This is a genomic window from Flaviaestuariibacter amylovorans (assembly GCF_039541815.1).
GTDB classification, from domain to species: Bacteria; Bacteroidota; Bacteroidia; order Chitinophagales; family Chitinophagaceae; genus Flavisolibacter; species Flavisolibacter amylovorans.
In genome coordinates, this window is the sequence record NZ_BAABGY010000026.1 from 1 (window position 1) to 56643 (window position 56643).

50 protein-coding genes are annotated in these 56643 nt (G+C 58.8%); 9 read left to right on the forward strand and 41 right to left on the reverse strand.

Annotation, left to right across the window (positions count from 1 at the left end; translation table 11 throughout):
- Positions 1 to 90: 90 nt before the first annotated feature.
- The 3 genes from ABD937_RS23525 to ABD937_RS23535 all read right to left on the reverse strand — a co-directional run bounded on the left by ABD937_RS23525 (position 91) and on the right by ABD937_RS23535 (position 2673).
- The gene (locus ABD937_RS23525) at positions 91 to 585 is read right to left on the reverse strand and encodes a hypothetical protein (RefSeq protein WP_345258518.1); all 495 of its coding nucleotides are present in this window, start codon (positions 583 to 585) and stop codon (positions 91 to 93) included.
- A 150-nt stretch (positions 586 to 735) separates the two neighbouring features.
- Positions 736 to 1434: a hypothetical protein gene (locus tag ABD937_RS23530; protein WP_345258519.1), complete on the reverse strand. Its 699-nt coding sequence runs from the start codon at positions 1432 to 1434 to the stop codon at positions 736 to 738.
- 756 nt (positions 1435 to 2190) lie between these two features.
- Positions 2191 to 2673, reverse strand: a complete 483-nt coding sequence (locus ABD937_RS23535; protein WP_345258520.1) for a hypothetical protein — start codon at positions 2671 to 2673, stop codon at positions 2191 to 2193.
- Positions 2674 to 3770: 1097 nt separating this feature from the next.
- Between ABD937_RS23535 and ABD937_RS23540 the strand changes: the two genes are divergently transcribed.
- On the forward strand, positions 3771 to 4514 hold the full coding sequence (locus ABD937_RS23540; RefSeq protein WP_345258521.1) for a DUF6261 family protein: 744 nt from the start codon (positions 3771 to 3773) through the stop codon (positions 4512 to 4514).
- Between the two features lie 295 nt (positions 4515 to 4809).
- On the opposite strand, the gene ABD937_RS23545 is transcribed toward ABD937_RS23540, so the two are convergent.
- From ABD937_RS23545 to ABD937_RS23685, 29 genes are all read right to left on the reverse strand, one after another.
- Positions 4810 to 6231 carry an amidohydrolase family protein gene (locus tag ABD937_RS23545; protein ID WP_345258522.1) on the reverse strand — a complete coding sequence of 474 codons (1422 nt, stop codon included), beginning with the start codon at positions 6229 to 6231 and terminating at the stop codon, positions 4810 to 4812.
- Between the two features lie 111 nt (positions 6232 to 6342).
- Complete coding sequence (locus tag ABD937_RS23550) at positions 6343 to 7446, reverse strand: thioredoxin-like domain-containing protein (protein ID WP_345258523.1); 1104 nt, start codon at positions 7444 to 7446, stop codon at positions 6343 to 6345.
- 577 nt (positions 7447 to 8023) lie between these two features.
- Positions 8024 to 8440 carry a lipocalin family protein gene (locus ABD937_RS23555; RefSeq protein WP_345258525.1) on the reverse strand — a complete coding sequence of 139 codons (417 nt, stop codon included), beginning with the start codon at positions 8438 to 8440 and terminating at the stop codon, positions 8024 to 8026.
- Positions 8441 to 8593: 153 nt separating this feature from the next.
- A complete protein-coding gene (locus ABD937_RS23560) occupies positions 8594 to 8962 on the reverse strand; it encodes an NTF2 fold immunity protein (RefSeq protein WP_345258526.1) in 369 nt (122 codons plus the stop codon).
- Positions 8963 to 9076: 114 nt separating this feature from the next.
- Positions 9077 to 9301 carry a hypothetical protein gene (locus ABD937_RS23565; RefSeq protein ID WP_345258527.1) on the reverse strand — a complete coding sequence of 75 codons (225 nt, stop codon included), beginning with the start codon at positions 9299 to 9301 and terminating at the stop codon, positions 9077 to 9079.
- A gap of 224 nt (positions 9302 to 9525) precedes the next feature.
- Positions 9526 to 11223 (reverse strand): hypothetical protein, encoded by a 1698-nt coding sequence (locus ABD937_RS23570; RefSeq protein WP_345258529.1) that lies wholly within the window; start codon positions 11221 to 11223, stop codon positions 9526 to 9528.
- 478 nt (positions 11224 to 11701) lie between these two features.
- Positions 11702 to 12091 (reverse strand): hypothetical protein, encoded by a 390-nt coding sequence (locus tag ABD937_RS23575; protein WP_345258530.1) that lies wholly within the window; start codon positions 12089 to 12091, stop codon positions 11702 to 11704.
- Positions 12092 to 12254: 163 nt separating this feature from the next.
- Positions 12255 to 12794 (reverse strand): DUF1877 family protein, encoded by a 540-nt coding sequence (locus ABD937_RS23580; RefSeq protein WP_345258532.1) that lies wholly within the window; start codon positions 12792 to 12794, stop codon positions 12255 to 12257.
- Positions 12795 to 12929: 135 nt separating this feature from the next.
- Positions 12930 to 13364, reverse strand: coding sequence for a hypothetical protein (locus ABD937_RS23585; protein ID WP_345258533.1), 435 nt, complete (start codon positions 13362 to 13364; stop codon positions 12930 to 12932).
- Positions 13365 to 13732: 368 nt separating this feature from the next.
- On the reverse strand, positions 13733 to 14107 hold the full coding sequence (locus ABD937_RS23590) for a hypothetical protein (protein ID WP_345258534.1): 375 nt from the start codon (positions 14105 to 14107) through the stop codon (positions 13733 to 13735).
- Positions 14108 to 14821: 714 nt separating this feature from the next.
- Complete coding sequence (locus ABD937_RS23595; protein ID WP_345258535.1) at positions 14822 to 15853, reverse strand: hypothetical protein; 1032 nt, start codon at positions 15851 to 15853, stop codon at positions 14822 to 14824.
- A gap of 228 nt (positions 15854 to 16081) precedes the next feature.
- A complete protein-coding gene (locus ABD937_RS23600; RefSeq protein ID WP_345258537.1) occupies positions 16082 to 16897 on the reverse strand; it encodes a CPBP family intramembrane glutamic endopeptidase in 816 nt (271 codons plus the stop codon).
- Positions 16898 to 17481: 584 nt separating this feature from the next.
- On the reverse strand, positions 17482 to 17874 hold the full coding sequence (locus ABD937_RS23605) for a hypothetical protein (protein WP_345258538.1): 393 nt from the start codon (positions 17872 to 17874) through the stop codon (positions 17482 to 17484).
- A 218-nt stretch (positions 17875 to 18092) separates the two neighbouring features.
- Positions 18093 to 19088: a S41 family peptidase gene (locus ABD937_RS23610; RefSeq protein ID WP_345258539.1), complete on the reverse strand. Its 996-nt coding sequence runs from the start codon at positions 19086 to 19088 to the stop codon at positions 18093 to 18095.
- Positions 19089 to 20174: 1086 nt separating this feature from the next.
- The gene (locus tag ABD937_RS23615) at positions 20175 to 21191 is read right to left on the reverse strand and encodes a WD40/YVTN/BNR-like repeat-containing protein (protein WP_345258540.1); all 1017 of its coding nucleotides are present in this window, start codon (positions 21189 to 21191) and stop codon (positions 20175 to 20177) included.
- A gap of 267 nt (positions 21192 to 21458) precedes the next feature.
- The gene (locus tag ABD937_RS23620) at positions 21459 to 25226 is read right to left on the reverse strand and encodes a delta-60 repeat domain-containing protein (protein ID WP_345258541.1); all 3768 of its coding nucleotides are present in this window, start codon (positions 25224 to 25226) and stop codon (positions 21459 to 21461) included.
- A gap of 111 nt (positions 25227 to 25337) precedes the next feature.
- Positions 25338 to 25832 carry a hypothetical protein gene (locus ABD937_RS23625; protein ID WP_345258543.1) on the reverse strand — a complete coding sequence of 165 codons (495 nt, stop codon included), beginning with the start codon at positions 25830 to 25832 and terminating at the stop codon, positions 25338 to 25340.
- 9 nt (positions 25833 to 25841) lie between these two features.
- Entirely contained in the window at positions 25842 to 26312 is a 471-nt protein-coding gene (locus ABD937_RS23630) for an SRPBCC family protein (protein ID WP_345258544.1), read from the reverse strand.
- Between the two features lie 83 nt (positions 26313 to 26395).
- Entirely contained in the window at positions 26396 to 26542 is a 147-nt protein-coding gene (locus ABD937_RS23635; protein ID WP_345258545.1) for a hypothetical protein, read from the reverse strand.
- A 170-nt stretch (positions 26543 to 26712) separates the two neighbouring features.
- The gene (locus ABD937_RS23640; RefSeq protein WP_345258547.1) at positions 26713 to 28023 is read right to left on the reverse strand and encodes a S28 family serine protease; all 1311 of its coding nucleotides are present in this window, start codon (positions 28021 to 28023) and stop codon (positions 26713 to 26715) included.
- A gap of 343 nt (positions 28024 to 28366) precedes the next feature.
- Positions 28367 to 28801 carry a hypothetical protein gene (locus ABD937_RS23645; RefSeq protein WP_345258548.1) on the reverse strand — a complete coding sequence of 145 codons (435 nt, stop codon included), beginning with the start codon at positions 28799 to 28801 and terminating at the stop codon, positions 28367 to 28369.
- Between the two features lie 66 nt (positions 28802 to 28867).
- Entirely contained in the window at positions 28868 to 29389 is a 522-nt protein-coding gene (locus ABD937_RS23650) for a hypothetical protein (protein WP_345258549.1), read from the reverse strand.
- 78 nt (positions 29390 to 29467) lie between these two features.
- Positions 29468 to 29818: an iron chaperone gene (locus ABD937_RS23655; protein ID WP_345258551.1), complete on the reverse strand. Its 351-nt coding sequence runs from the start codon at positions 29816 to 29818 to the stop codon at positions 29468 to 29470.
- 60 nt (positions 29819 to 29878) lie between these two features.
- Entirely contained in the window at positions 29879 to 30133 is a 255-nt protein-coding gene (locus tag ABD937_RS23660) for a hypothetical protein (RefSeq protein ID WP_345258552.1), read from the reverse strand.
- A gap of 145 nt (positions 30134 to 30278) precedes the next feature.
- On the reverse strand, positions 30279 to 30932 hold the full coding sequence (locus tag ABD937_RS23665) for an ATP-binding cassette domain-containing protein (RefSeq protein WP_345258554.1): 654 nt from the start codon (positions 30930 to 30932) through the stop codon (positions 30279 to 30281).
- Complete coding sequence (locus ABD937_RS23670) at positions 30929 to 31255, reverse strand: hypothetical protein (RefSeq protein ID WP_345258555.1); 327 nt, start codon at positions 31253 to 31255, stop codon at positions 30929 to 30931. The genes ABD937_RS23665 and ABD937_RS23670 overlap by 4 nt, the downstream gene beginning before the upstream one ends.
- A 12-nt stretch (positions 31256 to 31267) precedes the next feature.
- Entirely contained in the window at positions 31268 to 31750 is a 483-nt protein-coding gene (locus ABD937_RS23675; RefSeq protein WP_345258556.1) for a hypothetical protein, read from the reverse strand.
- A 147-nt stretch (positions 31751 to 31897) separates the two neighbouring features.
- Complete coding sequence (locus ABD937_RS23680) at positions 31898 to 32326, reverse strand: hypothetical protein (RefSeq protein WP_345258558.1); 429 nt, start codon at positions 32324 to 32326, stop codon at positions 31898 to 31900.
- 391 nt (positions 32327 to 32717) lie between these two features.
- Positions 32718 to 33767 (reverse strand): prolipoprotein diacylglyceryl transferase, encoded by a 1050-nt coding sequence (locus tag ABD937_RS23685; protein ID WP_345258559.1) that lies wholly within the window; start codon positions 33765 to 33767, stop codon positions 32718 to 32720.
- A gap of 312 nt (positions 33768 to 34079) precedes the next feature.
- Between ABD937_RS23685 and ABD937_RS23690 the strand changes: the two genes are divergently transcribed.
- Complete coding sequence (locus ABD937_RS23690) at positions 34080 to 36140, forward strand: TonB-dependent receptor (RefSeq protein ID WP_345258560.1); 2061 nt, start codon at positions 34080 to 34082, stop codon at positions 36138 to 36140.
- A 180-nt stretch (positions 36141 to 36320) separates the two neighbouring features.
- On the opposite strand, the gene ABD937_RS23695 is transcribed toward ABD937_RS23690, so the two are convergent.
- The gene (locus ABD937_RS23695) at positions 36321 to 37592 is read right to left on the reverse strand and encodes an RICIN domain-containing protein (RefSeq protein ID WP_345258561.1); all 1272 of its coding nucleotides are present in this window, start codon (positions 37590 to 37592) and stop codon (positions 36321 to 36323) included.
- A 385-nt stretch (positions 37593 to 37977) separates the two neighbouring features.
- Between ABD937_RS23695 and ABD937_RS23700 the strand changes: the two genes are divergently transcribed.
- Positions 37978 to 38379 carry a response regulator gene (locus tag ABD937_RS23700; RefSeq protein WP_345258563.1) on the forward strand — a complete coding sequence of 134 codons (402 nt, stop codon included), beginning with the start codon at positions 37978 to 37980 and terminating at the stop codon, positions 38377 to 38379.
- A 393-nt stretch (positions 38380 to 38772) separates the two neighbouring features.
- On the opposite strand, the gene ABD937_RS23705 is transcribed toward ABD937_RS23700, so the two are convergent.
- The 5 genes from ABD937_RS23705 to ABD937_RS23725 form a co-directional block, all read right to left on the reverse strand.
- A complete protein-coding gene (locus ABD937_RS23705; protein ID WP_345258564.1) occupies positions 38773 to 40326 on the reverse strand; it encodes a sensor histidine kinase in 1554 nt (517 codons plus the stop codon).
- 117 nt (positions 40327 to 40443) lie between these two features.
- The gene (locus ABD937_RS23710) at positions 40444 to 41958 is read right to left on the reverse strand and encodes a GH3 auxin-responsive promoter family protein (RefSeq protein ID WP_345258565.1); all 1515 of its coding nucleotides are present in this window, start codon (positions 41956 to 41958) and stop codon (positions 40444 to 40446) included.
- Positions 41959 to 42934: 976 nt separating this feature from the next.
- Positions 42935 to 44005, reverse strand: coding sequence for a carboxypeptidase-like regulatory domain-containing protein (locus ABD937_RS23715; RefSeq protein ID WP_345258567.1), 1071 nt, complete (start codon positions 44003 to 44005; stop codon positions 42935 to 42937).
- 376 nt (positions 44006 to 44381) lie between these two features.
- Positions 44382 to 45383 carry an NAD-dependent epimerase/dehydratase family protein gene (locus ABD937_RS23720; RefSeq protein WP_345258568.1) on the reverse strand — a complete coding sequence of 334 codons (1002 nt, stop codon included), beginning with the start codon at positions 45381 to 45383 and terminating at the stop codon, positions 44382 to 44384.
- Between the two features lie 112 nt (positions 45384 to 45495).
- Complete coding sequence (locus ABD937_RS23725) at positions 45496 to 46338, reverse strand: 3-hydroxyacyl-CoA dehydrogenase NAD-binding domain-containing protein (RefSeq protein ID WP_345258570.1); 843 nt, start codon at positions 46336 to 46338, stop codon at positions 45496 to 45498.
- A gap of 79 nt (positions 46339 to 46417) precedes the next feature.
- Here ABD937_RS23725 and ABD937_RS23730 point away from each other — a divergent pair, with 79 nt between their 5' ends.
- A complete protein-coding gene (locus ABD937_RS23730) occupies positions 46418 to 46606 on the forward strand; it encodes a hypothetical protein (protein WP_345258571.1) in 189 nt (62 codons plus the stop codon).
- Positions 46607 to 46742: 136 nt separating this feature from the next.
- On the opposite strand, the gene ABD937_RS23735 is transcribed toward ABD937_RS23730, so the two are convergent.
- On the reverse strand, positions 46743 to 47618 hold the full coding sequence (locus ABD937_RS23735; protein ID WP_345258572.1) for a cupin-like domain-containing protein: 876 nt from the start codon (positions 47616 to 47618) through the stop codon (positions 46743 to 46745).
- 103 nt (positions 47619 to 47721) lie between these two features.
- On the opposite strand from ABD937_RS23735, the gene ABD937_RS23740 reads away from it, so the two are divergent.
- The gene (locus ABD937_RS23740; protein WP_345258573.1) at positions 47722 to 48327 is read left to right on the forward strand and encodes an L-threonylcarbamoyladenylate synthase; all 606 of its coding nucleotides are present in this window, start codon (positions 47722 to 47724) and stop codon (positions 48325 to 48327) included.
- Between the two features lie 339 nt (positions 48328 to 48666).
- Here ABD937_RS23740 and ABD937_RS23745 read toward each other — a convergent pair whose 3' ends face one another.
- Complete coding sequence (locus ABD937_RS23745; protein WP_345258574.1) at positions 48667 to 49104, reverse strand: c-type cytochrome; 438 nt, start codon at positions 49102 to 49104, stop codon at positions 48667 to 48669.
- Between the two features lie 765 nt (positions 49105 to 49869).
- Positions 49870 to 51687 carry a translational GTPase TypA gene (gene typA / locus ABD937_RS23750; RefSeq protein ID WP_345258576.1) on the reverse strand — a complete coding sequence of 606 codons (1818 nt, stop codon included), beginning with the start codon at positions 51685 to 51687 and terminating at the stop codon, positions 49870 to 49872.
- 163 nt (positions 51688 to 51850) lie between these two features.
- Between typA and ABD937_RS23755 the strand changes: the two genes are divergently transcribed.
- The 4 genes from ABD937_RS23755 (at position 51851) to ABD937_RS23770 (ending at position 56403) form a co-directional block, all read left to right on the forward strand.
- On the forward strand, positions 51851 to 52648 hold the full coding sequence (locus ABD937_RS23755; RefSeq protein ID WP_345258577.1) for a formylglycine-generating enzyme family protein: 798 nt from the start codon (positions 51851 to 51853) through the stop codon (positions 52646 to 52648).
- Between the two features lie 248 nt (positions 52649 to 52896).
- Complete coding sequence (locus tag ABD937_RS23760; RefSeq protein ID WP_345258578.1) at positions 52897 to 53370, forward strand: hypothetical protein; 474 nt, start codon at positions 52897 to 52899, stop codon at positions 53368 to 53370.
- A gap of 211 nt (positions 53371 to 53581) precedes the next feature.
- The gene (locus ABD937_RS23765; protein ID WP_345258579.1) at positions 53582 to 55123 is read left to right on the forward strand and encodes an alpha-amylase; all 1542 of its coding nucleotides are present in this window, start codon (positions 53582 to 53584) and stop codon (positions 55121 to 55123) included.
- Positions 55124 to 55503: 380 nt separating this feature from the next.
- The gene (locus ABD937_RS23770) at positions 55504 to 56403 is read left to right on the forward strand and encodes an SDR family oxidoreductase (protein ID WP_345258581.1); all 900 of its coding nucleotides are present in this window, start codon (positions 55504 to 55506) and stop codon (positions 56401 to 56403) included.
- Positions 56404 to 56643: the final 240 nt, after the last annotated feature.

Below are 56643 nucleotides of genomic sequence, written 5' to 3' on the forward strand. Positions count from 1 at the left end.
TTTGCCATCGCTACAAAAGGAACAACCTATCAGGCAGATTTTAAAAGCCAGCTGGCGTAGAAAATCTTTTGGTTTTTAACACAGTTCATGTTAGCCGCCGTGCCGAGGAAGGGAGATAACTCTCACCTTATCAAGGAAGAACCTCTTCGCATTGTAAACATCAAATAATGAATAGCCGGCAAAAATCACTTTCCATGATTGCCAACTATCTTTCTCACTTCCTAGCAATACCTGTCTCGCCTTGTCATTATACTCGGCCTCTACCACAAGAACCAGATTGAGCTTAATACTATTCGAAACCTTTTCGTCCAAATATTCATTCAGCAATGAATCAGCCTTCTCCAGAAACGTAGGCTCATTAAATTGACTGCTAGACCAGATTTGTAACGCTGTATCCTTATGAACTACTGCCAGATTTTCCCGCAGACTCTTTGTCGAGTCTATGGGATGAGGAAGGAACAAATCAAAAGAAGAATGATTCCTAGAAGGAGAAAGTAGCAGGAAACCGGTAACATTCTCCTGAGCAAAACTGTCAAGAAAGAAAATGTTCAGAAAAAGGCACGATATGAACTTTAAGGATCTCATTGCATGGCGGCTAACGACCAGGGCTTTGCGCTGTGGCCGAGAATGAATGTACGAATTATAGGAACAGTCGAGAGGCCATAGCGCAACAGCCCATGTTAGCGGCAGTTCAAGGGGGACACGTCCAACAGCCCGCCATCGCTCCTAAGCCCATCAAAAGTCGAGGCAAGATGCTTTCTGCAAGTCACCATCTAGCGCCAATTCTACATTTAAAGGCATCCCTCCTATCGGTGCAGATATGCCACCGATGAATTCAGCTTTTCTATTAACACCGTCACGCCAAATCCTGATTGCAAACAACTGGTATTTACCATCCCTAACAACTTTACTAAAAGCGGATTGAATTGAGTCGCTATTCTTGATTTCAATCAGCTTCCTACAGGAATCCTCGACATGCTTAGTTAATTCTCCGAACTGCTTAGAGTAGACTGACTGAACAATCTTTTCAACAATTGGGAAGCGAATATCAATGGCCCTCAGCTCGCCTAACTCGTATTCAGACACGTGCGCTTGCCCTTCCTTATTGAGAAGCACTCGTATATGCGTATAGTCTATCTTGTCCTCTCGAATTGCTTTGTAAAAATTGTATGCAATGCCTAGAGCAATTGTTTCGAGGTCTATCAAGGATTTACTTACGAAATCACTGCCTGAAATTTCTAATTGAAATTTCTTATAGCGTTCGTTCTCGTCAGTCGAGCTTTTCCATAGAACTGAATAGGCACACGTGCCCCCGTATAAACTCAACACTGTATCTACCCCTTTACTTTCATACTTAGAAAGCGAGTCCGTACGACAAGAAAACAAAAAGGTCCAAACGATTGATACCGTTGTGACTAACGAAGAACACTTCATTCACTCAATTTGCAATAAATATCCTAGAAAAAGGTTTTCCTACTCTACGAATTTAGGAAGCAGGCTGATCGAATTGCCGCTAACGACCAGGGCTTTGCGCTGTGGCCGAGGATGAATGTACAAAGTTTCGGAGTGCTCGCAGGCCATAGCGCAACAGCCCATGTTATGCGCCGTTATCGTGACATGAGAGAATCTAGCACTTTCCGCTCTCTTCGTTTGATTTCGTCGACTTCTGGGCTACTGCCGATCCAATCTTCGATGGCAAAAAGCTCGTGCCCACTTGGGTTATAAACTGTCACAAAAGTTCTACCACTGGAATGGTCTAAAATTCCTAAGAATTTAAGGCGCTTTGATATGTCCTGTCCAGCAAAGTCGTGCGCAGAAAAAATGTGCTGCCTTGTCTTGATAGCCATCTTTACGTGGTAGATGGAATCAAAAGACGTCATGCTTACTGTCAGGTTCTGCGTTTTCAACGAGTCATCCGGTTTGCGTACTTCAACAAAGTACCAGCCAGCTTTGGTAGTATCTATAATTAGATCTAGTCGGTCTGTGTCTCTTGAGATGTTACACCCAAAGAAGAATAAGATAGAGAAAACACTGGCCCTCATTATCTTCAAATTTAAACGACCTTAATGGCGCATAACGGCCAGGGCTTTGCGCTGTGGCCGAGGAACAAGTTACGAACTATAACGAATGTCGGGAGGCCATAGCGCAATAGCCCATGTTAGCCGCAGGTCTTTAGGAGAACGCCTTAAACTATCGTCCCGGCTCACGAACAGTCCTGATTAAGCTGTCTCCTTTGTAAAAGTATCGGACCGTCCCTCCAGAGTCTCCAGAGCCAAAACCGGTTCTTTTGATAACCTGGCCACGGTCATTGTAAATATACTTGAAGCATTGAAGGATGGACATCTTTTCAATATGTTGCTCATAGACTTGCCGACCATGCAAATCGTAGACAAATACATGTTTATAGAAGCGATTGAGATTGCTCTCATAAGGATTCGATGTTTCCTCACGAACCAAACGACCATTCTCAGCGTAAGACCGAATGGCTTGCTCCATCTTTCCATTTACGTTTGATATCGTGTCTGTCCTAACGACCAAACGAGCAATGTTCGGCTCCGCACAGGCAATGCCACGGCGCCGTAAAGGATGAGTAGCATCTTTTGATACTTTTTGCCCAAATGTGGTCACCGAACAACCGAGCAGAACTAACACTATGAATTGCGGAGTTTTCATGACTTGCGGCTAACATACCAGGGCTTTGCGCTGGCGGCTAGTTTAATGAAATTACAACTTTAATGACTGATAGCTAGCGCAACAGCCCGTGTTATGCGCTGTTGTCCGGCCGGAAGCACGCTCCAGCATCAGGAGTAGCGAAGAGCCATTGCGTCAAGACAAGGCTTTACGCAGTGGCTCTTCGCGGTCGGCTGGGAAGCGGACTCGCCCAACTGTTACGACTGTAGTTTTCACCGCGCAGCTGCGGTGAAAAAACCAGAGATTCCGGGAATAATCCCAGTCCCCCACCCCGGCCCATGTGACGAAGAGTCCCGAACTTCGCTACCGCGGGCGCGGCTCCGCTGCTGAAGCAAAGCTTCGACGCTCGCCGCCGCCCGCGGTTAGCCCTTTTTACGATTCGATGTCCCTGGTGGATCCTCCCGCTTTCGGAGGGGTAGCAGCAAGCGGGGAAAACGGTCACCCAGCCGAACTCCTGATGCGGCGGAACTATAGGACAGCCCCACACCGGCCGGCAATAGCGCCATAACACATAAATATACGCAACTCTATAGCGCCTATCCACCGATTTCCGCCGGCTTTGCGCTACAGAGCCGTTTTTAAACGTTTAGCGGCACCTTTTTACATCCATGCAGGAATCGACTATAAGCGTTTAACTCCCGGCTGCGGATACGGCCAGGCGCGTGCCCCGTACTCCTTCCCGCGGCATCAGCAGCCCCAAACAAGATCCACCGATCCCCCGGACACCCTTTTTCCCTTCGCGAACCAGTCAGCAAGCAAAACAGGCATGCTGATGAACCTGCCAACCAGGTCAGCAACGAAATCAGCCACCCTGTTTTGTCGGCGTACCCAACCGGGAGCCAAAACAGCCACCCTGTTTTGCCCGCTGACCCAACCGGGAGGCCAAACAGGCACCCTGTTTTGCCCGCTGACCAATTCATACACCCCCTCAGGGCTCAGGATCAACCACTTATAAAAATTCATATTCTGCGTAAAAAGCAGCCCTCACCGGGTCAAAGTCGCTTTACACAAAAAATTCACGGCAAGGCTTGGTCGAAAACGGACCCCGTTTTTACCTTTTTCTTCTAAACTGATTGCCCATGCTAGTACGCATCGAGACGCGCGACCTCCACAACGCAGAGGCCGTCGCCTTCAACAAACGCCTCCTCGCCCGCATCGTTTCTTCCGATCCCTTCCCCGCTCCCTTCGCCGCCGCGCTCGACACGTTCCGGGAGCACACCGAGGGGATGGACGCCCTCATCCAAAAGGCGCCCTTCTCCCGCTATACCGACGACCTGCAGGCCGCCGACGCCCTCCGCGACCGCTACACCGTGGGCCTCTTCACGTTGTGCACGGGGTACACCTACAGTGAGAACGAAGCGCAGGCCGCCGCCGCCAACCTCCTGCTCGAAGGCCTCAAGCCCTATGGCAGCGCCACCGAGCTCACCACCGCCAACTACAGCAAGGCCACCACGCTGGTCGAGAACCTCGTGCGCGACCTCCGCGCCCGCCCCGACCTTGCCGACGCGCTCCGCCTCCTCGGCCTCAACGGGCTGCTCAACGCACTTACCGAAGCCAACAGCAAATTCCGGGAGCTTCAGGAGTCACGCACCGACGACGAAATGAATGGCCCCGACGCCGACGCACTCGTGCTCCTGCGCCGCGACGCCGCCAAAGCCTACACCGCCCTTATGAAGGGGCTGGAGAGCGCCTATCACTACACCGGCGGCGCCGAGCCCTGGCTCGGCATCGTGGCCGGCGTCAACCAGGTCACGGAGGAAGTGGCGGAAACGCTCGCCCGCCGCAAGGGTGTGGCCGCGGCGAAGGCGCCGGCGGCTTCCTGATCCGGTCAATGCAAAAGTCAAAAATCAAAAAGGGCTTCCGCAGTGGGAAGCCCTTTTGTTATTTGGGTATGCCTTACCCGGGGAACGATCGGTCTTCGCAGCGCACCGGCTTCGCTTACCGGTTTTCAGGAGCTGCCGGTACACACGAAATTGGAAATGCGGGAAGGGCGTTGCTGAACGGGTTGTTCGGAAAGAAGCAGGGGAATACGAGGCACTCTCAGACAATACATAGCCCCTTGGCATCTACCAGGCACCTACAGGATCACAAGGGACTTTTCTTGATAGCACGATCGACTTAACGACCCGTCGCGCCGCTTTGCACCCCCTGGCCCAAAGCGCGGATCTGCGCTTTCGCATCCTGCTGCAAGGCATCCAGATCGGCACGCGTCAACAGCTTCCCGTTCATCACCACGGCATGGATCTTCCGGGCGTTCGCGATGTCGGCGAGCGGGTTTGCCTCCAGCAACACGAGGTCGGCCAGCTTGCCTTGCGTCACCGTGCCGATTTCCCGCTCCTTGCCGAGAAAGCGGGCGGCATTCAGGGTAGCGGTTTGCAGGGCTGCCAGCGGAGACAGGCCTGCCTCAACGAAAAGCGACAATTCATCGTGCAGGCTGGAGCCGGCATACACGAAGGGGTTGCCCAGGTCGGTGCCTGCGAGCACTAGCACCCCGTTCTCGTGCAGCATCCGCACCACGTCGAGGCTTTTCCGGAAACGCGCCTCCCGGAGGGTGCGGTTGCCCGGAGTAAAGCGCCGGGCAAATTCGGTCCAGTCGGCCCGGTCCATAGAATCGGTGAACTGGAGCCGCCCATCCTCCCGGATCGACGGATCATCGCCCAACACCGTGGCGCGGAACTGGACGATGGTGGGACAAAAGGCCGTCCGGTTGCGGTTGAGGACGGCTGCCAGCGCGGACGCTTTCTGTGCACTCACGGATTGTAGTAATTCGATACGGAGTGCCGGCGTGAGCTCGGAAGGCTTCAGTCCCCGGAACTTTTGCTGCTGGTCCGACAGCTCGGCAAACATGGCCCAGTAGCCCAGGTGCTCCTGGCTGCGCTGGCCGGCGGCCGAGGCTTCCGCCATGGTCATGCCCTCAGGCACGTGGCCGGCGAAGGGAAAGTTCAGCTTCCGGCATTCGTCGGCGATGGCCGCGTAGGTTTCGCGGGAGAGCTGCCCGTACACTTTGAAGAAGTCGACACCGGAGGCCTTCACTTCGCGCACCAGCGCGCGTGCCTCCGCGGCCGTACGCACGGTGTCGGAGTTGGGCCAGGTGGCCGGCACGCCATCTACGAGCGTGCCCACACTCGCATAGCGCGGCACCGGCCGTGAACCCGTGGCCGACTCGCTGCGCCAGCGACGCACGTGGTGCAGGGATCCAGGCTTCGTCCACATCTCCCGAACGGAGGTAACCCCGTTGGCCAGGAAGAGGGGATGGTAGTATTCGTTGGGCGGCAGGCCGGAGATATTGTTGAACACGTGCACGTGCATGTCCCACAGCCCGGGGATGAGAAACTTGCCGCTGCCGTCCACCACCCTGGCGCCCTTACGCGTGATCGCTTTCGATGTGATCCGCTCGATGCGGTTGCCGGAGACCAGTACGTGCTGCCCCGTGCGCACGGTGCCGGTTTCCACATCCACGACGTTCACGTTCCGTAAGAGTACGGCCCGCTCCTGGGCGAGCAGCTGCAGGGGGAGCAGCAGCAAAAGAAGGTATTTCATGAGCGAACGTTTTAGTGGTTGCGCTACTACAGGAATCAAGGGGCTGCGCCTTATGGTCGATCGTTGTCACGATTAGCCGCACCACGTATTTCTACAACTGACGGGACCACATCACAAATGCTCCTGCAGGAAGGTCTCCAGTTGGGCGGGGCGGATATCCGGGTTGATGATCTTGCCGCTCTTGTCTACCAGCACATAGGTCGGGAACGCATGAATATTGTACCGGTCGGCATTGGCGCCGTTGCGGTCCCAGACCTGATTCCACGGAAGGGCATGCTTCCGTACCGTCGCGGCATACAGGCCCTCATCCTGTTGCTTGTCTACAGAAATGGATACAATGTCGAATCCTTTTCCGCGGAAGCGGCTATGGAGCGCCTTCAGGTTCGGGAACTCGCGGAGGCAAGGCGCGCAGCGGCTATGCCAGAAGTCTACCAGGTAGTACTTATTCTCTTTCGCGAGCTTGCGTTGCACGGCCTCCTGTCCCTTGAAGAAGTCCTCGGGAAAGGGCTGGCCGGTCTGCATCCGGGCAGCACCCTTCAACCGCTCCCGTAACACAGGGAGAAAAGAGCCTTGCTGCAGCGCAGGGGAAAATAAAGAAAGCAGTTTTCCAAGATCGGCGTATTGATGCGCCGGCGTATTCAGGATCAGGTGATCGATATTCCATAAAGCGACGTAGGAATCGGGATGTTGCCGGATGTACTCCGCCAGCAAGGCGGCCTTGTCCGTGTAAAACTGCTGCAGCAAAAGCGTGAGGCTGTCCTGCACGGCTTTCGGGAAGTCGCTGCCCCACTTCCGGTAATGACCGGTAAACACCTCGCTCATCGAATCCCGGAACCGGTCGCTGGTGGCGAAAAAGGGCAGGAACGCTTTTTCATATTCGTCCTGCTCGGGGGAGCCGGTGAGCTGCGGTGCCCGGGCGCTGTCGATACGGATCACCGCATCGCCGGAAACGAACAGCTTGCCGTAGACCCGGTTCCGCTGCCGGATACTGAGCTCCGACGGGAACGGGATCGGGATAGATGTAGCGAAAGCGCCGTTCACTACGGGCAGCGTCGTATGCTCCCACTTCGAGAGCGCGGCATCCCCGGGGTGGATCAGCACGATGGAATCCAGGGTAGGGTCCTGCACAATGCCGCGGATGGTCACGGTCCTGGGTTGGGCGGAGAGCTGCAGCGTCAGCAGGCACAGCAACAGTAACAGGAGATTGCTTCGCATAAAGGGTGATTTGTGGACACCTTAATATTAACACAGGGGCGGCATATAGCGCACCGAAAATTAGAAATAAGTGAACGGCCTGGCCACGCGCGGTCAACGCACTGGCGTAGGGTAAACCCCAACGGACCATTTGCTTTAATCCGCGAAGAAATAGGTGCTGGTTTTACGATTGACAGAACACCGGAACATACAACTCCGCAACTTTAAGAGCCGTGGCGAGCGCTAAGGATTGCCTCGAAGCGTCACAAAGCCGGCTAAGACCTTCCTTGTTCCTGATGGTCCTGATGCGCCTTGATTAGATAATGATGGCAAAACCTGTACTAGTGTCACGTTAAGCTTGATACGAGGGCACGTTGTTCGGCGACGAGGTCATTGCGATCCGCCAGCTGGCGGAGAAGCAATCCCTGCGTTACGCAGAGGGGCTCTAAGAGGAAGCCACGTTGGGAGCACTCCGAAGGTGCTGGAGATTGCTTCGCTTCGCTCGCAATGACGTCGGCCTTCGGCCGTCGTAAGACACGTCTTTTATACAGGTAACCTAACACTAGCGACAACAGCAAGATTCAGGAGATTTCAGGAATCAGTCGATTCTTCTAAACGAATAGAGTACATCGGCAGCACCGGATTTGAGTGACTGCCGCGTTCTTAACAGCATATCGGTTTTCGAGACACGTACCATTTTGAACGTCATGATGAGGTTCTGGCGGCCGAAGTTGATCCTTATTGAGTCGTTGTTTTTTATGCTCCAACTACCGGTGTAGGTTTTCGGCAGCTGGCAGATCTCTTTGTTCTCGTCGTTGATGAAAACGCCCTTATCCTTGAAGTGGTAAATGTCGTCTGTTGAGCAGGGAGGATACTGGGCAAACAGATCGGTCGACGCTGTCCCCCTGTTGTTGAGGTCGGTGGATACATCAGCCGTAGCACTAACCAGGATCCACTTCTGTTTGATCAGCGCTGTTTCAGACTGTGCGTTCCCGGCGCATGTGATCAGGGTCATACAGAGGGTAAGTATTTCGGTTCTCATAAGTATAAGTGCTTTTGTTCGAGCAGGTAACTACCGGGCATGAGGCCGTAGCCGGCATTAAATGTACAGCAGCGCATACCAGGGTTGCAAGCCATTACCCAACCACTCCGAAATGCATTGCCACCGCTACCTGCTGTGCGTCACCTGCAGGATCGCGCCGTCCGAGGCCTTTACGATACACTCGAATGTCCCGCCGCGCATACCCTTTGGGATGGTCCCGCAGATGTACCAGGCGCCAGAAACGAGGAAGATGTCGTAAGGACGCTGGCGCAAGATCTCCTTTTGTCCGTACGTTTTGAACAGCACCGACTCGGCAAGGGCAATGGCGGCAGCCGTGTCGCGAACCGGCCGTGTGCCTTTAATGCGGACCGTGTCATGAAGCACTGATTGCACGCGTCGGGTAGCGTCTTCCAGGTTCTGATGGAAGCGCTCCTGTGCGGCAACGCCTCCGGAGAGAAAAACTACTGGCGCAAAGAGGATTGCATAGCGAAGCATAATAGGGATAAGTTGGCGTTTGGTTGGCGCACGTTAAATGTACGAACTACAATGAATGCCGAAAGCCATAGCGCAACCGCTGATAGTGTGCACCGCGGAAACAGCTTGTGCCGCTTAAAGTCTGATGTAAGCCCATAGCATCAGAAACGGAACTAAGCCTGCCAGTCCCCAGATAATGGCTTTTCTTCCAAGCCAGATACTGCTTATCAAAAGCCCGACTGAGATAAGCGCCATCACCATTGCGATAAAGACACCGATGTAGCCAAACAAAAGTAAAAAGAGGCCAAGGCCGATACCGGCCAGTAGTGATTTTGCAATATCCAGTCTTCGGACTTTCATACCATAAAGGTGCACAACGACCAGGACTTTGCGCTGTGGCGACAGTGAATGTACGACACTTTCAAAGTGTTCGAACGCCCTGGCGCAACAGCCTTTATTCATCACTGTCGGCCAGGAACACCCGTTCATTATTGACCCTGCCGGCAAAGAGCCTTGTCCCGGATGTTGGTGCAGCAGCTACAGCTTCCTCAGCAATCAAGGTAAACGACACTTCCTGCAGTACCTCACTGAATATTCAACTTCACATTCCGGAACAGGTACGTATTGTCGCTGACGCGCAACGTCATGCCGCTGGCGCTGGTGACGTTCCGGAGCACCACTTCTTTGGTGACGACGTAAGGGAACTTCTGCTGGTAGGATTCGTCGGTCATCTCGGGATTGAAGTTCGCGAACACGGCAGGTCCCCGGTATTGCTCCGGGTGTTGGGCATCCTCGATCCGAAGGTTCTCGATCACGATCCGCTCGGGCATGTAGCAGGTGTACCCGAAGTTGTGCTGGCCCGAATACGCCCCGCCGATCAGCGAAGGGCTGACGGGCCGGCCGCCCGCCGGCACGAACACGCAGTTGCGGATCACGAAGGCACCCTGCCAGGTGCTGCCGTAGTCGGAGCGCAGGTTAACGAGGTGCGTGCCGCGGATCGTACTGTGCTCCACCGTCAGGGTGCCGCTGCCGATGGCGTTGATGCCCATGTGCCCCAGCGTCGAGTTGCGGATGGTGGCATTGGCCACCCCCATGTGGGCATCGAAGCGCGAAAAGACACAACTGTCGTACACCATGTTCTTGCAGTAGTTGGAGCCCATGATCCCCCAGTACGTGCGGTCGTCGATATCGTTGGTCTGGCGGCAGTTGATGAACGACACGTTCAGCGCCCGGTTGGCGGAAATGTCGTACGAGCCCATCGACACGGGCTTGCCTGCCGCACCGATGGTACTGTAGGTTTTGTGGCCGGTGAGGAGCGTATTCCGGACCGTTACGTTCGCGCAGTCCTGGATATTAAGGAAGCCGCCGTAGGGCGCGCCCTGGTCGCCCTCGCCGGTGATGCGGTGCTCGAGCCCGTTCACCACCACATTGGAGCGCCGGATGGCGATGTTGCGGCTGTAATAAGTATACTTCGATTCGGCCCTGTTGGCGATGGTGGTGAACCGCCCCCCGGTGATGGTGAGCGGCTGCTCGTCTACGGGAAGCGCCGTGATCTCCGTGATCCGGTCGAAGTCCCAGATGATCGGGGCGTTCCGATCCACGGCCCCGGCCCTATCGGCAAGGAAGATATCCGTCTGCGCCGCCCCGTTGTTCTGATTCAACCCGGCCCGGATGTAGCGCTTCACCGAAGTATCGGTAACCGTGATGAGGCAGGGACCGGGCAGGGAGGCGTCGATCTTTTCCTGGTTGCGCCGGAGCGACGATATGCCCTTCAGCGGAAAGGGCTGCCGCCCGGAGCCGACCAGGAACACGGGTGCGTTCCGGTTCTGCACTTCGGTATCGTCGATGATGAAGGCCGCCGTTCCGAAGTCCGTATTTGTACGGATCACGGCAGTGCGCTCCCGGCCGCCGATGTAGTAAGTAGCCCGGTTGTCTGCCTTCACCGGCAGTCCGTGCTGGTTGGCGAACGCATGGGCAGCGACAATGGCTTCGCTATCATCGGTGGTGCCGTCTCCCCGGGCGCCGAAGTCACGATACCCTACCCAGCCGCGCCGGGTGAAGGCGCGCGCCTCCTTTGGCGAGACCTCGGCCTGGGGTTGCTCCTGATCATTGCTGCGTGCCCCTTGTTCCTGGTTCGCGGCAGGGGCCACCGCCTTGGGGGCCGGGCTGTTGGCCTGCCCTGCTGCAGCGGCTGCCCCGAACAGAAAGCAGCAGCCCAGCAGGCCGCTTTTCAATGAGAACGGTAGTGTCGATGGGGTTCCAGGTTCGGGGCTCCGGTTCATGGTTGATGCTTTTGATCGTTGCGCGCTGCTGCGGGCTACGACTTGGAAAATTATTCCCTTTTTACCCGAGAAGGGTTTCATTCTTCGGGGGGTCCGGGTTCGCCCGGTTCCTTGTTAAGGCGAGTGCTGTTGCGCGGCAGGCTCCTCGCCTGATCCGGCAGGTCTTGCCGGGTGGCCGAGAAGGAGGTAGGTTCGGGGGCGATAGCACAACAGCCGATGTGACGCGCCCTGCCCTGGAGGTTGTTTGACGTATTCGATCACTGCTCATCGGACCGCGCAAGCGCGGGGAGTGGGGCTGACGCCCTTCTCACGAAGACACGACGGCACGGAGGCACGACGAAAAGTGGAAAGAACAGAATTGTTTTTCTACGTCGCTCCGTAGTGGCTCCCGAAGCTTCAGGAGCGCCTTCGTGCTTCGCGGCCGCCTGCGGCCGACCTTTTCACCCTTTCCTGATGATCATTTAACGCAAACAGCCGCTCAGGATGACCGGTAGACCTTGGTGTTATCCAGGATCACGAGCTCCACGTCCCGGCCGCTGCTACGAAAGCGTTGAAGCACTTGTTCTGCAATGGCCCGGGCATCGGCCAAAGTAGTCTTTGCGTCAAAGGTCATTTGTATTCCAGGCTCCTCGATCGAGAACGTACATTCAACGTCACCCACTTTGTAGTAGGTCCATCCTTCCCGCTCGATCTCGGTAACCCCGGGTGATCCGGGCAGGGCAATGTCGCGAAACTGGCTTTCCGGCAGATCTACGTCGCCTTTGAGCAGGAACTCGAAGCCACCCGGCCCGGGCTCGACCCCGGCCGGCGGCTCCGCCATCCGTTCAGGATTCCGGCTTTTGCGTCTAAAGTAATCCCAGAGTTTCATGAGGTTCGCGTCATGGCGGGCAGCGGACCCGGCTGGCCGCTGCCGTACGATTTAAAAGTATGACTTTACTATGAGCGACCCGCCATAGCGCACTCGCTCATTTTGTGTGGAGTTGGCCTGTTGCCCCATTCGAACGGGAGTCTGCGAGGTGCATGATCCGTATTTATGCCATGTAGATAATCAAGCCCTTATTTTCCAGTTGGGCGAAATAGTAGGGTAACAGCAAATTGGAAAACTTCATAAGGGCGTATGAAATATTGTCTACCTTCTCTTCCTCGCTTTTATACTTTCCATAGAAATAGCTTTCGGTTGGTACGTTCAGGTTTTCGATCAACGTATTAGCCGATACCTTTTTTAATGCTTCCCACACCTCTTTGACCTCTGAAGACCATAAATAGCCTGCTTCTCTGTCGCTTTCCAAAAGTGAGCTTTGAATGGCGATAGCTTTCGATAAAGGATGACCGGGATTACTGTCATGTTCTGGGTATAGCGCATATTGGAGAATAGCCCATGCCTTGTCAATACTGTAAATAGGACCTGCTTCTTTGTAGCAGTCTTCAATGGTGCCGTTAGCTATATAGAAGGCTCTATTCCAGTCCACTTCATGTATCCTGTCGATCGTAGCATCGATCGTTTCTTTCCCTTCCAGAACGCGCTGCAACACGTTATCTGCAACAGGCATCAGGTAACAGACTATTCCCATAAAAGCTTTTTAATTGCGGCCAACGGCCAGGGCTTTGCAGTGGCCCCTGAATTTAGGAAATGATTTTGGTTCAAATGACCGGGGCTAGCGCAGCCCTCCATGTTTTGCGCAGTCCTCTCGAATTAGTCCCGAAGCTTAATCGGCTGCACTGCTTACTTCGTTATCTATTCCTTGAAAGTCAGAATTCGATAACAACGATTGAATTCTTTGCAGAAAAGCTACTTCATCTATTTCCTTTATTGGTTTCAAGTACTCGCTATGGCTGATTCGCATGACTGGGCGACTCAACTTCTTTGAAAGATACTCTTGTAAAAGTGAGGCCTGCCTCGTCTTAATAGCAGCGTAAATGAGAAGCTCATATACATTCTCAAGCAGCCCTGTACGACGCTCAAGCACAGAAGCATTCTCGATGATCTTTTCAAAAGAGTCGTACTGGGCAAAGTACTTTTCTACTTCGTCTTTGATCTTTATTGCCAGAAACTCAGCCAACATTTCCCACTCCTGCGTCAACGGATAGGAAGACCGCCGGAAGTTATTCATTATGTCACCAAGCGTCACGATGTTTAGCATGGTAAACTTGTGCCGCCGGTAAAAGTCGGTCGGCTTGACAGACGTCTTTACCTCCATCGAATTGGCGTGTTTTCTCTCAATAAAAACGGCTTGCTCAAGCCCATTAATCTTGCGAGATAGCTTTATGACAGAGGACGTCTGTTCTAGCTCATAAGTTTCGAGTAACGACTGTAGCTTCCTCCCGAACTTTTTAAAGGTCGGGGTAGTTTCGCTTTTTTCTAAGTTCCTGTATACTTTAAGGTTATCCCACATAGGACTGCTTCGGATCGCGCACAACGACCAGGGCTTTGCGCCAGGCGTCGATCATAGTGAATTTACAACTTTATGACGGCAGCCTAGCTTAACGGCCCCTGTTAGCGGCAGGCCAGTCAGTAGCTGACATAAAAGACGCTCTTCCCTTCTTGAAAATTGTCAATGAAGTTAGCTTTAAAGTTGGTCTTGAGTTCTTCGAGGGTAGCCAAATGGTCGCTTTCCAAGTACGTAAATGCTTCTTCCACCCACTTCCGCTCTAAATAATAACCAGGCTTAAACCGCCGATAAAACTTCCGCTCCATCCCTTTGCGCTGCTCTCCAAGTTCCCGATGATAGAGATACCAGATACCGTCCGATTTATTGTCAACATAGTCCCTCAGCTGAGCAAATAATTCGGGATTCGCATCAAAATAGCCTTGCTCAATGAGTTCGTACCCATCAAAAGGATCGCCGGATTTCACGGGAATGTAATGTGCTAAATCAAGTCCCATACTCTTGAACTTAAAGGGCTGTTACCGCTTGCCGCTAACGGACAGCGCTTTGCGCTGTGGCCCAGCATGAATGTACGAACAATAATGACCGATGAGAGGCCATTGCGCAACGGCCCATGTTAGCCGCAATCGTGAAGAATAATGATCTAGGATTTGCGCCGTTGTGTCAACCCGGGATGTGGCATAGGCGGTGGCAGCCGAATCCACTTCCCGGTTATGACCCTAACGCTATTTGTTTCTCCATTCAGGAAGCTTGTCGGATGAACATGATTTTCATCTAAGCCGCTTTTCAAAAGGTATAGTATTACCCTCCCGGTTGTTTTCATTGCCCTTACACCGCAACTGGAACACAAGTCAGCATAGGATGCCGAAACGTGGACACCAACATCTTTATTATTCTTGATTACTGTTGCAAGACTGTCTAGCCTCTGTCGCGCAGTCTTTGTTAAGGTTACGTTCTTAGGATGGAATGGGATGTATATCGTGTCGATAGGATCAGCAAGGTTTTGCCCCAAAACGCCCAGCATCCAGAGCAGAAGTGCTCCTATGGATACACAAACTTTCACCAAATTCATTTTGAACTAACGGAGTGTTGCAGTGGCGACTAACGACCAGCGCTTTGCGCTGTGGCCGAGGATGAAGTTAAGAACTATAGTGACTGATCGGGGGCCAGAACGTAACAGCCGATGTTGTGCGCCGCTCCTACGGGCCGCCTCAATTTTCGAATCGGTGTACGTGAATGCTGTTGTCAGACAAAAGTGTTACAAGCTTATCATCAAAGACTCCGAATGATTCTACTAAGACCTTGCTTCCATAGTCGACCTTCCCTATCAGCTTCCAGTTGTCCAAATCTATTACCCCGATTATACCAGTAGGCATCGCGGTGCCGCTAATAAAGAACAGTTTGTTGCCGGCTATGCTATACCTGCCATATGCGACCTTTAGCCCGGTTGCATCCAGATCGTGCGCTAAACTGTGTTCGTTAAATGATCCGTTCTTTATGGTCAATTCAGACACCTTTTGTCCATAAGGTGATAGTAGCTTCCCATCAAAGTGCTCCATCATTCCTCCAAACCGATCGTATCTGCCTAAAGGGCGGCCTGTACCCCACTCCAAACAAAAGGTTGACGCTATCGACCCGTCAGATGCATAGGCGTAAAAGAAAACTTTATCCGCTACTTGAATTATGTTCCGTTCAATGTTCGCGTCAGAGACTCCAAGATGCACATCAGCTGAAAAATCCCAGAGGATTTCCAAATTTTCGAAATGATGACAGGTGATCCGCGCGTTGTCGATAGAAATAAAATACTCATCATTGAGTGTGTGGAAGATTCCATTGATCCCGGAAGCCACGGGGCACTCGTTCACCAGCTCAAAGGTTGTTCGTGAAACTTTACCGTGCACCATCCCATTCTCCGACCGACAAATGGGATAAAAGAAATTGTCCGTGAAATAATGGCGGTATGCAGATTGATTGACGGCTGTAAGGTAAGCGAGACGTTTAACAAGCTCGAGACGCTCCGCTTCATAGACAATTGTTTTCCCTTCCGACATGCTTTGCGTGACGATGTGTTCGCCCACAACACATAATGACACTGAGTCTCCGGCTTTTCCCCTGAACAAAACATTACCATTCTCAACGTCGTAGGCTGAGAAAGAACCTTCCACAATTGCTACAAGCTTTCCTTTCGTGATTGCGTAGTCATGACTAGCACCATCTACCTTGAATATCTCTATGAAGTTCATGTCCAAATGTAAAATGCCAGCTAGCATTAGCGAGAGTGGCTTGAATTCTTTAGCGACGTGCTAGACGGTTGCGCATAACGGCTCGGGTATTTCTGCACTAGCGGAAGTCCGTATTCTTCAGCTTATTTTTTGTTACTAAAGTTCAATAATATTCCAATGCGCAACACCTATTCTTCAGCCGCTATTGCAACAATACGCTGTTAGTGGCATGTGCTTTTCCAAATCTTTTCATAGCTTGATAAATGAAATTCTCTTAAGCCACTGTTCTTTTTCAATTTTGCGCACCAGGTAGATGCCGACAAATACTAAGACAAAAGAAAGAACCAGCACTGGTATATAGTCGGACAAGCCAATAGCTTCAGAAGCGGAAGTATCGTTATTGCCATTTTCTTTCAGCCGATATGCGCCTCCCGTAATGTTTATTAAAAAATGAACAATGATGGGTGCAACAATATTTTGTGTTCTGAACAACAGTGCCGCCAGAAAGAAACCGATACCAATCGCAAAAATTACCTGAGATAGAATGCCCGAAAAATTATCCGGATGTCGAACCAGACCAATAAAATGTGCGGTGCCGAAAAGTAGCGAAGAAAGAAGCATTGCTTTGAAGAAAGCATGTTTACTTTTCGAAAAGTGTTTAAGCATCAGTGGTAAGACCGCTCCTCTTATGGTGAATTCTTCAAGCACTCCCGTCACAGCAGCATTAAATCCATAAAGAAGCAACATTGAAGCTTTCGTTTGATTGAAGGTTTTTATATTGGACAATGCCATCAATGCGGTAACAAAAACCGGAATTATCAAAAGCCAAATATTGCTCATGGTGAAAACAGGCGCTAAACCATTGAACGTGAAAAAGCCTTTTTTGTACATAAATGAAAGCAACCCGCCACATATGAGCAGTCTTGTTAAGGTGCCTGATAAAAGCTCGTTACGAACAGCATCTGCCGAAAAATTATTGATGAGCATCTCCAAGGGATGTCGGAGCAGTAAGAATAAGAGAACAGCGAGTAAGATAAAAACAGAATAGTTGAATTCTTTTGTCATACGCAGTAAGGTTGCCGCTAACGGCCAGGGCTTGATGCTGTGGCCGGCGAACCGTCGTGAAGTTATTAATTATGAGCGACCTAGGCTAGCGCAATAGCCCATGTTGTACGCCGTCAATCAGAGGAGTCAGGCCGAATCAAGACGCCCGCCAAAATGACTTTGCTAGGACTATCCCACCACTTGTCGAGTCAACTCAATTAAGGCGTTCGTAAAATCTAGGTCGTACAAACTTTCTCGCTTCTTCCTGTCCACCATAGATTAGAAAATACAAGTCAACAACTGCCGGACGCAATTGTCTTTCAAGACAGTACTCTTGCACGAACCGAACTGCTGCTCGGAAGTTCCTGTCGCCGGTTTCACTTTCTACAATTCCAATCTTCTTTGCAACTTTCATAACTACTGAGTCTGGCTTTACACAATCGAACCCCGTATCAAGTAAATAATGTAACAGTGTTGTAGTCTCCTTTAAATATGACACTCGCGCTACTTTCATGGTTGCTTGAAGCGCATCAAATGCTTTCCAAAAGGCATCAATGTCATCTTTTGATTGTAGTCTAACTGGGATTTTAGAAGTTGTGAGAAACTCACAAAGTGACCCTATTTTTTCTAATGCGCCTTGCAAACATCACTATCTGAAAAATTTTAGTCTGATATCGAATTGGACTCACCTTATCCCAATACATATCTACCAAGTCGCAAGGATTCATTAAAGCAACTTGGGCGACATCAAATCTTGCAAACATTTTTCTAAATATTCCGGTATCTAAAACTTCTCGTACTCTATCAGATTTTGCCTGTCCACTAAATGCAATTAAGGTGGAGAAAATTTCGAGAAGCTTATTATCAGTTAATCTTATAGGGACTGAACGCAAGTCTCGTTTCTCTACCTCTTCAGAAAAAGACGGGTCGATTTTATACTTGTTTATGTCCGCAATTATTTTATCAATTTTCTTGAAACATATTCGGCGTACTGTCATGAATGCAATTTAGAGATGCTAAACCCTGGGCACGCAATGCCAAATCGGAGCAGGGACTGATGGCGCATAACGTTGAAGCATTGCTGTCAGGTGTGGTATTGGCAGCAGTGCAGTTGAATAAAGATAATAAGATGCCGTACTATTCGTCAGCCACATAGTAGCATTACAGCCACACTTGCAGCAATACATTGTTGGTGGCATTTTTTGACAAAGAGGTCTTACTGGGTTTTCAACCATCGCACTGCCGCCAAAACTTTCGGGTCGTGCTGAATATCGTTCATCTTGTTAACGGTATTGATGTACAAATCTGGCTGCAATGCCCCTTTGTAGACCTTCCCACTTCTATCATTTACATAAGCTGTTGCAACACCTATTCTGGCTTCCTCGGAGACTTTCATCCAGGAAAGAGCGCTGGTCATGCCTTGTGTTGGTATACCGATAACCAACGTATTGGGTCTTCCTACAAAACTGATCAAGAGACATTCGCCCGAGCTTGCGGTCTCAAAACTGGTTAACAGCACAACAGGCAAACGAGAGGCATCGGTCACGCATGTAGGCTTAAAACTCAACTTTTGACTGCTGTCGTAATAAATCCCATTTTTCGTTAGGTGAACGATAACCCTTCCTTGGTTTGTAGTAAAACCGGCAACGGTTCCTTCACCTAGCAATTGTTGCACGCCTAAAATCATGGGTGTCATAGAGCCCCCGCCGTTAAGCCGTAAGTCTATCACCAACCCTTTGATTTTCCGGTTGAGCAAATAGCATAAACTGTCGTTCAAATGCTTTACGAGCGAATCCCTAAATTCATGGGCCATGGAAGGGATGCGCAAATAGCCAATTTTATCAGAGAGGAATTGTGTTTTCACAAAATCCCCTTTCTTAAATTCATTTTCAAGGGAATCATCAACCGGTGGCATCGCTGGCGACCACCCATAGCGCTTATTCTTATACCGTAAGGCACCATGAGCATCGTTCAATGACTGGTACAAAAACCCGAATGCATTTTGAAGGTCAGTCGAATCATCACCTCCTGTAGTACGCTGCAACATCTGGTTTTTCCGCTCCGTCCAATCCACGGTATCGGTGCTTATTGATACACTTTTCATGATACTGATGGTCGTATCAATTAAAAACTTGGTGTTGACCGATTGGGCAAAGGACGCAATTGGCAACATCAAAGCCAGAGTGAAAGAAAGGCTTACCTTATTACTCATTTGCGGTTGTTTACAATTGCCATAACGACCAGGGCTTTGCGCTGTGGCCGAGGAACAAGTTACGAACTATAACGATTTTCGAGAGGCCATAGCGCAACAGCCCCTGTTATGCGCCGCCGGACTTTCGGGAGACAAATCCCCCAGATCGATCAGAGTGATTGTAGCTGTCACGCCGATTGCTACGAAGCTATAAGCGAGCTGCCCGCTCCGGAAGCGCGGCCTCGTCCGGCTACGGCAAAGTCAGTTCGAAAGTCGTCGCGTCCCGGTCACGGCGAACTACTCTAGCGAAGAGGCCGCGCGGAGCTCTTGTGGAAACTGTCGCCAAAGTATTCGCCGAGTTACTTGATGCGAAGCAGGTATCGGGCGGCGACTAGTTTCGTCAAAATGCGCTACGAAGCTGGTATCACAAGAGTCGAATTAAGGAAATGATCCGAAAAACTGAAGCCACTTTAGTGAGGCTGGCCAAACTTCGACCTAAGGAAGGCAGGTGGCGCCCAACACTTAAAAATACGCAACTCACCTGCGCAAAGCAGGTCCATTCAGACGGGTTCCCGCCATAAAGCAGGGAGGAAACATTTATCCGCGCTTTCTCTTCAGCCAGGAGTAAGCAGATACAAGCGGGCATCACCGGCTTTGTCGATCCCGAGGCTCGTGGTACAATCCCTCGATGCCGTCCCGCCCGCAGGCCGGGCCGCGACAGGGAGAAGCGGACAGGCTCCGCAACGCTGACGAACGCGCTCCCGTGCTCCCCGGACGAGGTCCGGACGGAACCAGCAAACGCCAACAAAGTTCTCCCCGCGGAGCAAACAGGCACGCGCAGCCGGAATCCTGTTTGGCCCCAAAACCCATTCAGCGCCCCTTCCGCACACGCGCTTCCGGCTTCCGACCCGCGGGTACACCCAACATGCAAAAGGACGCTCCCCAGGCAGGAACGCCCTTATCAGGAATGGCTGTCTCTTCATAGCCCCTGGCGCTTTCCGGTCAGGCAGGGGGCGCGAACCTGCATCACCTGCCCGGCAGGAGCGGCTGCCCGCGCTTGCCTGGCGCCGCACGATTTCCCCCGCGAGGCAACAGCACCCGGCGCCCCTAGCAGCCCCTTGTCCGGGGAACCGCATAGAGCACCTTGCCCGAAACATGCAGCTGGAAGATCTTGTCGTTGATCGACGGAAGCAGCAGCTGCCACGTCTTTCCCTTGTCGGCGGACCCGAACACGCCGGCCGCCTGACTGCAAAAGAAGCGCACGCCCACCTGCACCACGGAGGCGGTGCTGGCGTCCGCGGGCAGCCCGGCGTCGATATGCTCCCAGGTGGCTCCGCCGTCGAAAGACGTGCGCAGGCTCCGCCGCTCCTTCGCCGTGCGGTCGAGGCCGACGGCAAAGCCGCCATCGATACCGGCGATCACGAAACCCCTCCGGTGCTCGTACACTGCGAATGCCCAGTGCTCCCCCCCGTCGGTCGACCGGATGATCCCTTGGTTGTTGAGGGCCAGGAGCACCCCGTTCGATTCCGCTATTTTCCATACCAGCCCGGCGGGATGCACCTGCTTCCAGGTCTTCCCGGCATCGCCCGACTTGAAAAGGCCGCTGTCGGTGCCGATAAAAACGGGGCCGGCGGCAGACTCGAACACGGTGCGTACCGTTTTCTGCCCGAAATTGGTATACACCGGCAACCACTTTTCCGACCCGCCCGCTTTCCGGAACAGGCTACCCCCGAACGTGTAGGCAAGCACACCGGTCCTGCCGGCGCTGATGCTGGCCTCCCGGCTGGGGAGGGGCGCTTCGGTCCAAAGCGGGTTCGCGGCAGCCGGGTTGCTGTGATAGAGCCGCTGGCCGTCGGTGAGGTAAAGCCCGTCCGCATCCGCAAACGACACGTTCTTTCCCATTCCATAACCCCGCTTCACGGACCGGGGCAGCCCTTTGCTGATGTCCTGCCAGGTGTGTCCGCCGTCGGCGGATCGGAAAACGAGGAGCGGTTCGGCTGCTTCGGCTCCGGCCTGCCGTTGCGGGCTGGCGGCTGGCCCGGATGGCCGGGTGGCGTCGGGCGCTTCGGTGCAGGCAACCGCACCTACGAACAAGAGCGACATTGCAAGGTGATGGATCTTCATGATTGAAAAGTGAGCGGGTCAAACAATAGGATGAAGGTATCCGGCTTCGACGGGCCCGAAGCCGTTCCGGTGTAAAAAACCCGTAAACGGCCTGTAAAAGTTTGTAACGGGCAGGGGCACAGGGGTTTAGCGGGCCCGGTTTCCTGCCGGAAACCCGGCATGCTGCCGAAACGGACCTTCACCAAACGGCTCCTTTGATCCGTCCGTCGCCACCGGAACGGAACAAAAATGCCCCCGGAACCGGGGGCATTCATCGTTCCGTTCTCCTTATTGCTTTACGAGCCGGAGCACGATGCGTTGTCCTTTCGACGTGGTGCCTACAAGGCCGTACACACCCGCGGGAAGGGCGCCGGTGGCGAGGGGGTGGCGGTTGTCGCCGGGGCGCAGCACCTGCTCAAAGGTCCGGAGCACCGCGCCGCCCGCGTCGAGCAGCTGCCAGGTCACCCGTGTAGCCTGCGGTGTGCGCACGAGTAGTTCCGTAGAAGCACCGCGCACGAGCGCAGGGCGCAGCGAAGCGCTGCCGTCGAATACCGTACGCGGGTCGAGCGCCGTCGTCATCCCGATGGCGCCCGCGTTGCCCACTACGACCGGCCCGAACTGCGCCGTCGAAAAGGTGGCGAAGCGCTGCGCCGGCGTGCCCGATACCGTAAGCCCGCCCGCGGGCAGCAGGTTCCAGCCGCTGCCGTTGTGGATGGCGCCATCCATCGCGGCCCCGGGCACGAACTGCGCGTTGCCCTCCGCGTCGGCATAGGTGAGCTGCACCGAGGCGGGCGTGGCGGAAGCAGCCGAGGGCGTCACGATCCAGGTGCGGTTCACGCCCCGCAGCGGCGACGTAATGGCGGGCGCGATGCTGTTGCGCACCTGCACACGGAAGCTGCGGCCCGTATAGTCGGTGATCGTGATCGGGTTGTAGGTGGCGGCCGCAGCACCCACCGGGAAATTGTAGATGCCGCTCGCACCCGTTACCCGCAGGGCGCCCGTGCCGTTGGTGATCACGTGGGCCGCCGGCGAGCCGAATGCGACGGGACCGGAGAGCGTCAGGTCCTGGTCGCCGAGCGTGATGTGGCCCTGCGTCAGCGTCAGCGCTCCGGTCAGCGTTACGGGGCCGGCGAGCTGCACGCCCGCGCCGTTGACCTCCATGCGGGCCACCGTGAGGGCCGACACCGATTGCGGCGTCGTGCCGCGGAAGTTCAGTCCGCCCGAAGCCGCGAAGTTGCCCTGCACCGTGAGGTTGCCAAAGAGGGTCATATAGCTCACCGTATTCATACTGAGCGTGGCGCCTGCGGCTACCGTGAGGTGCCGCACCTGTGCGTTGTTCGATACGAGCGGCACGCGTGCGGCTCCGGCAGGGATCAACGCGTCGGTGCCGGCCGCGGGTACGCCGCCGCACCAGTTGCGCGCGTCGTTCCAGTCGGTGCTCACGGCTCCGTTCCAGGTGGGTTGCGAGGCCGCCGCGGAGATCGCGATGTCGGCGCCGTTGTCGGCGCTCAGGAGCGCCCCGCTAACGAGCCGCAGGCGGTAGCCCGTGCCTGCCGCCGTACCCGCTGGGATGCCCGCCGTGATGATGCCCTGCGCCGTTCCCGTAGAACTACCGATCGCCACCGGGCTCGCAAAGCTGCCCGACGCATCGGAGAGCTGCACCGTAATGATGCTGCCGGCCGGCAGTCCGTAGTGCTGGAAGGGCACCTGGATGTTGGAGCCCGCGCAGAGCGTCAGCGGAGTCACGTTGCCGAGGGTAAGTTGCGGCGCCACCGTATTGCCGATGCGCGCCACGCGGTTGCGGCCGGTGCCGTTCAATTGGGTGAACAGCCCGTAGGCGAGCAGGGGGCCGTCCGCCTGCAGCGCCAACCGGATAAGCGGGTAGTTGGCGAGGGCCGAGCCCGGCGGGCGCGACGCGAGCACGGGCGCGAAAGTGGGGTCAAGCGTGCCGTCGGCGTTGAGGCGCAGGATGCGCGTTGTGTCGCCGCCGAAATAGCCCGTGGCCACTGCCAGCAGCTTGCCGCCGGGTAGTGCCAGCACCGGGCCGAAGCGCGTGCCGGCGGGCATTGCCGCAAAGGAAGGGTCGACCGTCCCGTCGGTATTTATACGGATCAGCGCCGAAACGCCCGTGTTGTTGTATTGGCTGAACTCGCCCGCCAGCAGCAGCTTGCCGTCGGCCTGCACCTCGATCCCGTGCACGCGGTTGTTCACGATCCCGAAGGTGGCGTCGACGCTGCCGTCGGGCAGCAGGCGCACCACGTGGCGGCGTACGCCGGAGGAGAACAGCTCGAAGTTGCCCGTCACCACCAGCTTGCCGTCGGGGTGCACCCGCACCGCGTCCACCTCGTAAGCGTTGGCGCCGGAGAAGGGCGCCGTGAAGGCAGGGTCCACCGAGCCGTCGGGGAGCAGGCGGGCCACGAGGCGCGTGAAATGGCCGTTGTATTGGTTGAAGGAGCCGCCGATGAGGATCTTGCCGTCGGGCTGAAGGGCGATCGCCGATACGGTACCGCCTCCAACGCCCGTGCCACCGGGGTTGAACGAGTTGTCGAGGTAGCCGTTCGGCAGGAGGCGCGCCAGGTGCCGCACCACGGCGCCGTTGTAGCGGTTGATGTTGCCGCCGATGAGGATGGCGCCGTCGGGCTGCACCACCGTTGCCTGGATCTCGCCCATGGCCGCGTCCCATTTCACGCCGCGCCCGTTCACGTTGAAGGCCGGGTCGGGGGTGCCGTCGGGCAGGAGGCGGGTGATGCCGTTGACGGTCTTCTCGTTGAACGCGGTGAAGTAGCCCGCCACAACCAGCTTGCCGTCGCCCTGCGGGGCCGCCGCGAGGATCCCGTTGTTGGCGCCCGAGCCGCGGTTGAAGGAGCCGTCGCGGTAGCCGGCCGCGCTGATGCGCACGATCCCGTTCACCACCGTATCGCCGTACTGGCTGAACTCGCCGCCTACGATGTAGCTGCCGCCGGGCAGCGCGCTGATGGCATAGGCCACGTTGTATTGTGCGCCGAGGGTGCCGCCGCTGTATTGGATGTAGCCGCCGATGGCGGCGTTGGCATTGAATGCGGCGTCGCGCGTGCCGTTGGTGAGGAGGCGGTAAAGGCCGTTGCCGAGTCCGCCGATGAGGACCTTACCGTCGGCCGTCGGTGCCACGGCCAGCACGGTGGGCTGGGTGTGGTTCGGATCGGGAACGAAGGTCGCGTCGGGGCTGCCGTCGGCCAGCAGGCGCGCGAGGCGCGGGCGTGGCGTACCGAAGGAGCCGCCGATATACAGGGCGTCGCCTGCAAGCGGTACGATGGTGGAAACGGATGCGTCGGGCGTCGGACCGGCCGGGAAGCCTGCGTCGAGGCTGCCATTGGGTTGCAGGCGGGCGAGGTAGCGCTTCGTAACACCGCCATACTCCTCGAAGGAGCCGCCGATGAGGATCGCGCCCGTCGACTGCAGGGCCACCGAGAGTACGGTGCCCTGCCCGGCCGCGCCGGTAAAGCTGTTGTCGAGGGAGCCGTCGGCGTTGAGGCGGCTGATCCCGCGGCTGGCGACGCCGCCCACCGAGTACTGGTCGCCGCCGATGAGGATCTTGCCGTCGGGTTGCAGGGCGAGCGCGCGGAGGCCTACGCCCGCATTGGCGATGAAGGCGGTGGCGAAGGAGGCGTCGCGGCTGCCGTCGGGATGCAGGCGAAGTACGCCCTGGCTGGGAACGCCGTTGTAGCTGATAAGCTCGCCGGCCACGAGGATCCTGCCGTCGGGCTGCAAGGCGAGGGCGCGCACCGCGTTGCCGTTGACGCCCGTGCCGCCCTGGTTGAAGGTCGTATCGAGGCGGCCATCGGGGTGGAGGCGCACGAGCTTTTGCTGCTTCGAGCCGTTGTACGAAACGAAGTAGCCGCCCAGCAGCAGCTTTCCATCAGGGAGCGGCAGGGTGACGTACACGGCCCCGAGGGCGCCGTCGCCCCGGTAGTGCCCGCTGTCGGCGCTATTGAACGTAAGATCGGGGGTGCCGTCCTGCGCGAAGGCCCGCGACGTGCAGAAGCAAAGCAGCAGGGTGAGCAGGAAAAGGGTACGCATCGGAATCGGGTTGATTGTTCGGATCCTAAAGTTAGGGAAGGCGGGTGGGTGAGTTCAAAAGGCAAAAGGCTGACGCCGGCTGATGGCACCTGCCCCCCGCCGCCTGCGCCGCTAACGTTTTTGACTTTTGACTTTTGAACTTTGGCTTCGTTCCTGGTAGGCCTGAAACCGCGCAAGCGCGCTGTAATACCGGGCGAGTATCCCTTTCTCCACTTCGGCCAAACCGGGTTGTGGCCCAACCTCGTAGACTACGCGGTGCTTCAGGCGCCCTCCGCCGAAGTAGTAGCATCCCAGGAGCGCCGTGTCCTTTCCGTACAAATACGGTTTCAGGGCTTCGCGGGTGTAATAGACCAGCGCGCCGTCTTTCAGGTAGTAATTCTCGATGAGGTCACCGGGCGCGCTCTTGCTCCGGTGCCTGATAAGGGTCAGCGCCGTGTCGATGCGGTACACCTGGAAGTGGCTCATCAGCCAGCGAAAATGCTCCGCTTCCTTTGCTTCCCGCCGGATGCCGGCCACGATCCGGTCGGTGGCGCGCACGGTGGCCGTGTCTTGCGCGAGCGCCGGCATGCAGATGAGCAACGACAGTAGTACTACAAGTGTCTTCATATCGGGAGCTTATGCGCGGGCCTCTTCCGAAAGCTGCTTCCAGTTCCGGAACACGTACCAATGTATGTTCTTCAGGCCGATCGCCATCGGCAGCGCCAGCAGCAAACGAAAGGGGCGCCGGATCCGAAAGTCGGTGGTGCGGGTGATGGACGTGCCGCCGCCCGGCAGCGCCTTCAGCTCAAACCGCTCCCTGATGCTGTTCACGCAGGGGCCGAAGTACAGGTTTGTTTCCTTGAGCTCGAACGCGAGCAGCTCGTTGGGAACCCACGCCGTGATCTCCTGCCGGATGACGCCCTTGTCGGAAACGCACTCGCGGGTCTTGCCGACGCCGCCCTCGGCTTCCGCGAGCCGGCACTCCACCGGCTTGGGCAACCCGCAGAGGAGCCGGCAAGGATGACGGCGGTCCATGCGGGAGCCGAAGAGCAGGGGCCACAGCGCGGCCGCGGGTGCGGGGTAGGTTTGCGTGGTGCTGATGGTCATAGTTCGCTAAAGCTACGGCATACCCGGGTGCGCGCAACGGCCCGGGAGGCCGGGCGCCGATGGGTCCCGGCGAAAGCAGGGTGCTAAGCCCACACGTAGGTACCGAGCCGCTCGCTCAGGAAGCGTTCGGCCTCCGCAAGCCGGCCCTGCGCCGCCAGCTCGCGCACCGGCAGCTTGTGGGTTTTTGCACCCGCCTTGATAACGAGCAGGAACTCCTTCCGGAGCGACACGTACAGCAAGTAGCCGCACGGCCGTGGCCGATCAAGGCAAAATTCAAAAGGCAAAATTCAAAAGGCTCCCCGTGCTGGGAGCGCCTTCTCGACTGTCGCTGTTCGTTCGTCGATCCAGCTGCTGATCGCAATGCGGCAATCGCGCGCCGACCGGTGCCCGATGGGATCCTTTACTTCTTCAGCGCTCCGAGATTCACCGGGAGCCCCGTCATACGGGTGATAGCGTCGGCGAATTCCTGCTGCATCGCGGGCGACATCGCCTTCACGCGGGCCACGTAGTGGTTGGCGCCGGGGATCAGGAAGCTCTTCGCATTTACCGCGGCCGACGGAATCACGCGCGGCCCCGACCAGGTGTCGGTGCTTCCGTAGATATACAGGAGGCCGTTGCCTTGGGTTTCGAGCCAGTGCAGCACGCCGGCGGTAAAGTCGGGGTCGTAGGGCGTGTTGGGCAGGGAGTCGGGCACGAGCGCGCCGGAAGGGTTGGGGCCCTTTACATGGCGCAGGTACTTGCGGTAGCGGGCCAGGTCGTAGCCGTAATACCCCTGCTGCGTGCGGGCCATATAGCTGTGTGCCGCCCACTGGTTGATGCTCTTGTCGGCCATGAACTCGATACCGCCTACGCCGGTCAGCAGGTGGTCGAGGTAGTCGTCCACGTTGCGGTTCGTCGGGATCGCCTCGCAGGGCGTGAAGCCGATCTGCCAGAACGAGAACGGATACTCGAGCACGTACATCTCGAAGGCCTTCTCCAGGCTCCCGAAATGCGTGAACGTAAGTCCCTTGCCTTTCGCATACCACTTCAGCTTGTTCACGGCGGCGTCCTGGTGTTGCAGCAGGAACTTCTGTACCTCGAAGAGCTTGCGCCGGCATTCGGGCGTGCCCACCGTGTCGAGGAAGGTGTAGATGCGCGGGTCCTGGGGGCCGTTGGGGATGGCCGCCACATAGGGAATGGCGAGGGACACGTCGTCGGGGTAGAAGCGCTTGTAGTAGATGGCCGTTTGCCCGCCGCGGCTGATGCCGGTGGTGACCCACTGGTTGGGATACAGGCGGGCGAAGAGGGTGCGGATGTGGTGGAGGTCGGCTACCGCTTGTTCGATCGTCAGGTACTGCCACTGCAGCGAATCGGGGCGCGAGGTACCGAAGTAGCGGAATTCCACGTTGAGGTTGTTGGCGCCGAGCAGCTTTTCGATCTCGTTGCCCGAGTTGCGGCCCTCGTAGCCTTCGGTCTCCATCACGGTGGGGAGGGCAAAGCCCTTGTGGGTGAGCACTACCTTCTGGTAAAAGTGCCCGCGCTCCGGATGTTGGTGGTCGAGCGGCTGCTTCACCTGCAGGATGAATTTGGTGCGCCCGTCTTTCGGGTCGGCGTAGCGCTGGAACTGAACACCCGGCAGGTCGAAGAGGGCGCGTTCGAGCGCGGCGTCATCGCCCTGGGCTTGCGCGGGCAGCAGAAAGCACAGCAAAAAGAGTGAAAGGAGAAATTTCATGCGTGAGGGTTGATGTTGCGGTACGAAAGCTACAACTCATCGCGGGTATGGCGCAGGCGGCAGCGATGAACCCCGGAGATAGCCTGTATGGATTGCTGATTTGTGCCACCGGGCCACGCCAAAAGCCGCAACCCGTGGGCCGTAGCGTTAGTGAGGGCCGCAGGCGGCCCTGGCACACGACGGCACGAAGGCACGACGGCACAAAGGCATTCGGAAAAGAGGTTCGGCAACAGGCGCAGCTTGACAGAGGGGCAACTTCTGCGTTGCGCCGTTGTGTCTTAATAGGTAGAGGCGCAGGCCCCGGGCCCACGCTTGCCTCCGGGTGGTAGCCGCTACGCGCTGCTTACAGCGGCGGGTGCTCCATGAAGGCCTTCACGAAGGGTGCAAACTCCGGCGGATGCTGGTTCGGGTCGAGCTCAATGGTCTTGTTTCCGGAGGCAGTGGGTACCGACAGGTAGATCGTGCACTGGTCGGCGCAGTCGGGGCAACCGATCCGGTTGGGGTAGCGGTCGAGCCGCGGCGGTAATAACTTGATGAGCCGATTGAAGCGCTGCGCCTCCTCCGGGCTTGCAGTTGAAAGCCGGGCCCGGTCCAGGGCGCCGATGCGCGGGGCTGCGAACCGCTCCATGTTCCCACTCCGCATCCGGATGCCCGAAAAGCAGTTGCCGTCGCACATGCCGCAGGCAAGGCCGAGGATGGTTTCGTCACTACCGGCGCCGGAAGGACGGCAACCGGCAAGAAGCGAAAGCAGAAGCAAAAGATAAAGGAGTCTGTGCATAAGCGGACGAGATGGAAAGCTAGTAATAATACGGAACACTACCCTGCGCACGGGTGCAGCGGGAGGCTACGCCGGTGTGCGCTCCGCTTCCAGCAGCGTTTGCAGGAACTGCTTCGACTGCCGGCTCTCTCCCCGGAACCCGAGCGTGACGAGGGCGCAGCCGAAGGCAAACATCCCGAAGGGGATCAGCAGCATCGGTGAGAAGCCTTCCCGCAGCAGCTGATCGAAATGCAGCACCGCCGCCGCCAGTATCCCGACGCATACGAGTCCGACGGCGCCGAGCCAGAAGGCCATGAACACGAGCACGGCGGTGGCCGGCTGCATCCGCACCGTCACCTCTGTCATCCCGATATAGGTGCCGATGCGCCCGCGGATGGTGGGCAGGAAGGAATTGCGGTAGTCGATATTCCGGCTGATCTCGAACGACGCAGGTCCCACCCGGCCGGTATAGGGCGTTGCCGCGCTCTTTCCCGACCCGAACGGTGCCGGAGGGCCGGTCGCCTCGTGGATGCGGCGCAGCACTTCGGCCGCCGGGAGCTTTGTGCGCAGGGTGAATGATTCGAAGGGCAGGAAGCGTTTGAGGCTCATGAGCACCAAATGTAGCGATGCCCGGCGAAGCTGTGCGCACGACGGCCCGGGATCATCGACACGGGCCTTGCCGCTGAACTACGCGCGCTCCGCGACGCGAAACGCCACGATGCGGCGCACGAGGTCGAAGGGCAGCGGCTTGCCGAGCGGGAACTGCACCGAGCCGCGGCCCTGCTTGTAGGGAGCGAGGTCGGCGGCAAAGGCGGCGTGGCCGGTGGGCGTGGCGTAGAAGCCGATGTGCTTTTTGAAAGCGGCAAAATACACCAGCGGCTTGCCGGCGATCTTGTACGTCGGCATGCCGTAAGAGATACTCTCTGCCGCGCCGGGGGCTTCGGCGCGGATGACGGCGCGCAGCTCACGAAGTAGTGCCTGTACGTCGGGCGGAAAGCTTTCGATATAGTCGTCTACGGTGGAGAAGTTCGTTGTCATTTCGGGTTGTTGTTGTTCGGCAAGCTCAGGGCGGCAAGAGCGCAGCTGTCATTCCGGAGATCAGTGTAAGCGCATCATCCAGGTTACGAGCACGGCAAGCAATACGAAGGCTACCAGCGAGCCATACACGAGTCCCCAACCGATGGCGGCGCGACGCTCGTCGGAACGGGCGGCCCGCAGCGCGATGCCGGCTGCCAGTGTTGCGGCAAAGATGCCCGCGAAGAGCGCGATGTGATCGAACAAGTTGATGCGGTAGACCAGCAGGGTATACAGCAGCAGTGTGGCGGCGAAGGAAAGGAGCTTAATGCGGTTCATAAATGGGAGCAGTTGCCAAGATAATCCTTCACGTCGAAGATTCGTTTGGTCCGGCGCATCCGATGCAGGAACACGGATAAAACAGATGAGACGGATGAGCACAGATCCGTATCCATCCGTAGCGTCTGTGTCATCCGTGTTCCCCCTACAACCGCGCGTAGCCCATCGTTTCGATGTCCTCCAGTTGCTTCACGAGGTGCGTGCGGCCGTCCACGAGCAGGTACAGCGGGTCGCAGATGTCGATGACGTGGCGGTAAAGATGATCGGTTACGAGGAAACCCTTGTGCGCCTTCCGCTCCACGAGCAGCTCCTTCACCTTCTCGATCTGCAACGGGTTGAGGTGCGTGAAGGGCTCGTCGAGGAGGGCAAACAGCGAAGGCGACATCACGAGCCCGTACAGCTCCAGGAGGCGGCGCTCACCGCCCGATAGCTGCCGCACCCGATGCCGTTCGCGCCCGGCAAATTCCGGGAAGCGCTCCGCGAACGCGGCGTAGGGCAGCCCGAAATCGTCGAGCACGCGGGCCACGGAAAGGTGCCCCGGCACGAAGTGGAACTGCGGCCCGTATTGCAGCAGGTCGGGACGGCGGAAGGCCGCGAACTGCGCGCTGCCGTCGATCCGCACCGACTTCTCCGCGTCGAGGCTGCCGTGGATGATCTTGAGGAGGCAGCTCTTGCCCTGCCCGTTGCGGCCGAGGAGCCCGGTGATGCCGCCCGTGCTGCACTTCAGCCAGGCCCCCGAAAGGACTGTGCGGTCGCCGAACTGCAGGCGGATGCTGTCTGCTTCGAGGTGGTGCGTCATGATAACCGGTAGCTGAGGATGATGGCGGTGAGGAACAACAAAAAATCGAACGTGAGCGTGGCGCCCCAGAGCAGGCCCTTCGACAGCCCGAGGTTGCGGTAGTAGAAATACTGCTTCGCCTTGCGCTGATTCGTAAAGTGGTACAGCACGCCCAGGGTGGCGAGCTTCAACCAGAAGAGCGTTCCGAAAATGGAGATCCCGTGCTGCCGGAAGAGCACGACGCAAGCTGCGGTCAGCAGCAGCGACGCAGGCGCGTAGCTCCCGTAGAAGGTGGCGAGCAGGCGTAAGGTCTTTCGGGGATGCAGGTGGCGGGAAGCGGGCATTGCGGTGCGGTGTTATTTCCGGATGAGGTATTGGTTAGCGCTGTTGCGCGGCACCGGGGCGCCGTTGTAGTGCAGGATTTGCACGCGGTAGCTGTCGGGGCAACATGCGCCTCCGTCGTCCCGGGCATATGCGACCTGCAGGGTATCCACGTCAGCGCCAAAGGCAACATATACGGTCTCATAACGCTCGGACCGGAAGCTCACGAAGAGCAGGCTGTCGGCGCTTGCGTTGGAATAGCTGCCCGCGAAGGCATCGTGCCGGAGGGTATCTCCGCCGGTTACCGAGTAGAGCCGTACCGAGTCGGGGTCATATGCGCGGCCGGGACCGAAGAGCAGGTCGGTCCCCGCCGCATTCCGGAACCGGATGCCGGCGCCAAGATCAGTAGGGTCGCATTTTGTGCCCATGCAACAGGTGCTCAGGAGCGCGCCGAGCAAAGGCAATAGGAGCAGGTAACCGGTCCGGTTCATGGGATCTTTCATCAGGTGCTTCCTCAAGATACGGATTTCGGCCATGGGAGCGGGCGACGTTCGCGCTACCGTCCGGAGGCCTCCCGCTCAAACTGCCGCCGCAGCAATAAAAGCAGAGAGGAACAGGAACGGAACGCGCATGATGGGATTGTGGGCCGGGAAATAGGGCTACCGTTACTGCGCGCGCTCCACCGTAAAGAAAGGTCCGGACGCGCCTTGCTGCCAGCGGAGCACCTTCCGGCCGCGTGCCGCATGCCAGGTGCTGTCGTTCCGCTGCCGCCACCCCTCCTTTTTGTCGTTAAGGATGCCGGTGCGGTATTGCCCGATGCAGGGCACGCAGCCCGAATAACTATACGCGCGGAGCCGTGCGCGCCCGTCGAACAGGTACGCGAAGTGCACAGTGCGGTCGGGCGTATCACCGGGCAACGTAAGGCGCAGCACGGAGTCTTCGTCGGTGAAGACGCCCCCGTTGGCGGAGCGGTAGGCTTCGAGCTTGCTGCGCACAAGCGCTTTGGGGTCGCCGAGCTCGGGTCCCGCACCGCGCTTCTGGGCGGCCACGGGGAGGGCAAGCAGGAGCAGCGGGAGCATCCATATGTTGCGCATAACAGAAAAGATTTGTCTGGAGCCGAAAGATACGCCTCCAGCCCGGCAACAAAAAAGCGCCCCTATCCGGGCGCTTGTATTCATTTAGAGAAGATCGTCAGATCGAAGTTGCAGAGAGAAGGAACGCAGATCATTATGATCGATACAATCAACGCGGATGACCCTGTTGCTCCAATACCCGGCAGCCGTGTTTTACTTACAGACTTTTTTCTGTCACCACCTCCTGCTGTTATGATGCGACCAATGTACGATTGCGCTCTGTTTAGAAACGTCGTCCACCAAATGCCGCAGCGGCTTTGATTACTATCCCACTAAAATGGTCAGAGCCATACATCGGACTGCATTACCCCATCATCCCATTACCCCAATAGCACATTAGCACATTACCCCATTAATCCCTCGCGGTACTATCGGCGCGCTTGTCTTTCTTCTTTTTCCCGAACAGTCCCTGGAACACCTTGCCGAGTCCGGTGCGCGCCTTTTCGGGTTCCGCAGTGGCCATTTCCGGCTTCTTGGGCTCGGCGGCTGCCGTGTTGTTTTCTACTTCCTTCTTCTCCGGCTCCGCCACATTGCTGCGCACGGTCTCCTTCTTCGGCTCCGCTTCCTTCTTCGCCGGCTCGGGATTGCTGTTGTTGCTGCCGGCTGCCGGCACGGTGGCTACATCCGGGGCATCCACCAGCGGGCTGTCGGTGCGGGGGGCCACTACCTGCCGGCGCGGCGCCGAGCGCGGGGTGCGGGCCAGGTAGTTGGCGGCTGCCGCAGCGGCGGAGTCGGAAAGGGTAGCAGAATCGGTGCGCGCGCTGCTGTCGGCTGCCGCAGCGGCGGTGCCGGCGGCGAGGGGGGCCAGCAGCGAGGCCTTCTGCTCTACGGGGATGGCCGCGGCGGCACGCTGGTCTTCGTTAACGAGCCGGGTGGCCACCGTGCTGACCTCGGGGCTGCGCTGCACCAGGTTGGCAAACAGGCCGCTGCGCCAGCCAAGCACGGCAAGGGCGCCCATGGTGCCGAAGAGGAACAGCTCGGCGATGGCTCCGCGCTTATCGGGGCGGTGCACCACGAGCTCCACGGCGTCTTCGTCCCGCACATATACGGGCGCCGACGAAAGGCCGTTGGGCCGCGACTCGGCCTGGAAGGGCTCGGGGTGCTGCTGGTAGAGCGCTGCCAGCGCACGGCGGCGCAACTGCTCCGCGCGAAGGGCGAGCTCCTTGTCGCTGGCGTGCTGCGGGCCGGCAGGCGCTGGCTCGGTGGGGGCTACCGGCGAGAGCGAATAGCCCTTCGGCAGCGCCTCGCGCACAACGGGCACCTCGGAGGGGTACTCCCAGTTCTGACTCTTGCCTTCTACCCACACGAGGTCGCCGGCGAGGAGGCATTGTTGCAATAATTCATCAAGTGTAAATGGGCCTGTTTCCCGGTTATTGCGCAACAGGTAAAATCGATCCGACATAGCTTAGTGCATTTTAGGCGGAAACGCCCTCCGGTGGCTTCGTTCTTCAGGGTCCAGACAGGTTTCGCACCCTTCTGTAGTACCAATTACATGCCCTTTTCTGCGAAGGGCGCCCGGGCAGCTCACTCCCTGCGGCCGCGCTGCCCCCGGTGGCCGGGTTTTTTTGCCCTTGCCCGTCCGGCACCCGGCCGCTGCCCCGCGCACCGCCTTTACAAGCGGCATCATAAAGCGCCCGGCGACGCGTTTTTGAAGAAAGCTTAACAATTACGGCCACTTCCCCATCCGGCCCGCGCCGACCTTAACCATCGCTTTATGCCCCGAACCGCTCGCCCGCTTGTCCTCCTCTTACTTCTCCCTGCCGGCCTCCGGGCACAGGAGCCCGATTCGCTCCGGCCTGCCGTGCTTCAGGAGGTGCGTGTGCGCACCCTCGAGCAGCAGCGCCTCGGCCGCGACGTGCCGGCCGCCGTGCAGTATATCGGCCCCGCGGCCCTGCAGCGGTTTGGCCCGGCATCGGTGGTGTCGGCCGTCAACACAACGCCCGGTGTGCGGATGGAGGAGCGTTCGCCCGGCTCCTACCGGATCAACATCCGCGGCTCGGCCCTTCGCTCGCCGTTCGGGGTCCGCAACGTGAAGGTGTATTTCAACGACCTGCCCATCACCGACCCCGGCGGGCATACCCACCTCAACGCGCTGGGCTACTACAACATTCACCACCTCGAGGTGCTGCGCGGCCCGGGCTCCTCGCTCTATGGCGCGGGCACCGGCGGCGCCCTCCTCATCGAAAGCCTCGGCGCGGGCGAGCGCCCCGGCCTGATGACCGAGTATACAGCGGGATCGTACGGCGGGCACAACGCCTACGGGCGGGTGCTCACGGGCAACGACGACGGGCGCAGCAAGGTGGGCTTCCAGCACCAGGAGAGCGCGGGCTACCGCACGCACTCGGCGCTGCGCCGCAATGTGCTGAGCTGGAGCGGGCAGTTCGGCTCCGCGCCTGGGCGCGTGCTCAAAACGACCTTTCTTTTCAGCGACCTGCACTACCAGACGCCGGGGGCCCTTACCGAGGCCGAGTTCCGGCAGGATCCGCGCGGCGCCCGCCCGGGTGGCGGGGCCTTTCCCGGCGCCGTCGCCGCCGGCGCCGCCGTGCGCCAGCAGGGACTCCTCGCGGGTCTTTCCTACGAAGTACCGCTGCTGCCGCGGCTGCGCCAGAAGATCGCCGCCTATGGCGCCTTCACCGAGCTGCGCAATCCCAACATCCGGGCCTACGACCGCAGCCTGGAGCCGCACGGCGGGCTCCGCAGCACCCTGCAGTACGAAGTACCCGTCGGGTCCGCCACGCTGCGGCTCGACGGCGGTACGGAGTGGCAGCAGGGACAGACCTCAGTGTCGATCTACAAGAACAGCGGCGGGCATGCCGACAGCCTCCGCACAAGCGACGAGATCCGCAACCAGGCCACGATCGTATTTCTACAGGCCGTTGTCGACGCCGGTCCCTGGACGATGACGGCAGGCGGTTCCTTCAACAACGGGCGCGTGCGCTTCCAGCGCTTCGGCCCCGGCACGCCCGGCCCGCAGGCACGGAGCTTCCGGCAGTGGGCGCCGCGGGTGGCGCTGCTCCGCAAGCTGGGACCGGTAAACGTGTACACCGCCTGGTCAAAGGGGTTCTCGCCGCCCACCACCGCCGAGCTGCTGCCCACCGGCGGCGCCATCAACCCCGACCTTCAGCCGGAGCAAGGCAACAACTTCGAAGCCGGCGTCAAGGGCGCGCTCGGCCACCGCCTCAGCTTCGACGTCACGGCCTTTACGTTTGCGCTGCGCCAAAGCATCGTGCAGCGGCGCACGGCCGGCGGCGGCGACTACTTCGTCAATGCCGGCCGCACCCGGCAGCAGGGCCTGGAGACGTCGCTCCGCTGGGCGCTGCCCCGCGGCTTCTTCTCACCGTCGAGCGTGCTGTGGGCGAGCCATACCTGGCACCGCTTCCGCTATGCCGACTTCAAGCAGGTCAACAACGACTATTCGGGCAATGCGCTCCCGGGCGTGGCGCCACATACAGTGGCGGCCGGCGCCGACCTGTGGTGGCAGGAACGGCTCTTCCTGAGCGCTACGTATTTCTACAGTGCCCGCCTCCCGCTCAACGACGCCAACAGCGCCTGGGCGCCGGCCTACCACCTCGTGGGCGCGCGCGTGGGCTGGCAGGGGGCGGTGGGCGCGCGCGTGGGCATCAAGGTGTCGGCGGGCGCCGACAACCTGCTCAACGAGCGCTACAGTCTCGGCAACGACGTCAACGGGTTCGGGGGACGGTACTACAATGCGGCGCCGGGACGGAATTACTTTGTATCGGTGCAGGTGGAGCGGTGGTTCAGGAAAAGAGAATGAGTGCCGCAAGCGGCGGTTGTTTCACACGGCGGCACTGCGGCAGGGAGACACGGCGATCCGTTTCCTGCATTGCCGCCACAGGCAGATCTTGTACCCCCAAGCCAACTCGGGTTGCACCGGCGGCACGCATAAAAAAAGCAGGCTCGCGGGAGCCTGCTTTTCTACGTCGGCGGATCGCCGCTAGTTGCCGCCTCCTGGCGCAATGATATTGGCGCCTCCCAAGGCTACGATGTTGCCACCGCCAAGCGCAATGATGTTGTTGCCGCCATTGGCGATGATGTTGGCGCCACCGTTGGCCACTACGTTACCACCACCATTGGCGATGATGTTCCCACCACCGTTGGCGATGATCGCCGCAGCCGGCGGGTTGCCGAGGAGCGCCGGCTTGGGGCTGCCGCTGGCAGCCGGGGCGAGGCCATTGCTGCGCATCGTGGCCACCTGGCTGTCGTTCACGGGCATGCCCTCCGTCCACTCCATATGCGTGTCGGTGCTGCTGTTGGTGACGATGCATTTCCAGCTGCCCGACCCGCCAAGGCCGTCGCCCTTCGTTTTGTGGGCGAGGTAGCCACGGCCGCCCTGGTCGCGCAGGCGGAAGGAGCCCCTGGTCTTGTTCTGCTCCACAGCCCAGTTGGCGGCGCGGGCGCGGTTGGTGGTCAGCACCACCTCGTTGTTACCGTTGAAGGAGAGGTAGAGGCTTTTGTTGATGAGGCGCACAACGCCGCCTTCCATCACGAACATCTGGTTGGCGGGGCGGTTGTTGTCGAGCTGCCACACAATGAGCTTCCCGCCTTCGCGCATGTTGCCGCCCTCTACGTCGAGGGTGTGCATCTTGCCGAACCAGGATTTACTGATGATGTATACGCCGGCCGCGTTAGGGCTCGGCAGCACGTCGCGCAGCTTCTTGAAGTTGGCCGTGGCGGTGCTGCCGCCGCTGCTGGTGCCGAGGGCGTCGGGGAGGCGCCATTTGCTGTTGGCCCCGCCGCGGCTGCCCATGTGCAGCTTCCAGGCCTGGCCCACAGAGCCCGAGGTCTGGTGCACGAGGTAGGTGCCGGTCTGCACGTTACGAAGGTAGAAGGAGCTCTCGCCGGGAACGGCCTCTATGGCCCATTTCTGGTTGTTGCCGCCATTGTAGTTCCACAGGATGACGTCGCCCGCCACAAACCCCATCTGGCTGTTCGGCGTGCCGGCCACGTCGAGCACGAGTCCGCTGTTGACGCCCACCCGGATGGTGCGCGTGGCCGCATCATAGTAAAAGAGCTGGTTGTTGCCACCGTTCTTCTCCCAAACGATCAGGCGGCCGCCGGGACGGATGTTCCCGCGCTCGACGTCCATCACGTAGTGCTTCCACTTGTCGTGGTGCGGAAAAAGGCTCAGGATGTTGTAGGTATTCTGGGCTTGGAGCGACGAGGCCCCCAGCAGCACCCATAAGAGGTGCAGGATGACTCTTCTCATAATAGCAGGCTTTTAGTTGGTTGGGGAATTTACTAAGGAATATACGCATTTTTACGAATAAGTCCCGCCCGGCAGGCCCGTTCCCGGTTACCGGAACTCCTTCGGGAACGCGCGCGGGGCCGTAGTTTCCCGCCCGGCATCGTAAAAGCGCGCCCCTGAAATCGGTCATTTTTGCGCTTGCGCGCGCCGGCGCCCGCCGTTAGCTTTGTTCCCGGAAGCCGGCTGGTAACGACCAGCGACCCATGTCCTTATCCGGAAGAAGCCAACCCCAGATCCGATCCTGCCGAAAGACCGATCCCGATCAGCCGAACTTTCCACCTCACCCGATCCATACTCCTGTGAGCAACCGCGCCCCCAACATTGTTCACCGCCCGTTGCCGCTCCTATGCCCGACACCCAACCCTTCCGGATCTTCATCGTCGACGACGACGTGGACCTGCTGATGCTGCTCGAGCGCTGTCTCGAAGGAGCCGGCTATGTCGTGGAAACGGCTGCCTCGCTGCGCGAGGCGGAGGAGCTGCGGCACGACTTCGCGCCCGACATCTACCTCATCGACATCAATGTGGGTGGTGAGGACGGCCGCCGGCTGTGCTGGACCATCAAGATGCTGGAAGCCCGACCGGGCGTGCAGGTGCTGCTGCAAACGGGCTACGACTGCCACCACGGCCGCGCTGCCCTCTTCGGCGCCGACGACGTGCTGGCGAAGCCCGTCCCGACCGAGTACCTTCTTTTACGGCTGCAATATCATTTGGGAAAGGCGGCCGCGGCACGGATGAGAAACCGATAAGAAAGGTTTAGATGGTTTAGGGGGTTTAGAAGGTTGGTCGGTGTTGCCAGAAGTGCATTGCCTGAATATTGAGCAGCAAAAAAATATCGGTACGCGATTCTTTCGAAAACAAGATTTCTTGTTGCTGCGGAAGGCAGGAAGTCGTCAAAAAAATACTATCTCTACTCTTCGCCGTAAAACGTGAATCGAAATGCCTGACAGGAACAGCCTTCCTCTTCTCCGCCACTGCGGGAACAGCGCACGCTTCATGAGGCTCCAGCAAAATCTTGATCCGGAAGCCGCTTCGACTATATTCGTTACCATACCGGAGTGAAACATGCCCATCGCACAAATGGGCATCCCCGCAAACCTCGTGCTGGCTCCCAACCTTCTAAACCTCCTAAACCTTTGTCCTCATTCTCCTTCCGTCGGCAACAACACCGTAAACGTGGCGCCGGCGCCGGGGGTGCCTTCGGCCCGAATGCGGCCGCGGTGGCGCTGCACGATCTTCTGGCAGAGCGCCAGGCCGAGGCCGGTACCCTCATAGTGATCCTGCGAATGCAGGCGGGTAAAGGTCTTGAAGATGCTGCGGGCAAACTGGGGATCGAAACCGATGCCGTTGTCGCACACGCGGATGGCCACGTAGCCCGGCTCCTGGCGCTCCCAGGGGTGAACATCGGTCACCGATACCTCGATCTCCGGGACCACGCCGGCGCGGCTGAACTTGAGCGCATTCTGGATCAGGTTGTAAAACAACTGGTGGAGCAGCACGGGCACGCCCGCTACGGCCGGCAGCGGCGTGCGCACGAGGAGCGCACTCTTTTGCTGCACCAGCACTTCGAGGTCGGCCTCGATATGAGTGAGCACCTCGTTGAGGTCTACCCGCACGAGGCGCTGCTCCATGCTGCCGAGCAGCGAGTAGTGCAGCACCCCGTCGATCATCTGGCCCATGCGGGCCGCCGAGGCCTCCATCTTGCCGAGGAAGCTGACACCCTTCTCCGGGAGCAGGTGACCGTAGTCGGTGACGATGCGGTTGCCGAAGGTCCGGAGCTTGCGCAGGGGTTCTTTCAGGTCGTGCGAGGCTACGTGGGCGAACTGCTCGAGGTCTTCGTTGGAGCGGCGGAGTTCCTCCGCCTGTGCCTCCAGTGCCGCGTTGAGGCGGTGGAGCTCGCGGGTGCGCTCCGCCACCTGGCGCTCGAGCTCACCGGCCGTGTCCTTCAGGTTCTGGATATCGGTGGCGGCGCCGATCCATTTCAACACGGTGCCGGTTTCGTCTTTGAGGGGCAGGATGCGGGCTGCAAACCAGCGGTAGCGACCGGTGTCCTGGTTGAGCAGGCGGTACTCCCACTCGGCGCTGGCGCCGGCCCGCTGCGCCTCCTGCCAGGATTCCATTATAAACGGCAGGTCGTCGGGGTGCATCATCACCATACGGCCATCGGTATCGGCGGCCTGTTGCCCGGTATACGTGAGCCAGCGGTCGTTGATGAATTCGGTCTTGCCCTCGGGGCCTGTTGTCCACACGATCTGGGGGATGGAGTTGGTGAGCAGCCGGAAGCGCTCCTCGCTTTCGCAGAGCACCTGTTGCGCGAGCTTTTGCTGGTGGATGTTGGTGGCAGTGCCGAACCAGTGCTGTACGATACCTTCCGCGTTGGTCTGCGGGAGCGCGCGGGTGAGGTGCCACTCGTAGCAGCCATCGGCGCGGCGCATGCGGTGCTCTACCTCGAAGCAGGTGCCGGTGCTCATGGCGCTCGACCAGGCGGCGGCAGTGGCCGGCAGGTCGTGGGGATGGATCATGTCCTGCCATTCCCAATACCCCCCGGGCCCGCGGCGCGCGCCGGCGAACTCCTCCACCCGCTTGTTGAAGTAGGTGACGGCGCCCGCCTTATCGGCGATCCAAACCAGCTGGGGCATCGCATCGGCCAGCAGGAGCGCAAGTTCGGAGGTAGCAGTCAGTTGATCATGCAGCATAGGCGGCGGCCGGACACAAGGGTGCCCTGCTGCCCAAAGTTCGCCTATAAAAACCGATGACTCCCCGTTGCGGCGGCACATTAAGCCCAAAGGGGAAATAGAGGCCCTGAAGCGGGCTCAGCGTTCGGTGAGTGCCGCCTTGATCTCTTCCAGCACCCCGCGGTCGTTGCTCAGGCGGGGCACTTTGTGCTGGCCACCCAGCTTGCCTTTGGCGGCCAGCCAGCGCTCGAAGGTGCCGGCGGGCACGGCCTGCACCAGCGGCAGGCGGAGGGCAATATCCTTATAGCGCTTCGCCTCGTAGTCGCTGTTGGTGGCTTGCAGGGAGGCGTCGAGCAGGCGGGTGAAGGCATCCAGGTCGGCGGGCGGCTGCGCGAACTCGATGAGCCATTCGTGCGCGCCATTGGCGCCCTCCGAGAAGTAGATGGGGGCCGCGGTATAATCGAGTACGGTAAGGCCCGTTGCGCGGCAGGCTTCGGCGATGGCCTTGTCGGAGTTGTCGATGATGAGCTCTTCGCCGAAGGCGTTGATGAAGTGCTTGAGGCGCCCCGACACCACGATGCGGTAGGGATCGAGCGACGTAAACCGCACCGTATCGCCCGGCAGGTAGCGCCAGAGCCCCCCGTTCGTGGAGATGACGAGGGCGTAGTTGGTGCCCAACTCCACCTCGTTCAGCTGCAGGGTGAGGGGATTGGCGGAGCCCCACTCCGAAGCGGGCAGGAACTCGTAGAAAATGCCGTGGTCGAGCATCAGCAGCATCCCGTCGACGCCGAGCGCGTCCTGCGCGGCAAAGAAGCCCTCCGACGCGTTATACATCTCGAGGTAGTTGATGGGCGCGCCGATGAGCTTCTGGAAAGCTTCGCGGTAGGGGACGAAGGAGACGCCGCCGTGCATGTAGAGCTCGAGCGAAGGCCACACCTCCTTGATGGTACGCTTACCCGTGATCTCGAGGATGCGCCGCAGCAGCACCATGAGCCAGGTGGGCACGCCGGCCATCGAGGTCACATTCTCGGAGATCGTATGCTGCGCGAGCTTCTCGATCTTGGATTCCCATTCGTCCATGAGGATGATGGGCAGCTCGGGCGTGCGGATCCAGTTGGTCCAGAAGGGCGAGTTCTGCATCACCACCGCGCTGAGGTCACCGTAGTGGATGTCGCCGTTGAGCTGGTTCACCTGGTGGGAGCCGCCGATGACGAGGCTCTTGCCCGTCAGCAGGTCGGAGTCGGGGTTGGCGGCGTAGTACATCGACAGCACGTCCTTGGAAGCCTTGTAGTGGTTGTCTTTGAGACTCTCTTCCGACACGGGGATGAACTTGCTCTTGTCGGAGGTGGTGCCGGAGCTCTTGGCAAACCAGGTCACGGGCGTGTTCCAGAGCAGGTTGGCCTCGCCCTGCAGCATGCGCTCGATGTAGGGCTTCAGGTCGTCGTACTCGGTCAGCGGCGCGCGCGCTTTGAAGTCGCGCAGCGACTGCACCGAGGAGAAGCCGTGCGCGCGGCCATACTCCGTGAACTGGCCGGCCGCCAGCAGGTCCTGCCACACGTTATGCTGCGTGACCACGGGGTCGTGGCGCCACTGGTCGATGGACCAGAGCCGGAAGCGGGCAAAGCGGGATATGACGGGGCTGAGGAGCTTCATGTGCGCGGGAGCAAGTTAAGGGATCTCAGATGTCTGATCTCAGATTTCAGTTTTATGATTTCAGATTTGAGATTTCTTGCTGAGCGGCTGTTTGAGTTATTCGATCTCTGCCCATGGGACCGTGCAAGCACGACAGACGGGGCCGGCGCCCCTGCTCCGCCCTGAAGCTTCGGGAGCCCGTGGTGCACCGAGGCCGCTTCGCCCTCTGAGGAAGTAAAAGGCTGCGCCTGCTTCTGAACCGGGCCGGACCGACGCGTAGAGTGTAAGCCCTTAGGGTGGGCTAAGCAGAAGCCATCTGATGAGCTTTGCAACGGCGGAAAGCCGCGTCCCGCCTCGATTTAGGGCGTTTCCGGTTTCACCGACGATCCGGCGGAATTCACCGAACGAAGGGGCGGATCCGGCTACGCCGGGCGTCTTGCGCGGGTTTGCGGCAGGACCTTTGCCCAAGCCAGAAAAACCACCGCCTTATGAACGAACTCTTTTCGCCCCACGCGCTCCGCAGCCTTCTCCGCCTCTTTTGCGTGCTGCTGTTCCTCGTGGTGCTGATCAACCTGTCGCACTAAGCCGCCGACACACCGAACACATTCGAAACCCACGGAGCCCGTGGGTTTTTTCGTGGCACGCGGAATGCGCGGAACACGCGGAAGCTATTTCCTTCCGGGCGACGTTTTCTTTTCTATGCGATCATCCTGATTGTGGGGGTGCCGAGAGTGCAGTAGTTCCTCTAAAGCAATACCTGTCTGCTGTTTGGCCAGTTTAGTATAAAACGCGGAAGCGAAAGCGAGAGACCATAGCCTCAAACCAAAATCATCCCTCTTCCGCGTTTTATCCGAAAAACGGGCACCATCAGCCTGCCGGCATTTTTAGCGGCAACCACCACCTGCAGCACCTGCCGAAAAGAAAAGCCGGCAATCGTGCAGACTGCCGGCCATAAAGCAAAAAGTATATTCCGCGTCTTCTGCGTGTTCTGCGTGCCCTACTCCCTCGGTTCGTAGTCGTACGGGAGTTGATCGGCGAGGTTTTTCCAGCTCCAGTAGCCCTGGCTCACCCAGGAGCCCTGGTCGGTGAAGTAGCCGTTGGGACGAATCAGGATGCCGTCGAGCAGGTCCACGTAGGTGACCTGCGCCGGAAAGTCTTTCGGCAGTTTTGCTTCCTCGATGTAAGCGGGCTCGGGCTTCGCCTTCATGTAGGAGATGGAGGCCTTGCGCGGGAACCAGAGCTCCACGTTGCCGGCGCTGTCGGTGTAGTAATAGCTTGTGTCGTAGGGATTGCTCAGCATACCGAACTGCGACGGGTTGCTCTTGAGGGAGATGTTCACCACGAAGCCTTCCTGCTTGAGCGCGCTGTCGTAGTAGGCGCGGAGGAAGTGTAGGCGCGATCCGCGGTAGGCGGCGTCGCGGGCGGTTTCCCAGGCGGCCTTCTGGGTGGCGTCGCCATCCATCGGCATAAAAAGGCAGGAGCCGCGGTAGGAGTTCACGTCGGTCTTGTAGTAATACACGAAGGAGTCGAGGTTGTACTGCAGCTGGTAGCCGAGCGCGTTGTTGCTGATGCGGAGCGGCTCGGAGGCGAACACCTTCAGCTTGTCGGAGCGCTTGTAGTAGAAGAAGCGGAGCGCCCCTGGATTTTCAAGCTTCGTCTGCGCGGCGTTGGCCGTTTTGCCGAGAAAGTGGGCCAGGAAGAAGTCGCCATATTTGGCAAGGCCGTCGGCCACTTCGTTGGTGCTTTGGATCACGACCTCCGTGAGGCTTTTGTCCTCCTTCTTCAGGGCGATGTTGCGCACGAGGTCGCCGGTGGGGTCCACGTTGATCTTCTCGGACACATAGCCGGTGTAGGAGACGACGAGCTCCCAGCCACCCTTGCCGAGGGAGAGGCGGTACGAGCCGTCGTTTTTGGAGAGGGTACCCACGGTGGTGTTCTGGGCAAACACGGAAGCGCCCTCAAGAGGCTGGCCGTTGTCGGCATCCGTGACGGTGCCGGTAAGGATGCCCTGGGCAAAGGAAAGCGTAGCGCACAGCAGGGCAAGGAGGAGGAAGGACAGTTTTTTCATACGATACGGGTAAAGATAGCGTGTCTTAAAGAAGGGCATCGTGGCGATTTCGTTGCATGCCGGGGTGTGCGGTTTCATCCCGCCTTTGGCGGGACAGGCGGCAAATGCGCGACCGGCGTTCGCTTCGCTCACGTTGTTCACGCAACGGCGCGACGACGCAGCGGATGATGATTCAACAGAAAATTGAACTTGCGCCCCCGCCTCCCTCAATTAAGCAAGGGTGTAGCTACCAAGGTGCGACAGGAAACGCAAAGGATTTAACAACAGAGCAGATTGCCTTACGACGCGCAACATAAAATAAAAGCGCTGCGTCGTCGCGCCGTTGCGTCGTCGCGTGAAATATCCTGCCGCAGGCAGGACCAACAGTACACACCGGTTATACCTTCAGCAGCCCCTCGCCCAGCGCGCGCTGGTAAAGCTTGCAGGCCACGGGGATCAGCTCGTCGAGTGGCGTATAGGAAAAGCCCGGCAGGGCTTCGAGCAGCGCGCTGCTGTCGAACTCGGTGCGGCTGTGGGCCACGCGGGCCGACTCTTTCGTGAGCAGCGGCTTGCCGCCGGAGAAGAGCGACTTGATGCCCTCGATGCGCCAGGCGAGCTCGCCGAGGACGGGCGACGCATGCCGCCAGGGCTTGCGCGTGCCGAAGCCGGTGGCAATAGTATCGAGCAGGCGGTGAAAGGTCCAGTTCTCGCCGTTCACGATAAAGCGGCGCTCGGTAATACCGGATTGCAGGAGCTGCACCGTGGCACGGGCTACGTCTTCCACGCCTACGAAGCCGTTGATGCCTTCGGTATACCACGGCATGCCTTTATACACGTTGCGGAAGATGGCGCAGGAGCTTTGGTGCCAGTCGCCGAAGCCAAGGATGGTGCTGGGGTTGATGACGACGCCTTCGAGGCCTTCGGCAAACCCGCGCCACACCTCGATCTCGGCGCGATGCTTCGACACGGCGTATTGGGTGTTGCTTTTGCTCTCGCTCCACTTCTTGTCTTCATTCACGACGCCACCCGCGCGGGTGCGGCCGAGTGCTGCCACGGAGCTGACGTGCAGGAGGCGGGGCATCCCGTTCTCGAGCGCTACGTTCACCACGTTGGCCGTGCCCTCTATATTCACCTGCAGCATCCGGGCACGGTCCGCACCGTGAAAGGAGACCACCGCCGCCGCATGCACCACGCCGGTAACGCCCTGCATCGCGTCTTCAAGCGACCCGATATCAAGCACATCGCCGTCCACCCATTCCACTCCCTGCCACACCGAAGGGTCGATAAAGAAGGGTTGCTTTGCCGTGCGCCGCAGCGCGCGCACCGGGAGGCCCTGACGCCGCAACTCGCGGATGATGTACGCACCTAAAAAGCCGGTGCCGCCGGTTACTAAAATCATTCGTTCGTAAGGTTCTCATGGTTCTGAAGGTGCTGAGGGCGCTGAGGGTGCGGAAGGTTACAGGAACCAACGCGCAAAACCCGAAGAACCCTAAGAACCTTAAAAACCTGTTTTAGTAGTGATAGTATCCGCTCCCCGTTTTCTTGCCGAGGTTGCCACTGTCGACCTTTTCCTTCTGAATGTCGGACGGACGCAGGCGCTCGGGCCGGCCGAGCTGCTCCCATACCGAAGTGCTCACGGCGAAGTTGACGTCGTTGCCGATGAGGTCCATGAGTTTGAAGGGGCCCATCCGGAAGCCGCGGGCTTCGAGCAGGGCGTCGATCGTTTCGAAGGGCACGCCTTCCTCGGCGAGGCGCAGGGCCTCGATGTAGTAGGGCCGCGCCACGCGGTTCACGATAAAGCCGGGCGCATCGGCACACCGTACGGGCACCTTGCCGCAGGCCTTCGTAAAGCGTTCAAGCGTGTCCATCACCCCTTCATTCGTAGCGGCGCCTTTCACCACCTCCACCAGCTTCATCAGCGGGGCGGGGTTGAAGAAGTGCAGTCCGGCCACGCGCTCGGGGCCGGGCAGCTGCCGGGCGAGCTCCGTGATCGAAAGCGACGAGGTGTTGGAGGCAAAGATGGCCTGCGGGCTGTTGTATCCGGCAAGCGCAGTGAAAAGCGCCACCTTGGCTTCGGGCTTTTCGATGATGGCCTCCACGATGAGGTCGCCGGTGCAGTCGGACAGGTTGCTGCTGAAGCGGATGCGCGCCAGCACCGCGTCCCGGTCCCCGGCCGTCATCCGGCCCTTATCGACCAGCGACCCTAAACTCTTCGTGATTCCGGCGCGCGCTTTTTCGAGCACGGCTTCGTTCAATTCGTACAATACGACGGGGAACCCGGCGGCGGCCGCCACCTGTGCGATGCCGCTCCCCATGGTGCCGGCGCCGCAAACGCCTACCGATTGGATCTCCATTGGCCTGATTATCGCATAAAATTAGGGGAGGCCGCCCATTGCGGCCCGGCAACTTTATCTATTTAAAAAGTATCGAGGAATGAAAACGAAATACTGGATCCTGCTCGGCGTCGGAACGGCCATCGGCGCGGCCGTGGCGGGGTGGCTGCTGGCGCAAAAGGACCGCGATGAAGAAAAGCCGCCGAAAGGCGCGCCGCAGCTGAACCTCCAGCACCCGGGCGACCAATCGGAATTCACGCCCTCGCCGGGAGAAAGCGAGATTGGCTAATGTGCTAATGGGTTGATGTGCTAATATGCTAATAGGGCGCTCAGAGCGACCGTTGCTTTCCTTTCAATAAAGTCGAGTCCCAGTTTCTACGAGCTGTCCCTCTATTAGCACATTAACTTATTCGCACATTAGCACATTATAATAACGCGCGGCGCGCGTTATTGAACACCTGCCTCTTCTTCCGCTCGTACCACCATACCGGCGCGGTCTTTTTCATGAGCGTGTCGATGGTGCGCATGCCGGCGAGGTTCCAGAGGCCTTTGAGCTTGCCGCCCAGCGAGGGCTGCAGCGCACGGAGGCTCATCGCGAAGCCGCTCTCGAGGTATTCCATATGGTGCCAGTAGCCGGCAGGCATGAACAGCGTATCGCCGTGCTCGAGGATCACCTCGTAGCCGCGCGCTTCCTTCAGCGCCGGGAACTGCGTGTAATCGAGCTTGCTCTCGGCGCTGCCGTAATGCGAGAAGTCGGCGAGGCTCAGCACCTCGAAGGGCTTGCGGTACAGCTTGTGCTGCTCGGCGTACGGAAAGAGGAGCACGCGCTTGCGGCCGGCAAACTGCGTGTGGAGGATGTTCGACAGGTCGATGTCGAAATGCATGTGCGTGATGGAGGTGGCGCCGCCCACGAACAGCATCGGGAACTTCTTCACGAAGCCTTTCATCAGGTGCTCGGGCCAGGTGAAATCCCGCACGAGCTCCGGCGCGTGGTCGAAGATGTTGAAGAGGAAGATGCGCCAGCCGGCGGGCCCGGAGCGGATGGTGTCGATGTATTCACCGAAGGTCTTGTAGTCGTCGGCCCTGTTGATGGGTGTGTAGGCGTCGCTTTTCACGTTATTGTAAAGGCCCACGCGCTGGTGGCCCACCTTTTCCTTGAAGTGCTCCCAGTTCCACTTCGTAAGCGCCGGCCATTCGCGGGCAAGACGCCGGAGCACCACGGGCTTTTGCGGAACGTAATAGTCCTTTTGAAAGGCCTCGGGCGAAAGCTCGTCGAAAACGGGAACGGGTTGCAGCTGCATGACGGTGCTGGTTTGGACGCAAAATTAATTTTTTGACCGGCCTCGCGAAGCGCGTTCCGTAAACGGCCTGTTAAAAGGCGTAACTTTTGCGCTGATCCACTTTATGCTGATCCACATTCATCCCGAAAATCCGCAGCCGCGCCTCCTCCGCCAGGTAGCCGAGATCCTGCGCGGCGGCGGCATCATCGTATACCCTACCGACACCATCTACGGCCTCGGCTGCGACATCTTCCAACACAAGGCCGTGGAGCGCATCTGCCGCATCAAGGGCGTAGACCCACAAAAGGCCAACCTCTCCTTCGTGTGCCCCGACCTCTCCGACCTCAGCAAGTATGCCCGCCAGCTCGATACACCCGTGTACCGCTCGCTGAAGCAGCACCTGCCGGGCCCGTACACGTTCATCCTCGGCGCGAGCCGCGAGGTGCCGCGGATCCTGAAGACGAAGCGCGACACGGTAGGCATCCGCATCCCCGACAACAAGATCGCGCGCTGCATCGCCGAGGAGCTCGGCAACCCGATCCTGAGCGCCACCCTGCCCGGCGACATCGTGGAGGAATACACCGACCCCGACCTCATTCACGACCGCTTCGAAAAGCTCGTGGATGCAGTGATCGACGGCGGCATCGGCGGCATGACGCCCTCCACCGTGATCGACTACTCGAGCGGCGACCCCGAAGTGGTCCGCATCGGTGCGGGGCCCTGGGAATAAGGTGAGGGCAACAGAAGAACAAGGAATATCGAATAAGGAAGTAGAGACGCAGCATGTGCGTCTTTCTTTTTTGGGGCAGCGTGGTGAACATGGGCAGGCGGGAGAGCAAGAACGCAGATTGTACGGATTTGATTCGATGAGTGCGGATATGGATCTCGTTGTAGCAAGCGATCGTTTACGAGATCCTTACGCAGGTAAGATCCTTTTGTACGATAGGGTATGCTGCACCCAAACACCCACCTTACCAATAGACCACTAGACCCTCTACTCTTAGCGAATACCTTTGCCCCTTCTTTTCTTAGCGGTAAGAAAATACTTCGTTGACTTCTTCCGCCTTCTTTACTGCAGTTCAACATAGGCTACGATGGCGTCGATCTGCGCTTCGGTGAGCTGGGGGAAGGCCTGCATCACGGCACCGTATTTCTGCTGGAGCGCTTTGGCATAGGGATCTTTCTGGATATAGGCCGCTGGGTTGTGCACCCACTTGTATACCTCCTTGCGGTCGGCCCAGGGGCCGCGCGCGGTGAAGTTGCGTAGGGCGGGGCCGGTAAGGTCCTTGTCGAGCGCATGGCAGGTCTGGCAGTTCTGCTGGAAGATGGCTTTGCCTTCGGCGGCTGGCCCGGTGGGCGCAGGCGCGGTGCCCGTGGTGGCAGCCGTTGCCGTTTGGGCCGCGGGGGGCGCTGCGTGGGTGCGGAGGATCAGGTTGAGGAAGGAGGCGGCGCCCCACAGCAGCAGGAGCAGCAACGTGGCGGCGGCGAGATAGCGTATCTGGTTCATGGAAAGGGGTTTTCAGGTGTCCTTCGGCGTGAGGAACCATAAGCCCATGGCGCCCGACGCATCCCATCAAAGCTAGGACAGCTATTACCCTTGGTCATTGACGCGCATCAACAGAGAAAGTGATCCTGATCAGGTTTTTGATTACTCCCTTTTTGTTGGGCAGGAAACCTTCGAAGGCAGCCAGAGAGAAGGAACGCAGATGATACGGATTTTATACGATGCACGCAGATGCTCGCTTTAGTGGGTTTAAATTGCCTTCGGCAAGCCTTCTCGCATGCGAGATTTTTCAATACGATAAACAATGCCACACCGAAACGACCCATTTACCAATAGACAATTAGACACCCTCCCCTTAGCGAAACCCTTAGCCCCTTCTTTTCTTAGCGGTAAAAAAACGCTTCCTCCACTTTCTATGCCTTCGCTCTTCCACCAAAAAGGCCCCCTTGCGGGAGCCCTTTCAGTTTAACCTTCAACCATTCTTTTACAGCAGATTTTTGAAAAAATATGCCAGCAAGAGTCTATAAGACAAGGCTGGGACCCCAAAACGTTGCATGGGTTTAAAAAAGGAGGTTTTAGCGGTTTTTGGGGGTTTAAGGGTTTTGGAGGTTTTAAGGGTTTTACCTTGACTGCCGGAGCCTTAGTGCAAGCGGGTTTGCCGGGTCGTTGCAGGATAGCCCTATCGGGAAGATAGCTCCGACCTAAAACGACCATTACCAATAAACGAATAGACCAATAAACAAAAAAGCCCCGCTAGGGGCTTTTGAATTAGTTGACGGCTTCGGCGCTCATGCGCTTCGACTGCTTCTTGCGCTCATCCTCGTCGAGGATCACCTTCCGCATGCGGATGTGGTTCGGCGTCACCTCGATGCACTCGTCCTGCTGGATGTATTCCATGCATTCTTCGAGGGTCATCTCGCGCTTGGGCTGGATGTTGGTGGCCGCGTCGGAGCCGGAAGCACGGTGGTTCGTGAGCTTCTTGCCTTCGTTGGCATTCACCACGATGTCGCCGGGCTTGTTGCTTTCGCCGATGATCATGCCGCGGTACACCTCTTCACCCGGATCCACGAAGAAGTATCCGCGATCCTGGAGCTTGTCGAGGGAGTAGCCCGTGGTGGAACCGTTGTCCTTCGCGATCAGCACACCGTTGTTACGGCCGGGGATCGGTCCTTTCCAGGGTTTGTATTCGGCAAAGCGGTGGTTCATCACGGCTTCACCGGCAGTGTTGGTGAGCATGTTGGTACGCAGACCGATGAGGCCGCGCGAGGGGATGTCGAACTCGAGGTGCTGCATCTCGCCTTTCGTTTCCATGATGAGCATCTCGCCCTTGCGACGGGTTACGAGGTCGATCACCTTGGAGGCGTATTCCTGCGGCACGTCGACCACGAGGGTTTCAAACGGCTCGCACTTGGTGCCGTTCACTTCTTTCACGAGCACCTGCGGCTGGCCGATGGTGAGCTCGTAGCCTTCGCGGCGCATCGTTTCGATGAGGATGCCGAGGTGAAGGATGCCACGGCCGTACACCAGGAAGGAGTCGGCGGAGTCGGTATCTTTTACGCGGAGCGCAAGGTTCTTTTCGGTCTCCTTCATGAGGCGGTCGCGGAGGTGACGCGAGGTCACGAACTTACCGTCCTTGCCGAAGAAGGGAGAGTTGTTGATCGAGAACATCATGTTCATCGTGGGCTCGTCGATCGAGATCACGGCGAGGGCTTCGGGGTTGTCGAAGTCGGCCACGGTATCGCCGATGTTGAATCCTTCGAGGCCTACCACGGCGCAGAGGTCACCGGCAACCACTTCGGTCACCTTCTTCTTGCCCATGCCTTCGAACACGTAGAGCTCACGCACGCGCTGCTTCTTTACGGAGCCGTCGGCCTGCATGAGGGTGATGGGCATGTTTTCCTTGATGATACCGCGGGCCACGCGGCCGATGGCGATACGACCGAGGAAGGAGGAGTAGTCGAGGGAGGTCACCTGCATCTGCAGGGTGCCTTCAGACGTGGCCTTCGGCGGCGGCACGTGCTGGAGGATGCCGTCGAGCAGGGGCTCGATGCCTTCGATCTGCTCGAGGGAGGTATTGAACCAGCCGTTCTTGCCCGAGCCATAGAAGGTGGGGAAGTCGAGCTGCTCTTCGGTAGCGTCGAGGTTGAAAAACAGCTCGAACACGGCGTCGTGCACCTCGTCGGGGCGGCAGTTCGGCTTATCTACCTTGTTGATGATCACGATCGGTTTCAGGCCGAGGGCAAGGGCCTTCTGGAGCACGAAGCGGGTCTGGGGCATGGGGCCTTCGAAGGCGTCCACGAGCAGGCAAACGCCGTCGGCCATTTTCAGTACGCGCTCCACCTCACCGCCGAAGTCGGCGTGGCCAGGGGTGTCGATTACGTTGATCTTGACGCCCTTATACGTAACGGCGGCGTTCTTGGAGAAGATGGTGATGCCACGCTCGCGCTCGAGATCATTGTTGTCCATGATCAGCTCGCCGGTCTCCTGGTTCTCACGGAACACAGCGGTGGCGTGGAGGATCTTGTCAACCAGGGTCGTCTTACCGTGGTCTACGTGGGCAATGATGGCAATATTTCTGATATTCATAACAAAGTCAAAAGGCAAAAGGCAAAATTCAAAAGGGCGTGGCGCTGTAGCACCGGCTTATCGATCCCGACTTTCGGCTGTTTTAAGGAGCGCAAAGGTACGGCAAAAGGGCGGAGGGTTCATATAAAGGGCAATCTTTATCTTTCTGTTATCATATATGCGAATGCTTCGAATTGTTGTGCTCGCGGCCCTCTGCACCGGGCTCTGGGCCTTTGCCGGCGGCCGCAAAAAGACGGCGCCGCCGGGCACGGTGCGGGTGAACGACTCCCTGTTCATGGACCGCACCGAGGTGGCCATCGTGCACTGGCGGGAATATACCTTCTGGAAGATGCGCCTTGAAGGCACGGCCGATGGATCGCTCCCGGACAGCTGCTGGATGCCGAACGAGGGCTACAGCGGGCCTGGCACTTCGTCTGACTGCACCCTTGGCCAGCTGTACTTCCGGCACCCTGCCTTCAACTTTTACCCGGTGGTGGCGGTCAGCTACGAGCAGGCGGAGGCCTTCTGCCGCTGGCGCACCGAACGTGTCAACGAGCTCATCGCGCGCGAGCCCCACAGGTGGGCCTTTCGTCAAGTACGCTACCGCCTGCCGACCGAGGCCGAATGGGAGGCAGCCGGGCAGGGCGGTCTCGACCCCGCCGCTTTCCCGTTCGGCGTACGCGATACGGTTTCCCGCAAGGGCCATGCGCTGCTCAACTACGGCGGACGGAGCCACTGGGGAACTTACGAAACGGGCCGGCCACCCGAAGTGGCTACCTGGCCGGCCGATGCCGGCGGGAAGAACGGGTTCGGCCTTTATGGAATGACGGGCAACGTGGCCGAAATGACGGCCAGGCCGGGGATCGCCAAAGGAGGGCACTACGGACTCCCGGCCGACTCGTGCCGCATCACCGCCCGCCAGCGCTACGAGGGCCCGCAACCGTGGCTGGGCTTTCGTTGCGTGGCGACGGTAGAGCGGTGAGCAGGTGAGCGGGTGAGCGAGTGAGCAAGTGAGCGGGTGAGCGGGTGAGCGGAGGCGTGGAGGGTGAAGGAATCAGCCATCGCAGGCTTTTTGACTTTTGATTTTTGCCTTTTGACTGTTACAGCAGTTGTTAAATTTCCTACGGCGGCCACTTACCCGGTAAACCCCACTCGCGATCGACACTCCAATAAATACGGGATATTTGCCGCGATCCGGCCACCGATCCCGCTCACCAAAAAATCACTCCTATGCGTACGCTCTTCCTGTTTCTGTCGCTTCTTTGCTCCGGCGCGCTGCTCGCGCAGGAAGGCCGCACCGTATCCATCGCCGGCGGCGCCCGCCGCGATGCCGCCGCCGACGCGTCCTGGACCCTCCGATCGGGAACCCGCCTCCTGCTCCGCTCCAACGCCGAGGACGCCGCCCGCAACGTGGCCACGCTGAAGCGCAGCGCCCTGAAGAAGAAGGGCACGCTCGTGCTGACCTACACACCCGGCGAGGCCATGCCCGGCTGGGAGCGCACCATCACCCTGTACACAGGTGCCGACCAGGACCTGCAGCGGCAAACGGGCAACAGCTTCCGCCTCTCCCACAAAGCCCTGGCAGCATTTGCCAAGGGCCAGAAAGAACTCCACCTCTACACCATGGCCCTGCCCACCGACCCCAATCTTCGCAGCACCATCCGCGTGCGCCGGGTACACCTGGCGACCATCAAATTTCTTTAAGGGAGTACCTTCCTTACGGGCATCGATCCTTCGTTCATTCGAAAGTCAAAATTCAAAAGTCAAAAGCTTTTGCTACGACCTTCCACCAGTGGCCCTACCGCTACAGGAAGCAGGGCAGCACAGAGACGACCCTTTTGAATTTTGACTTTTGCCTTTTGCCTTTCCCGGCATGGAATGACTTTTTCAGGTCAACGGTCAAACATCAGCTTTCATGCACAACGGAACGATGCTCCAGCTTTTTCATTGGTATGTACCCGGCGACGGCTCCTGGTGGCAACAGGTACGCGACCTAGCGCCCCGGCTGGCGGAGCTGGGCATCACGGCCGCCTGGCTGCCGCCGACCACCAAGGGGGCGGAAGGAGCTGCCTCGGTGGGGTACGACGTCTACGACCTTTATGACCTCGGCGAGTTCGACCAGAAGGGCTCCGTGCGCACCAGGTACGGCACCCGCGACGAGCTCCTCGCGGCGGTGAGGGCCCTGCAGGGTGCGGGAATCAATGTGCTGGCCGACATCGTGCTGAACCACCTTGGCGGCGGCGACGAAACCGAAACCTTCTCGGCCCTCCGCGTGGACCCCGAGCACCGCCTCACGCCGCTCGGCGAGCCCGAGGACATCGAGGCTTTCACCCGATTCACCTACCCCGGCCGCGGCGGGCAGTACTCGCAATTCGAGTGGACCCACCAGTGCTTCAGCGGCGTCGACTACCACCACGGCACGCAGGAAACGGCGGTGTTCAACATCCTGCAGGAGTGGGGCGACGACTGGGAAGAGCTCACGTCCGACGAGAAGGGCAATTACGACTTCCTGATGTACAACGATATCGAGTTCCGCAACCCCGCCGTGCGCGAGGAGCTCGTGCGCTGGGGCCACTGGTACCACGAAACCGTGGGCTTCGACGGGCTGCGCCTCGACGCCGTGAAGCACATCTCCCCGCGCTTCTACAACGAGTGGCTCGACCGGCTGCGCGCCGGTACCGGCAGGGAGCTCTTTGCCGTGGGCGAATATTGGGCGCCCGGCCGCGTCGACCTGCTCCTCACCTACCTCGAAGCCACCGGCGACCGCGTGAGCCTCTTCGATGCGCCGCTGCAGCACCGCCTGCACGAGGCCAGCAAGGCCGGCGCCCACTACGACCTCGGCGGCATTTTCAACGACACACTGACCGCGATCCGCCCCGATAAGGCCGTGACGCTCGTCGACAACCACGATACGCAGCCGCTGCAGTCGCTCGAGGCGCCGGTGGAGCACTGGTTCAAGCCGATCGCCTATGCGCTTATTCTACTTCGTGAAGAAGGCTATCCCTGTGTCTTCTATCCCGATCTTTTCGGCGCGCACTATACCGACCGCGGCCGCGACGGCGGGGAGCACGAGATCTTCCTCGCTGCCGTAGAAGAGCTGCCGGCCCTGCTCGGGGCGCGCCGCGACTATGCCTACGGCCTGCAGCGCTCCTGGTTCGACGACGCGCACTGCGTGGGCTGGACGCGCGAAGGCGACGACGATCATGAAGGCTGCGCCGTGGTCCTGTCGAACAGCGTTGCCGCCGAAAAGCAGATGGAGATCGGTACCCGCTGGGCCGGCCGCTCCTTCCACGATTTGCTGGGCAAATCGGAGGGCACCGTCACGATCAACGACGAGGGCTGGGGGACGTTCCCCGCGCCCGCGGGATCGGTGAGCGTGTGGGTGCCCGCCCATCCCCCAACCCCTTCTTTCGGGGAGGGGAGTAAAACGAGCGTTGATCGATGGGGCGACTGCTAAGGAGGATGCAGGAGAGAAGGAACGCGGATCCGATATGATCGATACGATTTGAGCTGATCGCTGATTATCGACGCATGTATGGAGTTCGCACTTCTAATTTTTACGGTACGGTACGGATATGCTGCACAGAGGCGCCCCTCCCTTTGGGGTGGGCCGGAAAGAGAAGGAACGCAGATCTTATAAGATGGATACGATTTGAGCTGATTGCAGATCGCGGACTGTTGTAGACAATCCGCACAGTAGGGTTTTTCGGTACGACAAAGAATGCCCCGCAGAGGCACCCCTCCCTTGGGGAGGGGCCGGGGGTGGGCCAGGGGTGGGCCGGGTTACTGCCGGGAAAGGTGTGGTTTTGGTAGCACGACGCAGAAACGAACGTACTGATGAACGACAAGCAACAAGATGGTCTCCAGGACCCGCGCGAAAAATATCCCAAGCCCCCGTTTGCAGAACAGGAGCAGCCCTGGCCCGGCCTCGCGTCGAAGATGGACCCGAAGCCCGACCACGGCGAGGAAAGCTATAAAGGCTCCGGTCGCCTCAGCGGGCGCAAGGCCCTCATTACGGGCGGCGACTCGGGTATGGGCCGCGCCGCCGCCATCGCCTTCGCCCGCGAGGGCGCGGATGTGGCCATCAACTATTTCCCTACCGAGGAGGAAGACGCCAAAGAGGTGATCGCACTCATCGAGGCCGCAGGCCGAAAAGCCGTAGCCCTTCCGGGTGACCTCTGCGACGAGGGCTTCTGTACCCGACTGATCGCGGACGCGGCACGACAGCTCGGCGGCCTCGACATCCTCGTCAGCAATGCCGCCTACCAGCAAACGAAGGAGTCATTGTCCGACATCACGACGGAGCAGTTCGACCGCACGATGAAGACCAATATCTACGCACCCTTCTGGCTCATGAAGGCGGCGCTGCCCCACCTGAAGCCGGGCTCGGCCATCATCGTCACCACCTCGGAGCAGGCGCTGCAGCCTTCCGGCGAGTTGTTCGATTACGCCATGACCAAGGCCGCCAACTCCAACTCGGTATACTCGCTTGCGAAGCAGCTTGCACCGAAAGGCATCCGCGTCAACGGCGTGGCGCCCGGCCCCATCTGGACGCCCCTGCAGGTGTGCGGCGGCGCCACCCAGGAAAAGCTGAAGGAGTTCGGAAAGGCCACGCCGATGGGCCGCCCGGGCCAGCCTGCGGAGCTCGCCTCCATCTACGTGCAGCTGGCCGACAACGACGCCTCCTATGCCACGGGGCAGGTGTACGGCGCCATGGGCGGGGGCGGGCTTCCCTAGGCGTCAGCGGGTGAGCGGGTGAGCGGGTGAGCAGGGTCGTATATAGTGGAAGATCTGGCGGATTGTGGCTTGGTCTGGTTGTCCCTAGTTAGGCAAAGGATAACAAGAGCGGGCTTCCGATCACAGCGTATCTTACTGAGTTGATCTTTCCATGGCTCACCCGCTCACCCGCTCACCCGCTCACCCGCTCACCCGCTCACCCGCTCACCCGCTCACCCGCTCACCCGCTCACCCGCTCAC

Bases quoted from the DNA above. Each gene is read 5' to 3' on its own strand.
- ABD937_RS23525 (WP_345258518.1), bottom strand. From the start codon at position 585: ATGAGATCCTTAAAGTTCATATCGTGCCTTTTTCTGAACATTTTCTTT.
- ABD937_RS23530 (WP_345258519.1), bottom strand. From the start codon at position 1,434: ATGAAGTGTTCTTCGTTAGTCACAACGGTATCAATCGTTTGGACCTTT.
- ABD937_RS23535 (WP_345258520.1), bottom strand. From the start codon at position 2,673: ATGAAAACTCCGCAATTCATAGTGTTAGTTCTGCTCGGTTGTTCGGTG.
- ABD937_RS23540 (WP_345258521.1), top strand. From the start codon at position 3,771: ATGCTAGTACGCATCGAGACGCGCGACCTCCACAACGCAGAGGCCGTC.
- ABD937_RS23545 (WP_345258522.1), bottom strand. From the start codon at position 6,231: ATGAAATACCTTCTTTTGCTGCTGCTCCCCCTGCAGCTGCTCGCCCAG.
- ABD937_RS23550 (WP_345258523.1), bottom strand. From the start codon at position 7,446: ATGCGAAGCAATCTCCTGTTACTGTTGCTGTGCCTGCTGACGCTGCAG.
- ABD937_RS23555 (WP_345258525.1), bottom strand. From the start codon at position 8,440: ATGACCCTGATCACATGCGCCGGGAACGCACAGTCTGAAACAGCGCTG.
- ABD937_RS23560 (WP_345258526.1), bottom strand. From the start codon at position 8,962: ATGCTTCGCTATGCAATCCTCTTTGCGCCAGTAGTTTTTCTCTCCGGA.
- ABD937_RS23565 (WP_345258527.1), bottom strand. From the start codon at position 9,301: ATGAAAGTCCGAAGACTGGATATTGCAAAATCACTACTGGCCGGTATC.
- ABD937_RS23570 (WP_345258529.1), bottom strand. From the start codon at position 11,223: ATGAACCGGAGCCCCGAACCTGGAACCCCATCGACACTACCGTTCTCA.
- ABD937_RS23575 (WP_345258530.1), bottom strand. From the start codon at position 12,091: ATGAAACTCTGGGATTACTTTAGACGCAAAAGCCGGAATCCTGAACGG.
- ABD937_RS23580 (WP_345258532.1), bottom strand. From the start codon at position 12,794: ATGGGAATAGTCTGTTACCTGATGCCTGTTGCAGATAACGTGTTGCAG.
- ABD937_RS23585 (WP_345258533.1), bottom strand. From the start codon at position 13,364: ATGCTAAACATCGTGACGCTTGGTGACATAATGAATAACTTCCGGCGG.
- ABD937_RS23590 (WP_345258534.1), bottom strand. From the start codon at position 14,107: ATGGGACTTGATTTAGCACATTACATTCCCGTGAAATCCGGCGATCCT.
- ABD937_RS23595 (WP_345258535.1), bottom strand. From the start codon at position 15,853: ATGAACTTCATAGAGATATTCAAGGTAGATGGTGCTAGTCATGACTAC.
- ABD937_RS23600 (WP_345258537.1), bottom strand. From the start codon at position 16,897: ATGACAAAAGAATTCAACTATTCTGTTTTTATCTTACTCGCTGTTCTC.
- ABD937_RS23605 (WP_345258538.1), bottom strand. From the start codon at position 17,874: ATGACAGTACGCCGAATATGTTTCAAGAAAATTGATAAAATAATTGCG.
- ABD937_RS23610 (WP_345258539.1), bottom strand. From the start codon at position 19,088: ATGAGTAATAAGGTAAGCCTTTCTTTCACTCTGGCTTTGATGTTGCCA.
- ABD937_RS23615 (WP_345258540.1), bottom strand. From the start codon at position 21,191: ATGAAGATCCATCACCTTGCAATGTCGCTCTTGTTCGTAGGTGCGGTT.
- ABD937_RS23620 (WP_345258541.1), bottom strand. From the start codon at position 25,226: ATGCGTACCCTTTTCCTGCTCACCCTGCTGCTTTGCTTCTGCACGTCG.
- ABD937_RS23625 (WP_345258543.1), bottom strand. From the start codon at position 25,832: ATGAAGACACTTGTAGTACTACTGTCGTTGCTCATCTGCATGCCGGCG.
- ABD937_RS23630 (WP_345258544.1), bottom strand. From the start codon at position 26,312: ATGACCATCAGCACCACGCAAACCTACCCCGCACCCGCGGCCGCGCTG.
- ABD937_RS23640 (WP_345258547.1), bottom strand. From the start codon at position 28,023: ATGAAATTTCTCCTTTCACTCTTTTTGCTGTGCTTTCTGCTGCCCGCG.
- ABD937_RS23645 (WP_345258548.1), bottom strand. From the start codon at position 28,801: ATGCACAGACTCCTTTATCTTTTGCTTCTGCTTTCGCTTCTTGCCGGT.
- ABD937_RS23650 (WP_345258549.1), bottom strand. From the start codon at position 29,389: ATGAGCCTCAAACGCTTCCTGCCCTTCGAATCATTCACCCTGCGCACA.
- ABD937_RS23655 (WP_345258551.1), bottom strand. From the start codon at position 29,818: ATGACAACGAACTTCTCCACCGTAGACGACTATATCGAAAGCTTTCCG.
- ABD937_RS23660 (WP_345258552.1), bottom strand. From the start codon at position 30,133: ATGAACCGCATTAAGCTCCTTTCCTTCGCCGCCACACTGCTGCTGTAT.
- ABD937_RS23665 (WP_345258554.1), bottom strand. From the start codon at position 30,932: ATGACGCACCACCTCGAAGCAGACAGCATCCGCCTGCAGTTCGGCGAC.
- ABD937_RS23670 (WP_345258555.1), bottom strand. From the start codon at position 31,255: ATGCCCGCTTCCCGCCACCTGCATCCCCGAAAGACCTTACGCCTGCTC.
- ABD937_RS23680 (WP_345258558.1), bottom strand. From the start codon at position 32,326: ATGCGCAACATATGGATGCTCCCGCTGCTCCTGCTTGCCCTCCCCGTG.
- ABD937_RS23685 (WP_345258559.1), bottom strand. From the start codon at position 33,767: ATGTCGGATCGATTTTACCTGTTGCGCAATAACCGGGAAACAGGCCCA.
- ABD937_RS23690 (WP_345258560.1), top strand. From the start codon at position 34,080: ATGCCCCGAACCGCTCGCCCGCTTGTCCTCCTCTTACTTCTCCCTGCC.
- ABD937_RS23695 (WP_345258561.1), bottom strand. From the start codon at position 37,592: ATGAGAAGAGTCATCCTGCACCTCTTATGGGTGCTGCTGGGGGCCTCG.
- ABD937_RS23700 (WP_345258563.1), top strand. From the start codon at position 37,978: ATGCCCGACACCCAACCCTTCCGGATCTTCATCGTCGACGACGACGTG.
- ABD937_RS23705 (WP_345258564.1), bottom strand. From the start codon at position 40,326: ATGCTGCATGATCAACTGACTGCTACCTCCGAACTTGCGCTCCTGCTG.
- ABD937_RS23710 (WP_345258565.1), bottom strand. From the start codon at position 41,958: ATGAAGCTCCTCAGCCCCGTCATATCCCGCTTTGCCCGCTTCCGGCTC.
- ABD937_RS23715 (WP_345258567.1), bottom strand. From the start codon at position 44,005: ATGAAAAAACTGTCCTTCCTCCTCCTTGCCCTGCTGTGCGCTACGCTT.
- ABD937_RS23720 (WP_345258568.1), bottom strand. From the start codon at position 45,383: ATGATTTTAGTAACCGGCGGCACCGGCTTTTTAGGTGCGTACATCATC.
- ABD937_RS23725 (WP_345258570.1), bottom strand. From the start codon at position 46,338: ATGGAGATCCAATCGGTAGGCGTTTGCGGCGCCGGCACCATGGGGAGC.
- ABD937_RS23730 (WP_345258571.1), top strand. From the start codon at position 46,418: ATGAAAACGAAATACTGGATCCTGCTCGGCGTCGGAACGGCCATCGGC.
- ABD937_RS23735 (WP_345258572.1), bottom strand. From the start codon at position 47,618: ATGCAGCTGCAACCCGTTCCCGTTTTCGACGAGCTTTCGCCCGAGGCC.
- ABD937_RS23740 (WP_345258573.1), top strand. From the start codon at position 47,722: ATGCTGATCCACATTCATCCCGAAAATCCGCAGCCGCGCCTCCTCCGC.
- ABD937_RS23745 (WP_345258574.1), bottom strand. From the start codon at position 49,104: ATGAACCAGATACGCTATCTCGCCGCCGCCACGTTGCTGCTCCTGCTG.
- typA (WP_345258576.1), bottom strand. From the start codon at position 51,687: ATGAATATCAGAAATATTGCCATCATTGCCCACGTAGACCACGGTAAG.
- ABD937_RS23755 (WP_345258577.1), top strand. From the start codon at position 51,851: ATGCTTCGAATTGTTGTGCTCGCGGCCCTCTGCACCGGGCTCTGGGCC.
- ABD937_RS23760 (WP_345258578.1), top strand. From the start codon at position 52,897: ATGCGTACGCTCTTCCTGTTTCTGTCGCTTCTTTGCTCCGGCGCGCTG.
- ABD937_RS23765 (WP_345258579.1), top strand. From the start codon at position 53,582: ATGCACAACGGAACGATGCTCCAGCTTTTTCATTGGTATGTACCCGGC.
- ABD937_RS23770 (WP_345258581.1), top strand. From the start codon at position 55,504: ATGAACGACAAGCAACAAGATGGTCTCCAGGACCCGCGCGAAAAATAT.